Genomic DNA, 40,987 nt, shown 5'->3' with positions numbered 1-40,987 from the left:
GTTGGGTCTGGGGTATCCGGGTGGCCCGGCGCTGGCACGGCTGGCGGAGCAGGGAGATCCGGGGCGGTTTCGTTTCCCCCGGCCGATGACGGACCGGCCGGGGTTGGCATTCAGTTTTTCCGGTCTGAAGACGCGAGCGTTGACCACGTTGCAGGATCCGTCCCGGGATGCCCGGCTGGAGGCGGACGTGGCGCGGGCTTTCGAGGATGCGGTGGTGGATACCCTGGTGATCAAGTGCCGGCGGGCGTTGCACGCGGTGGGTGCGCAGCGTCTGGTGGTGGCCGGTGGCGTGGGGGCCAATCGGCGTCTGCGGGCGGCGTTGGCGGAGATGGTGGCCGAGGAGGGTGGGCAGGCGTTCTATCCGCGCATCGAGTTCTGTACGGACAACGGGGCGATGATCGCCCTGGCCGGTGCGCTGCGTCTGGCCGCCGGGGCGCGTTGCGGGCTGGAGATCCCGGCCCGCGCCCGCTGGGGGATCGATGAGCTGGTGCCGGTGTAGCGCCTTCGGTCGCCCTGTGGGCGCGGCCCTTGGCCGCGAAGCATGGCATCCCCGGCCACCGCTGCCATTCGTCGGGCCTAGGGCTGCTTTTTCTGCCCGATCTTGGGTTCCGTCTTGTTCATGATGCGGCGGATGTTGCCGGCGTGCCGTACATAGATGAAGGCCATCATGAGGCAGGCCGCGATGGTGACCCAGGCATCGCCCATGATCAGGGCCACCCAAATGGGGGCCGAGGTGGCGGCGGCCAGGGCGCCGATGGATGAGGTGCGGGTGCCGGCGGTGGCCAGCAGCCAGATGACCAGGGTGCACAGCCCCACCGCCCAGTGCAGGCCCAGCAGTACGCCCAGCCCGGTGGCCACGCCCTTGCCGCCCTTGAACTGATGAAACACCGGGAACAGATGGCCGAGGAATGCGGCCAGGGCCACCAGCGCCAGGGCCAGCCCTGTCAGCCCCAGTGCCTGGGCGACCAAGACCGGGATCAGCCCCTTGAGAAGATCGCCCGCCAGGGTGATGATGGCCGCTTTTTTGCCGCCGGAGCGCAGTACGTTGGTGGCGCCGGGGTTGCCGGACCCCTGGGTGCGGGGGTCGGGCAGGCCCAGGAGCTTGCAGGTGATGATGGCGGTGGAGATGGAGCCGATCAGGTAGGCGGCGATGGTCAGTATGATGGGCAGCAGCATGGGGTGGAGTATCCTCGCCGGCCTGGTGGACCGTTCGGGCGGTTGGGTTTGCCGCGCATGATAACCGAGAAAGTGCCTTAAAGCCCCTCTCCCCTTGTGGGAGAGGAGTTGGGGTGAGGGGTGAACGGTTTTAATGTACTTGTTCCGGAGAGCTTTGAGTGACTGCCGCTTTGAAGACCTGTTCCCTGGGGGACGGCCCGGCGCTGACCCTGGTCCATGGCTGGGGCCTCAACGCCGGGGTCTGGGAGGATCTGGCTCGCGCCCTGGCCGATGATTTTCAGGTCCACCGCGTGGATCTGCCCGGCCATGGCGCCGCCGCCGATGAGACCCGACTGGGGGATCTGGATACCCTGGCGGATCGCCTGGCCGTCACCCTGCCGGACGCCGGGTCCACCCTGGTGGGTTGGTCCCTGGGCGCCCTGGTGGCCTTGCAGGCCGCGGCGCGCCATCCGCAACGGGTTCACCGGGTCATCCTGGTGGCCGGCACGCCGCGCTTCGTGCAGGCCCCGGACTGGCCCCATGCCATGCGCCTGCCGATCCTGGATGCCTTTGCCCAGGGGTTGGCGGCCCAGTATCAGGTGACGCTGAACCGCTTTCTGGCCCTGCAGTTTCATGGCCTGCCCGATGCCCAGGCGACGCTGAAGACCCTGCGTGGCCGTCTGCTGGACAGCCCGCCCACGCCCAAGGCCCTGACCGAGGGGCTGGGACTGTTGCGGGACATGGACCTGCGCCCGACCCTGGCCGCCCTGCCATGTCCGGTGCATGCCGTGTTCGGCGAGTACGATACCCTGGTGCCCGCCGCCGCCGAGACGTCGTTCCGGGCGCTGCGGCCGACCATGCGCACCGCCGTGATCGAGGGTGCCGGCCATGCCCCGTTTCTGTCTCGACCGGCCGAATTCGAGGCCATTCTCCGGAGTTTTATGCATGACTGATCTCACCCGTTACCGCGTGGACAAGCAGCGGGTGCGCGCCACCTTTGACCGGGCCGCGACATCCTATGACGAAGCGGCCGTGCTGCAGAAGGAGGTCTGTGCAAGGTTGCTGGAGCGGCTGGAGTGGATCCGGCTGCAGCCGACGCGGGTGCTGGATGCGGGCACGGGAACGGGGCAGGGGCTGCACGGACTGCGTCGGCGTTATCGGGGTGCGCGGGTGGTGGGGCTGGATCTGTCGCCATCCATGCTGCAGCAGGTGAGAAAGGGCAGTGGTTGGTGGCGGCGGCCGGGCCTGGTGTGTGCCGATGTGGAGGCGTTGCCGTTTGCCGATGCCGGTTTTGATCTGATCTTTTCCAGTCTGACGATTCAGTGGTGCAATGATCTGGAGCGGACCTTTGCCGGGTTCCGGCGGGTGCTGGCCCCCGGCGGGTTGCTGATGTTCACGACCCTGGGGCCGGATACCCTCCATGAGCTGCGCTCGGCCTGGGAGGCGGTGGATGGCCATGCCCATGTGAACGCGTTTCTGGACATGCATGACGTGGGGGATGCTCTGGTGCGGGCCGGGTTTGCGGACCCGGTGATGGATGTGGAGCGGATCACGGTGACCTATCCGCAGATGCGGCGTTTGATGCGGGATCTGCAGGCGATCGGGGCCACCAATGCCTTGCTGGGGCGGGGGCGGGGGTTGACCACGCCATCGCGATTGCGGGCGGCGGAGGCGGCCTACGAGTCGTTCCGGACTGCGGAAGGGGTGTTGCCGGCCACCTATGAGGTGGTCTACGGGCATGCCTGGGTGACGGCCGCGCCGGCGCCCAGTCCGATGCCGGCGCGGGGGGTGATCCCGATTGCCCCGGGCTGATCAATCTTCCTGTTGCCCCTATCAATTCCATTGAGTCGAACCCTTTAATTCCTTGGGTTATAGTCGGATATGATGACCGCGGAGCCGACGATCGCCGGTTCGCAAAATTCCAGGGAAGGGTCTATACCCTTTATTAAAAAAAGGAAGACTCCAGAGACCTCGCCATGGCACAGACCTCCTCCGCCGACGCCGACCGCAGTCGTACCCAGGTCGCGCCTTCCGAGCAGTACAACTACGAAATCGTCAAGAAATTCACCATCATGACCCTCGTCTGGGGCGTGCTTGGCATGGGGGTGGGGGTGTGGATCGCCTCCCAGCTCGCCTTTCCCTTCCTGAACTTCGATATCCCGCAGATCACCTACGGCCGTTTCCGGCCGGTGCACACCACCCTGGTGATCTTCGGCTTCGGCGGCAACGCCCTCTTTGCCACGTCCTACTACATCGTGCAGCGAACCTGCCAGACCCGCCTGTTCGGGCCGAAGCTGGCGGAATTCACCTTCTGGGGCTGGAACCTGGCGGTGGCGCTGGGGGCGATCACCTACATGCTGGGCTACACTCAGGGACGGGAGTACGCCGAGTTCACCTGGCAGATCGATTTGCTCATCACCGTGGTCTGGGTGGCCTATTTCCTGGTCTATCTGATGACCCTGCTGCGCCGGACCCAGCCCCACATCTACGTGGCCAACTGGTTCTTCATGGCCTTCATCCTGGCCACGGCCATCCTGCACATCTTCAATAACCTGGCGATCCCGGTGAGCCTGTTCAGCCTGGAGTCCTATTCCCTGTTCTCCGGGGTGCAGGATGCCATGACCCAGTGGTGGTACGGCCATAACGCGGTGGGCTTCTTCCTGACCGCCGCCTTCCTGGGGATGATGTACTACTTCGTGCCCAAGCAGGCGGGTCGGCCCATCTATTCCTACCGGCTGTCCATCGTCCACTTCTGGGCTTTGGTGTTCCTGTACATGTGGGTGGGTGCCCACCACCTGCACTGGACGGCCCTGCCGGACTGGGTCTCCACCCTGGCGGCCACCTTCTCCATCCTGTTGCTGCTGCCCTCCTGGGGCGGGATGATCAACGGGATCATGACCCTCTCCGGGGCCTGGCACAAACTGCGCACCGATCCCATCATGCTGTTCCTGATCACTTCCCTGTCCTTTTACGGCATGGCCACCTTCGAAGGACCGATGATGTCGCTCAAGAGCGTGAATGCCCTGTCCCATTACACCGACTGGACCGTGGGACATGTGCATTCCGGGACCCTGGGCTGGGTGGCCATGATCACCTTCGGTTCCATGTATCACCTGATCCCGCGGCTGTGGGATACCCGGCTCTACAGCGTCCGCCTGGTGTACGTGCACTTCTTCCTGGCCACCATCGGCATCGTGCTCTACATCACCGCCATGTGGGTGGCGGGGATCGGGCAGGGCCTGATGCTGCGGGCCTTCGATGAGTTCGGCAATCTCTCCTATACCTTCATCGAGACGGTGGTGTTCCTGCATCAGCCCTATGTGGTTCGTGCCCTGGGGGGCGGGTTCTTCCTGGCCGGGATGCTGCTGATGGCCTACAACATCTACAAGACCATCGAACCGGTGCGTCGGGGGGCGGCTCGGCAGGCCGCGTCCGGCCGGGCCGACACGACGGCATCTGCTTCGCGGGCCTGACGGGGGAACTGCACCGCCATGAAACACGAAACCATAGAAACCAATGCCGGCCTGCTGATCGCCCTGACCCTGGTGGTGATCAGCATCGGGGGGCTGGTGGAGATCGTGCCCCTGTTCTACATCGACGATACCGTGGAGGAGGTGGAAGGGGTGCGTCCCTATACCCCGCTGGAACTGCGGGGCCGGGATCTTTACGTGCGTGAAGGGTGTTACACCTGCCATTCCCAGATGATCCGACCGTTCCGGGACGAGATGCTGCGTTACGGGCATTATTCCCTGGCGGCGGAATCCATGTATGACCATCCCTTCCAGTGGGGCTCCAAGCGCACCGGACCGGATCTGGCCCGGGTGGGGGGCAAGTATTCCAACGACTGGCACGCCCGCCACCTGATCGAGCCTCGTGCCGTGGTGCCCGAGTCCATCATGCCCGGCTATCCCTGGCTGGCGCGGCGGGATCTGCGCTATGGCGACATTGAGCAGCGCATGCGCGCCCTGCGCATCGCCGGGGTACCCTATTCCCTGACCGAGGAGGAGTTTGCCGCCAATGTGGAACGCTTCGGCGAGGAGACGGCACGGCAACTGGACATTACCCGCGCCCGGGAGAACCTGGAGGCCCAGGCCCGGCGCGGAAACTACGATGGGGACCCCTCCCGGATCACGGAGATGGATGCCATGGTGGCCTATCTGCAGATGTTGGGGACCCTGGTGGACTTCACCCGGTATGACGAAGGGTACTTCGTGGAATTCAGGTAGTTTTGATGTGGGAGGTTCTTATGGATCTCTGGTCTTGGATCACGGATCTCAATAACAGCAAGATGGTGGCCCTGCTGCTGTTTTTCAGCACCTTCGTCGGCATCCTGATTTATCTGTTTTCCAGCCGCAAGCGGTCGGAGCGGCTGGAGTCCTACCGGTACATTCCCTTTGACGACGATGAGCCGGATCAAAAGCACCAAGACGAGAAACAGTCATGAACGAACCCGGACACGAGCAGCAGTCGGCCTCCGGCAAGCCGGGGGGTGTGAAAACCACCGGCCACGTCTGGGACGATGACCTGCGCGAGTACAACAACCCTTTGCCGCGCTGGTGGCTGTGGAGCTTCTACGCCACGGTGGTGTTTTCCCTGATCTACTGGCTGCTGTACCCCGCCTGGCCCATTGCCGGGACCTATACCAAGGGGATTTCCTGGATCAATTACGAGGTGGAGGGTGAGCCCCAGCGTAGCCACTGGAACAGCCGGGCGCTGCTGGTGCGGGAGATGCAGACCAGTGATGCGGCGGTGCGTCAGCGGGAGTTTCTGCAGGTGATCGCGGCGGCGGACCATGACACGGTGCTGTCCGATACGGACATGCTGGCGTTCGTGAATTCCTATGCCCGGGGGATTTTCGGTGACTTCTGCGCCGCCTGTCATCAGACCGGGGGCGCGGGCATCATCGGTCTGTATCCGAACCTGGCGGACGACAACTGGCACTGGGGCGGTACCATCCAGGCCATCGAACAGACCATCACCCGGGGACGTATGGGTTACATGCCCCCTTACCGCGAAACCTTCGATGACCAGCAGGCCGATGCGGTGGCCGCCTATGTGCTGAGCCTGGCCGGACACGAGGGCGGGGATCCGGAGCAGGTGAGCCTGGGCGGGTCCATCTACCAGGGTTACGAGGGCGGCTGTTATGCCTGTCATGGCCGCGAGGGGCTGGGGCTCAAGTCTCAGGGGGCGCCGAATCTGACCAACGACATTTGGCAGAACATCGATGTGACGGGTGCGCAAAGCCATGCCGAGCGTCAGGCCCTGGTTCGGGACCTGATCCTGCGCGGGGTGCAGCGGGAGATGCCCGCCTTCGGTGATCGGCTTTCCCCGGCGGAGATCCGGGTGCTGGCCACCTATGTGCATCAACTGGGTGGGGGGCTTTAACCGCAGTATGGAGATTGAATGTCCGAGCAATACCAGGCCCGTATTCCCATCTATCCCCGCAGCGTCAAGGGCCGTTTTCGCAACCTGAAATGGGCCGTTCTGGCTCTGGCCTACGGGGTGTTCTTCTTGTTGCCCTGGGTCCGCTGGGAACGGGCATTCGGGCCTGACCAGGCGGTGCTGTTCGATATCCCCGGCCGGCGTTTTTATCTCTTCGACCTGCTGGTCCATCCCCAGGATATCTTCTGGCTGGCGGCGGTGCTCATCATCCTGGCCCTGCTGCTGTTCATGGTCACCGGGCTGGCAGGGCGGGTTTTCTGCGGCTATTTCTGCTTTCAGACCCTGTGGACCGATGTGTTCATGGCCATCGAGCGGGGCATCCAGGGTGACCGCGGCGCCCGCATGCGCCTGGACCGGTCGGGCTGGACTGTCCGGCGATTCCTGAAAAAGGGCGCGACCCATGCCGCCTGGCTGGGGGTGGCCTTTCTCACCGGGCTGACCTTCACCCTCTACTGGGCCGATGCGCCCGCCCTGACGGCGGCCTTCTTTGCCGGACAGGCGCCCTTTGCCGCTTACGTGACCACCGGGTTTCTCACCTTGACCACCTGGCTGCTGGCCGGGGTGCTGAGGGAGCAGGTCTGTACCTACATGTGCCCCTATGCCCGGTTCCAGAGTGTGATGTTCGACCGGGATACCCTCATCATTTCCTATGACCGCGACCGTGGGGAGGGGACCGCGGGGCGGGCCACCCTGCGGGCCGGGGGGCGTGACCTGACGACGCGCCGGGCCGCCGGGGTCGGTGACTGCATCGACTGCGATTACTGTGTACAGGTGTGTCCGGTGGGTATCGATATCCGTGACGGTCTGCAGTACCAGTGCATCCACTGTGGCCTGTGCGTGGACGCCTGTGATGCGGTGATGGATCGCCTCAAGTGGCCTAGGGGGTTGGTGCGGTATACCTCCGAGCATGCCCTGGAGGGCCGCAAGACCCGGTGGCTCAAGCCCAAGACCCTGGGTTACGGGTTGCCGCTGTTGCTGATCACGGCGCTCCTGGTCTGGGGGGTGGCCCATCAGGCACCGCTGGATGCCTCGGTGAATCAGGTCCGTCAGCCGCTGTTTGTGCGTCTGTCGGATGGTTCGATCCAGAACAGTTACGAGATCAAGGTGAACAACAAGACCCAGCACCCCATGACTCTGGAGGTGCGGGTGTCGGGGCTGGACGGGGCGGTGCTGGACATGGGGCGGATCGAGCGAGTGACGCTGATGCCGGAGCATCGGACCACATTGCTGGCCCGGGTGCGTTATCAGGCCCCGACGGGGGCGGCGCGCCGGCAGGTACTGGTGTTTGAGCTGGTGCCGGTGATGCCGGAGGGGCTGGAGCCGGTGCTGGTGGGATCGCAGTTCATACTGAGATAGGTTTTAACCGGAGACACGATCATGGATTCACTCGTCCTCAGCCTGGGTCTTGGCGTCGGCGCCGCCATGGTGCTGTTCTTCGTCCTCTACCGCTTCACTCGTCTGCGGGCCTACCAGGTGTCCCTCACGGTGCTGGCGGCGGTGCTGCTGGTGTTCATCCCCGTCTCCATCGTGTTCTGGCCTGGCGCCGATGTCTTTGCCATCCATCTGGCCCTCTACATGATCACCCCCTATGGCCTGGGCATCATCATGTCCCAGTTGGAAAACCAGAAGACTCGCGACAGCCGGCAGGCCGGTCGGCTGCGCATCCACTGGGCACCCGCCGCCATCGTGGGCTTCTTCATCGTCATCGCCACCGTGAACGGCATCCTCGTGACCCTGGCCCACCAGGGCATGCCCAGCGGCATGGTGGGGAGACTCCTGCCCGAACCCCGCAGCGGGGCCGAACAGGTGACGTCCTTCTTTCCCGGCACCGCCGCCCACATCTCCCACAAGAATCAGGCCCTGGCCCAGAAGTACATGGAACAGGCCCGGATCCAGGCCGAGCGGGGCTGGCAGGTGCGTCAGGGCTGGCTGGAGGCCCCCCGTCTGGACAGGGACAGCATCTTCCAGGTGAAGGTCACGGACCGTACCGGTGCGCCGGTCAGCCGGGCGCTGGTGGCGGGGGAGTTCATGCGCCCCTCCGATGAACGCCTGGATCAGACCTTCCACATGACCGAAATCGGTCCCGGCCTGTATCAGGCCCGGTTGCGCTTTCCCGCTCCCGGCCGCTGGGATCTGCTGCTGCAGGTCCGCCGGGGGGAGGCCCTGCACGAACAGCGGGGCATGACCTCGGTGCGTGAAGGGTGAACGTGATCCTGCAATCCGCCTTTGAGGCGGGCACGCCGGGCGCGGCTCGGTCCTGCTTTCACTGCGGCCTGCCGGTGCCCGCAGGCACGGATTTCAGCCTGACCGTGGAGGGGGAAGCACAGGCCTTCTGCTGCCCCGGTTGCCGGGCAGTGGCGGCGGCCATCATCGATGCCGGTCTGGCCGATTATTACCGCCATCGCACCGAAAAGGCCGGCGCTCCGCCGGATCCCGCCGCGGCCCTGGATGCCCTGGCCCTCTACGACAGCGAGCAGGTACAGCGCAGTTTTGTGCATGTGACGCCGGGGAATTTGCGGGAGGCCTCGCTGATGCTGGAGGGCATCGTCTGTGCCGCCTGCGTCTGGCTGAGTGAACGTCATGTGCAGGCTTTGCCGGGGGTGGTGTCTTTTGCCGTGAACTATTCAACCCATCGCGCCCGAGTGCGATGGGATCAGAGCCGGATCAGCCTCAGCGCCATCCTGAGGGCCATCACGGAGATCGGTTACCGGGCCCATCCGTTTGATCCCGGACGCCGGGAGGCGGTCTTTCGCAAGGAGCGGGACCGGGCCTTGCGGCGTCTGGCGGTGGCAGGCCTGGGGATGATGCAGGTGATGATGATCGCCGTGGCCCTGTGGCTGGGCCATGGGGTGCCCGGCCAGGACGACATGATGCAGTTCCTGCGCTGGGTGGCCATGCTGGTGGCGGCACCGGTGGTGTTCTATGCCGGGGCCGGTTTCTTTGTGTCCGCCTGGCGGGACCTGCGTCGGCGACGCCTGGGGATGGACGTGCCGGTGGCCCTGGCCATCGGTTCCACCTTTGTCGCCAGCGCCTGGGCCACGGTGACCGGGCATCCGGAACATGTGTATTTCGAGTCGGTAACCATGTTCGTGTTCTTCCTGCTCACCGGGCGGTATCTGGAGATGGCGGCCCGTCAGCGGGCAGGTCAGGCCACCGAATCCCTGGGGCGCCTGCTGCCGACGGTGGCCACCCGTATCGGGGAGACGGGCGATGAGGAGGTGCCGGTGACCGAATTGCTGCCCGGAGACCGGGTGCGGGTCAGGCCGGGGGCGCCGGTGCCGGCGGACGGGGTGGTGCTCTTGGGGACCTCCAGCGTGGACGAGTCTTTACTCACGGGCGAGAGCCTGCCCCGGCGCCGGTCGGCGGGGGATACCCTGGTGGGCGGCACGGTGAATGTGGAAAGCCCGCTGGTGATGCGGGTGGACCAGGTGGGGCAGGAGACGGTGCTCTCATCCATCCAGCGCCTGCTGGCGCGGGCGCAGACGGAAAAGCCCCCCATGGCCCGGCTGGCGGAACGGGGTACGGGCTGGTTCGTGGGGGCGGTCCTGTTGCTGACCCTGGTGACGGGGCTGGTGTGGTGGCTGTGGGTGGATCCTGCCCGCGCCTTCTGGGTGATGGTGACCATGCTGGTGGTGAGTTGTCCCTGTGCCCTGGCCCTGGCCACCCCGGCGGCGATCACGGCGGCCACCGGGGCACTGACCGGCCGCGGCCTGTTGACGGCCCGGGGGCAGGCCCTGGAACACCTGGCCGGGATCACGGATGTGGTGTTCGACAAGACCGGGACCTTGACCGAGGGACGCCTGAGCCTGCGGACGGTGGCGGTGCTGGGGGATGTGGATGAAGCCGGTTGCCTGAAATATGCCCGCATCCTGGAGGCCGGTTCCGAGCATCCGGTGGGGCGGGTGTTTCAGCGGGTCGGGGCGGGTGGCGGATCGGGGCCGATAGAGGCCGCCGGAGAGATCCGCGCCCATCCCGGCCGGGGCATGGAAGGGGTGATCCGGGGCCGTCGGCTGCGCATCGGCGCGCCGGGTTTTGTCCGTGAGCTCGGCCCCGATGCCGTCGATGACCCACGTCTGGCGCGTCTGGTCGGGCAATGGCCCCATGCGGGGCATGTGGTGTTGGGCGACGATCAGGGCCTGCTGGCGGCCTTCGTGCTGGAGGACCGTACCCGCCCGGATGCCCTGGCAGCGGTGACGGGACTCAAGGCTCGGGGCATCACCGTGCATCTGTTTTCGGGGGATGCCCCGGTGGCGGTGTCCTTTCTGGCCCGGCAACTGGGGATCGAGGATGCCCGGGGCGGCCTGTCTCCGGCGGACAAGCTGGCGGCCCTGGAGGCGTTGCAGTCGGCAGGCCGGGTGGTGGCCATGGTGGGGGATGGCGTCAATGATGCCCCGGTGCTGTCCAAGGCCCATGTGTCGGTGGCCATGGCGGGCGGGACGCAGCTGGCCCAGTCGGGGGCGGACATGATCCTGTATCGGGATCAGCCCGGGGTGCTGCCGGCCGGGGTGGACAAGGCCCGGGAGACGGTGGCCGTGATCCGGCAGAACATCCGCTGGGCCATCGGTTACAACGCCCTGGCGCTGCCGGTGGCGGCGGCGGGACTGCTCACGCCCTGGCTGGCGGCCCTGGGGATGTCCTTGAGTTCGCTGGTGGTGGTGGTGAATGCATTGCGGTTACGGGATTCACGCTGATGGAAATGCTCTACATTCTGATCCCCCTGGGGATGATTTTTCTCGGCCTGGCCCTGGCGGCGTTCCTGTGGACGGTGCGATCCGGTCAGTACGACGATATGGAGGGTCCGGCGCATCGGATCCTGATGGATGACGATGACCCGCGGATTCCGCGCCGTCGTCGGGATGACAAACCCGGTTCCGGGGAGGGTGAGTGATGAACAAGTTGATCGAGTGGGGGCGGGCGCTGCGGCGTCTGCCGGTGCTGAATCACCCCATGTTCAGTTTTGACAATGCGGCCATGACGTTCATTGTGGTGCTGGTTGTGGTGTCGTGGCTGAGTTTTCTGTCCGTGATTGTGTTCGGGCGTTGAGCCGGGGTTGGGGTGAGGGGGTGGGAACTCTTCATCACGGTTAGCACTCCAACCTCGCGAGTGCTAAACTCGCAGCATTCCGCTTGGAATTGGGGAGGATCGCAATCCATGACAACCGCACTGACTCCGGCAGCCAGCCACCTTGCTGTCCCGGTCGGGGATCTGGACAGCTACATCTCGGCCGTCATCCGGCTGCCGGTACTGGAGGCCGAGGAAGAGCAGGCCCTGGCCCGCCGCCTGCGGGACGAACAGGACCTGGAGGCCGCCCGCAAGCTGGTGATGCATAACCTGCGCTTTGTGGTCCATATCGCCCGCGGCTATTCCGGCTACGGCCTGAATCTGGGTGACCTGATTCAGGAAGGCAACATCGGCCTGATGAAGGCGGTCAAGCGCTTTGATCCGGACATGAATGTGCGCCTGATCTCCTTTGCCGTCCACTGGATCCGGGCCGAGATCCATGAATTCGTGCTGCGTAACTGGCGCATCGTCAAGGTGGCCACCACCAAGGCCCAGCGCAAGCTGTTCTTCAACCTGCGTGGCGCCAAGCAGCGTCTGGGTTGGTTCAGTCAGGATGAGGTGGAGACCGTGGCCAATGACCTGGGGGTATCCGCCCGGGAAGTGATGGAGATGGAGTCCCGCCTGGCCGGCCGTGACGTATGTTTTGATCCGGAACCGGATGATGAAGGTACGTATACCGCCGCCCCGGCGGATGTGCTGATGGATCACGAGGGTGATCCGGCGACGTTGATGGAACGCACCGATTGGGACAGTTATCACCAGGCCCGCCTGCAGCAGGCTCTGGCCGCCCTGGACGAGCGCAGCCGGGCCATTCTGGCGCGCCGCTGGCTGGCGGAGGAGAAGGCGACCCTCCACGAACTGGCGGCGGAGTACGGGGTGTCGGCGGAGCGGATTCGGCAGCTTGAAAGCAATTCCATTCGCAAGTTGCGTCAGGCGATGGCGGCTTAACTCCGGCTCCAGATACTCGTCACTCCCGCGAAGGCGGGAGTCCAGGGTTTTGTGAGTCTGTCACTGGATTCCCGCTTCCGCGGGAATGACGTGGGACTTTGCGGGGATGACGCGAGACTTCCATGGGGATGCCGTGGGATTTTCATGGGAATGACGTGGGACTTTGCGGGAATGCGTCATTCACTCGTCACTCCCGCGAAGGCGGGAGTCCAGGGTTTGTGAGTCTGTCACTGGATTCCCGCTTCCGCGGGAATGACGTGGGACTTTGCGGGGATAGCGCGGGACTTCCATCGGAATGCCGCGGGATTTTTCGAGGATGCGTGAGGCTTTGCGGTAACGCGTGAGGCTTTCGCGGGAATGGGTGTGTTTGGAATATGCCTAACGGGGTTCGATGTGGCGCAGGTGCTGGTTCACCGTGATCCATGACCCCGCCAGTCCCAGCAGCGCGCCCAGCCCGAGCAGGGCCAGGGTGCCCTGAAAACCCAGGCCGCCGAGGCGCCATTCCCCACCGTAGAGCTGCGACAGGGCCTGCACCGGCCCGGACAGCAGCAGGATGGTGATGGTCACGATCACCACCGCCAGCATGGCGCCTCCCAGTCCCAGCCACAGCCCACCATAAAGAAACGGACGCCGGATGAAGGCGTCCGTCGCCCCCACCAGCTTGGCTACCTCGATCTCTTCCCGTCGATTCTGCACGTCCAGCCGGATGGTGTTGCCCACCACCAGCAATACCCCCAATCCCAGCAGCAGGGACAGCACGAGCGTGGCGCGCTGCAGCATCTCCATGATGGAAAACAGGCGCTGTACCCATTGCAGGTCCATGAGCGCCCGGGAAACCTCCGGCATGTTGTTCAGGGCGTTGACCAGCCCTTCCAGGGCTGTTGTGGAGCCGTGCTCCAGCGCCGGTGTCACCAGGATCAGGGGCGGCAGGGGATTTTCGCCCAGGGTGTCCAGGGCCTCGGCAAAGCCGGAATGGGCACGAAACTCCTCCAGGGCCTCGGCGCGGGTGACGGGCAGGGCCACGGCCACGTCGGGGCGTTGGGCCAGGCGGGTGGCCAGGGCCGGCAGCTGTTCATCCGCCACTGAATCCTGGAGGAATACTGAGATCTGCGCCGTTTGGGACCACTGGGGGCTGACTTGCTGAAGATTGTTCAACACCACATGAAAGAGGGTTGGCAGGGTCAGGGCGACGGCGATCACCAGCAGGGTCAGGGCGCTGGAGAAGGGGGCACGGTAGAGCTTGCCCAGGCTGAACACCAGGGCCCGCAGATGGTTGATGCCGTAGGCCTGGAACCGGGCATGGACCGGCGGTAGGGTCAGGGCGCGACGGCGTTTCATGCCTCCGCCTCCCGGCGCTGGAGGCGGCCTTCATTGAGATGCACCATGGGCTTGCCCAGGGACGAGATCAGGTTCAGGTCGTGGCTGGCGACCAGGACCGTGGTACCCACCTGATTGAAGCGCAGGAACAGCTGCATGATCTCCCGGGACAGGTGAGGGTCCAGGTTGCCGGTGGGTTCGTCCGCCAGCAGGATGGCGGGCTTGTGGACCACGGCGCGGGCGATACCCACCCGCTGCTGTTCGCCGGTGGACAGGGTGACGGGTTCGGCGTTCTCCTTGTGCAGCAGCCCCACCTTGTCCAGGGCGGCGCGGACGCGACGGGCGATTTCCGGCTGCCGGTAGCCCTGGATCACCAGGGGCAGGGCCACGTTGTCGAAGACGCTGCGGTCGTGGAGCAGGTGGTGATCCTGGAAGATGATGCCGATCTGGCGCCGGAAGTAGGGCACCTGACGACCGGACAAAGATTCCAGGTTCTGACCGTTGACCACGATCTGGCCCCGGCTGGGGCGCTCGATCAGCGAGATGAGTTTGAGCAGGGTACTCTTGCCGGCCCCGGAGTGGCCGGTGAGGAAGGCCATGGCGCCCCGGTCCAGACTCAGGTTGATCCGGGACAGGGCCTCATGGCCGTTGGGGTAGCGCTTGGTGACGTTGCGCAGCAGGATCATGAGGCCATGGACCTATTCACGAGCCGACAGCAGGGCCCTGGCAAAGTCTTCGGCATTGAACTCCCGCAGGTCTTCGATCTTTTCCCCCACCCCGATGAAACGCACCGGCACACCCACCCGTTCGGCGATGGCGAACAGGATGCCGCCCTTGGCGGTGCCGTCCAGCTTGGTGACGGCGATGCCGGTGAGATCCATGGCCTGATGGAATTCCCGGGCCTGGTTGAGGGCGTTCTGGCCGGTGCCCGCGTCCACCACCAGCAGGACCTCGTGGGGGGCGTCGGGAGCCTGGCGCTGGATCACCCGCTTCACCTTCTTGAGCTCGTCCATCAGGTTGGACTGGGTATGCAGACGACCGGCGGTATCGGCGATGAGCACGTCCATGCCCCGGGCCTTGGCGGCCTGCCAGGCATCGAAGATCACGGACGCGGAATCCGCGCCCTGGCCCTGGGCGATCACCGGGGCCTGGTTCCTCTCACCCCAGGTCTGCAGCTGTTCCACGGCGGCGGCCCGGAAGGTGTCGCCGGCCGCCAGCATGACGGATTTGCCTTCCCGACGCAGGTGATGGGTGAGCTTGCCGATGGTGGTGGTCTTGCCGGCGCCGTTGATGCCCAATACCAGGATCACGTAGGGCTTGCGACCGGCGTCGATCACCAGGGGTTTCTGCACCGGTTTGAGCACATCGACCATGGCCCCTTCCAGGGCCTTGACCAGGGCGTCCGCATCCTTGAGTTCCTTGCGGGCGACCCGCCGGGTGAGACCTTCCAGGATGGTTTCCGTCGCCTCGATGCCCACGTCGGCCATGAGCAGCCGGGTTTCCAGTTCTTCCAGCAGCTCGTCATCAATGGCCTTCTTGCCCAGGACCAGACCCGCCATGCCTTCGGTGAGGTTGGAGGAGGTCTTGGACAGCCCCTTGCGCAGGCGGGAGAACAGGCCCGATTTCGAGGTTTCTTCGCCTGTATCGGCCTTCTCGACCTTTTCAGGCTCTGTTCGCTTCTCGGCCTCCGCCCAGGGTGGTGCCGCGTCCGGGATTTTCGGCAGACCGCTCGGGGCGACCGGCGGCCGGGCTTCGGCCTTGATCTCGGGTGCGGTTTTCAAAGCCGCCGGGGCCACTGCCGTGGCGGGTGCCATCGGCTTGGGTGTTTCCGGCCCGGGAGCGACCGGCTCAATCACCGGTGCCTTGGCGGGTTCCGGCTGCTTGGCGGTCGGTTCAATCACCGGTGCTGCCGGGGGCGTGATCACCGGTGGGGGGGGCGGCCCGGCGGGTGTCGATGGTGCCGTTCCGGGTTGCGGCGCGGCCTTGCCCCGGTCCCGGGGGGACCTGATACCCTCGGGGGGCCTGATGATCTCAAGCCCCTCGATGATTTCCAGGGACTCCACGGGTTCGACAGCCTGCTTGGGCTGGTCTACGGGCTTTTTCTTCTTGCGGAAACCGAACATGCGCTGATGAGGTCTACGGTGTTCAAGAACGCACATCCTACCACTGAGGGACGTCTGCCGAAATGAAACAGAAGATGACGAGGGTATGTCTGTTGCTGTTCCTGCTGCTGCCCGGATGGCTCACGGCCGATGACGGGAGCAACGTCCATGAGTTCATGCTGGATAACGGCATGAAGGTGCTGGTGCTGCCGGACCAGCGGGCGCCGGTGGTGTCTTCCATGGTCTGGTATCGGGTGGGGTCCGGTCATGAGCACGGGGGCATCACCGGGATCTCCCACGCCCTGGAGCACATGATGTTCAAGGGCACCGAAGCCCGTCCCGCCGGGGAGTTCTCCCGCACCATCGCCGCGCTGGGGGGACGGGAGAATGCCTTCACCAGCCGGGACTACACCGCCTATTTCCAGCAGCTGGCCACCGAGCATCTGGGGACGGCCCTGGCGCTGGAGGCCGACCGGATGCGGAATCTGACCCTGCCGGAAGATGAGTTCATCCAGGAGATGCGGGTGGTGCGGGAGGAACGGCGTCTGCGGACCGAGGACAATCCCAACGCCCTGACCTTCGAGCACTTCAATGCCGTCGCCTGGTTGAGCAGTCCCTACGGGATTCCGGTGATCGGCTGGATGGCGGACATCGATGAGTACACGGTGGCCGATCTGCGGGACTGGTATGACCGCTGGTATGCCCCCAATAACGCCATCCTGGTGGTGGTGGGAGACGTGGCGCCGGAGGCCGTGCACGACCTGGCCAGGACCCATTTCGGCCCCATCCCGGCGCGGGATCTACTGGCGGTGAAATCCCGCACCGAGACCCCGCAGCTGGGTGAGCGGCGGATCACGGTACGGGCGCCGGCACGGGTCCCCTATCTGCTGGTGGGTTACAAGGTGCCGGTGATCATGACCGCCGAGGAAGACTGGGTGCCCTATGCCCTGCAGGTGGCCGCCGGGGTGCTGGACGGCGGCGAGAGTGCCCGTTTCTCCCGGGAACTGGTGCGTGAAAGTGAGCTGGTGGCCTCCGCCGGGGCCGGTTACAGCCCCCTGTCCCGACTGGATACCCTGTTCATGCTCAGTGCCACCCCGTCCGCCGGGGTGGAGCGGGCGGAGGTGGAGGCCGCCCTGACCAAGGCCCTGGAACGTCTGAAGGATGAACCCGTGAGCACCGCCGAGTTGGAGCGGGTGAAGGCCCAGGTGGTGGCCCGGGAGGTCTATCGCCTGGATTCGATCCAGGGGCAGGCCATGCGCCTGGGGATGCTGGAGAGCGTGGGGCTGCCCTGGCAGCTGGGGGATGAATTTGCCGAGCGTATCCGGGCGGTGACGCCGGAACAGGTGCAGGCAGTGGCCCGGCGCTATTTCGAGGCGGACCGGCGCACGGTGGCCTGGCTGGACCCGTTGCCCATCGATCCGGACGATCCGCCGGGGTATTTCGAAGGCCATCTGCGCTGATTTCCTGATTCGCAAGTGCGTGCTACGCGCGATTTTTACGTTAAAGGAACCCTGACATGACGACATTTTCCCGCCTGTCACGCCCCGGCTGGACGGGGCTGCTCCTGCTGGTGCTGCTCGTGCCCATGACGGCTCCGGCCGACTCCGCGGTCCAGCACTGGGAGACGGAAAACGGCCTCAAGGTTTACTTCGTGCCTTCTCCGGCCCTGCCCATGGTGGATGCACGGCTGGTGTTCAATGCCGGCAGTGCCCGGGACGGTGATCACCCCGGCCTGGCCCGCCTGACCAACACCCTGCTGCAGGATGGTGCCGGTGACTGGGATGCCGATACCATTGCGGAGCGGTTCGAAGGGGTGGGCGCCCAGTTCGGGGCCGCTTCCGAGCGGGACATGGCCATCCTCAACCTGCGCAGCCTGACCGAACCCGACTGGCTGGAGACGGCGGTGGAGACCTTCGTCACCGTGGTTGGCCAACCCGTGTTTTCCCAGCGGGGCCTGGACCGGGCCCGACGTCAGGCGCTGGTCTCCCTGCAGGCCCAGCAGCAGAACCCGGGGGCCATTGCCGGCCGCACCTTCTTCGAGACGGTCTATGCCGGACACCCCTACGCCCATTCTCCCCTGGGGACCGAGGACGGACTGGCCGACATCACCCCGGGGCACCTGAAGACCTTCCATCAGACCTACTACGTGGCCCGTAACGGCATCCTGGCCCTGGTGGGCGGGCTGGACCGATCCGAGGCCGAGGCCTTGGCCGAGCGCATCGCCGCGGTCCTGTCGGCAGGTGAGGCGGCCCCGGCGCTCCCCGCGGTGGCCATGCCGGAGGCGGGTCGGACCATCCGGGTGAACTTTCCTTCCGAACAGGTCCATGTCTTCATGGGCCACCCCGGGATGGCCCGGGGGGATGCGGACCATTTCTCCCTCTATGTGGGGAATCATCGTCTGGGTGGGGGCGGCTTCACCTCCCGGCTGATGGAAGAAGTCCGTACCCAGCGGGGGCTGGCCTACAGTGTCTACAGCTATTTCTCACCCATGGCGGCGGCGGGGCCGTTCCTGATGGGGGTGCAGACCCAGGCCACCCAGGCGGATGAGGCGGTGGCGGTGATGCGCCGGACCCTGGAGGACTTCGTGGCGTCCGGGCTGGATGAGGATGAACTCAAGGCTGCCCAGGCCAATATCGTCGGCGGTTTCCCCCTGCGCACCGCCAGCAACTCGGGAATCCTGGATCATGTGGCCATGATGGGTTTCTACGGCCTGCCGCTGGATTATCTGGAGACCTTCACCGCCCGGGTGGAGGCTCTGGAACCGGCCACGGTGAATGAGGCCTTCGGGCGCCGGGTGGATCCGGCGCGTCTGGTGACGGTCATCGTCGGCGGGGAGGGTTGATGCAGACCCGGATATCGAAGCAGCCCCGGCGGGGTGCGCCGGGGCGTCTGCGCATCATCGGCGGTGAGTGGCGCAGCCGTCGGTTGCCGGTGCCCGACGGCCCCGGCCTGCGTCCCACCCCGGACCGGGTGCGGGAGACCTTGTTCAACTGGCTGCAGCCGGTGATCCAGGGTGCCCGCTGTCTGGACCTGTTTGCCGGCAGTGGGGCGCTGGGGTTTGAGGCGGCTTCCCGGGGGGGATCGCGGGTGGTGATGGTGGAGCGGGATGTTCGGATAGCCGCGCACCTCAAGACTCAGGTGGAGGCCCTGGGGACGGACCGGATCCAGGTCATGGCACGAGATGGACTGGCCTATCTGGCCGCCTGTGACGAGTCCTTCGACCTCGTGTTTCTGGACCCGCCCTACGGCAAGGGGCTGTTGCCCGATTGTCTGGCGCATCTGAGCCGTCCCGGCCTGCTGCGGCCCGGGGCGCGCCTGTATCTGGAGCAGGCCCTGTCGGAGCCGGAGACGGAACTACCGGCGGGGTGGACGGTGTTGCGGGAGACCCGGGCCGGCGAGGTGTTCGGCAGGCTGGTGGCGGCATGACCCTTTTGCCCGCTCTCTGCCGCGAGATCGCCCGGGCCTCCGGTAGCCCCTTCGTGCTCAAGGATCGGCGCGGTGCCGCTGGGGGCTGCATCAATGAAACCGCCGTGCTGCAGGGGCAGGACGGCCGCAGTTTCTTCGTCAAGCTCAATCGTCCGAATCTGGTCCACATGTTCACCGCCGAGGCGGAAGGCCTGCTGGCCCTACGGGCGCCGGGGGCGATCCGGGTGCCCGAGCCCCTGTGCCACGGGGTGATCGAGGGGCGCAGTTACCTGGTGATGGAGCATGTCCCTCTGGGTGGCCCGTCACGCACGGCCCGGTTCGGGGAACAGTTGGCGGCCCTGCATCGGCATGCGGCCCCCCGGTTCGGCTGGCACCGGGACAACACCATCGGCAGTACGCCGCAGATCAACACCTGGTGCGATGACTGGGTAACGTTCTATCGGGAGCACCGACTGGGTTTCCAGATCCGGCGGGCGGCAGAGGCGGGAGGAGGACGGGCGGGTCTGATCGATGCCGTGGCACGGCTGATGGAGGGATTGCCGGCCTTGTTCCAGGGTTACCGGCCGACGGCCTCGGTGCTGCACGGGGATCTGTGGAGTGGGAACCACGACACCGACCGGGAGGGACGGCCGGTGATCTTCGATCCGGCGGTATATTACGGTGACCGGGAGGCGGACGTGGCCATGACCGAGTTGTTCGGCGGCTGCGGACCCGAGTTCTATGCCGCTTACGGGGCTGCCTGGCCTCTGGACCCGGGCTATCGGGTGCGGCGGGATCTGTACAACCTCTATCACCTGCTCAATCACTTCAATCTGTTCGGCGGGGGTTATGCTGGGCAGTCGGAGCGGGTGGCCCGGCGGTTGCTGGCCGAGGTGGGGTAAGGGAGGCGCTGAGCCGCTGCCCTTGGGTTACTACTCCCTGACTCCATCCGTTGCTTTCTAATTTCGCCCGTCACTCCCGCGAAAGCGGGAGTCCAGAATTTTCAGTATGCCACTGGATTCCCGCTTACGCGGGAATGACGTGTTCAGAACCCGGTAAGCGGAGGCGGCAGACGATCCTGTTACGGTTTACAGGCAGGGCGTGTCGGTATACCCCGGCGCGTCGCAATAATCATTCACCGCCGTGCGGCCGCCGTTGGCGCCGCTCCAGCGGGCCTGGTGCTGCACCTGGGACTGACTCAGGCGGGCGGCGGGCGTCACCGGGGGCAGGATGCTGCTCAGGGTGGTGGGGCTCATGCCTAGGCGTACTTCATAGAGGATCTTGTAGGCCAGCACCCGCCTGACGTAATCCCGGGTCTCGGAGAAGGGGATCAGTTCGGCCCATACATCGGCGGGGACTTCCGCGTCCCGGGGCAACCAGGAACGGACGCGTCCGGCCCCGGCGTTGTAGGCCGCCGTGGAGAGCATGGGATGGCCGCCGAAGTTGTCCAGGTTACGACGCAGGTAATAGGTGCCGATGCTCACGTTCAGGTCCGGGTCCAGCAGTTGCATGGGATTGCTGACCGTGGCGCCCACATGGGGGGCCATGGCGCGGCCGGTGTCCGGCATGATCTGCATCAGACCCATGGCCCCGGCATGGGAGCGGGCGTCCTGCATGAAGGCGCTTTCCTGGCGGGCCACCGCCATGGCCCAGGCCGGGTTGATGCCCTGTACCGTGGCCTTTTCCATGATCAGGGGCGCATGGGCCAGGGGGAAGCGCAGGTCGATGTCGTCAAAGCGCTGGGCGCGGGCGGCGGCGAAGATGGCCCGGTCATGCCAGCCAACCTGTCCGGCGATCAGGGCCAGGGCTTCCAGGTCGCCCCGGTCCCGCTGCTGCAGGCGATTCTGCAGGTGCATCCATTCCCGCCGGGCGTCGATGATGCGGCCCAGGGCGAGCATTTCCAGGGAACGGGCCAGAGCCGGGTCCTGGGCGACTCTTGCCATGCGGTCGGGGGTGACGTCCAGCGGACGGTGGCCGATGCGGTAGGGTCTCTCCAGACGGTCGGCGGCGAGGAAACCATAGAAGTTGCGTTCCTCGCTGACGCCGTCGTAGAGGGTCCGGGCACCGCGCTGGTCTCCCAGCTGCTCCAGGGCGCGGGCATGCCAGTAGCGCCAGGCGGCTTCCTGCCGGGCCTCGCCGCTCATGTGGGTGACGGCCTTGGCCACGGTTTCCCAATCGCCCTTGGCCAGGGCTGCCCGCAGTTGCCATTGCCGCAGCAGGTCGTCGAATACGGCGTCGGGCAGGGTAGCCAGGTGGGGCAGGGCACCCTGTTTTTCCCGCAAGGTCAGGCGCAGGGCGATGAAGCGCCGGGTCTCATAGGCATCCTCCCGGGCCATGCCCCAGTCGCGCCGGTCGGACTCCCACAGGGTCAGGGCTTCGCGGGGATCGCGTCGGGCCAGCCGGTTGAAACTGTGGACGATGGCGTCCCGGGCGCCCGGGTGGGCATCGGCGCGCCACTGGATGCGGGTCAGGCCGGTGGGGTCTTCGTAGAGGCTGATCCAGCGGTCGGCCCAGATCCGGTCACCCTCGGGCATGTAGCGGCGCAGATATCGGGCCAGTCCGGGTTGGCCGGCCTCCATCGCCAGCCGGAAGCGTTCCCAGGCCAGTTGGGAGGTGAGACCACCGGCTTCCCGCCAGGCGTTGAACACCGGGTCACATTCACTGACCTGGGAACGACCCACCAGCCAGAGGGTTTCCACCCCGTCCAGGGCCTGGTCACGGCGGCCGGCCCTGAGCAGGGCGTTGTGATATTGGCAGGTGTGGGTAGCCCCGAGACCGCCCTGGTAGTGGCGCAGGTAGTCTTCCCAGCGCCCCTGGCCGGCCAGGTGGGTGAGCCAGCGGGTGCGCAGGCGGTGGCCCAGGTGGCTGTCGCCCCAGCGTTCCAGGAACCGGTCCAGTTCGCCCGGTTCGATCCGCGGGAACCGGGCATTGAGGTCGGCGTGGATCAGGTAGGGCAGCAGGGCATAGTCCTGCAGTTCCCGTATCCCTTGCTGGAAGGCGGTGCGATTGCCCTGCTGGAGGGCACGTTCCGTTTGCACGAAACGTTCGCGCTGGGCGTCGGTGCCGGTGGTGAGGGCCGTGGCCGTGGCCGGGCCGGAGAGGAGGATCAGCAGCGGGAGCAGGTAGCCCGTCAGACGACGCGATGACATGGATGGAACCCCTTCCGGGTGGACCGGCGTAGGCTTGGGGAAATGGCGACCTTGGAGGAACATCGAGCAAGCCCCTTTCCGTCATTCCCGCGAAAGCGGGGGTCCCCATAATTGTCAGTGTGTTACTGGATTCCCGCTTTCGCGGGAATGACGACGATGTTCCGAGATTCCCGCTTTCGCGGGAATGACGGCGGTGTTCTGAGATTCTCGCTTTCGCGGGAATGACGACGGTGTTCCGAGATTCCCGCTCTCGCAGGAATGACGTGCTTTTAATCTTCTCGGCGTATTCCGAACCCTTCTTAAGATGCGACTTTAAGTGGCAATCCCGGGTCGTGCAAGAGGTGGCCTGCCGTTGCCGGATCTTCAGGCCTCCCGCCACTGTCCCGGCGCCAGTCCGTCCAGGGTCCAGGCGCCGATCCGTTGGCGAATCAGGCGCAGGGTGGGGTGGCCCACCGCCGCGGTCATGCGCCGTACCTGCCGGTTGCGGCCTTCATGGATCGTCAGTTCCAGCCAGGTGACCGGGATGTGCCTGCGCTCGCGGATGGGCGGGTCCCGCGGCCAGAGTCCCGCCGGTTCACCCATGATCCGTGCCTCGGCCGGGCGGGTGAGGCCGTCCTTGAGCGTCACGCCTGTCTCCAGGGTGTGCAGGGCTTCGAGGTCGGGCACCCCTTCCACCTGCACCCAGTAGGTCTTGCTCATGTGATGGGCCGGATCGGTGATGCGGGCCTGCAGGCGGCCGTCATTGGTCAGGACCACCAGGCCCTCACTGTCCCGGTCCAGCCGGCCGGCGGCGTAGACACCGGGGATGGGAACAAAGTCGGCCAGGGTCCGGCGGCCCTGGCCGTCGGTGAACTGGGTGAGGACGTCGTAGGGCTTGTTCAGCAGGATGACGCGGGTGGGTCGATCCTGCGGTTTCCGGACGGGCCGCCGGGGGGCGGATCTGTGCCTAGAGACCAAGGGGGTGACTTCCCGCGCTGCCCGGACTGCCGGTGAACAGCAGCAGGCCCAGGCCCAGGATCAGTAATCCCCCGGCGAGGGTGATGGTCTGGCCCACCCAGATCATGCCCCGGTGTTCGCCGCCGCCCGCCAGCCGGATCGCCAGATGGCGGGCCTTGACGGCCAGGATGGCCAAAATGGACACAGTGATGGCCGTGCCCAGGGACATGGCCAGGACGGCAACGATGCCGGCCGGCCAAAGGCCCAGCAGATGGGCGGCCGCCAGCACCAGGATGGCGCCGGTGCAGGGACGGATGCCCACGGCCACGATGGTGGCGATCATGGCGGGTAGACTGCCCGCTTCGGCCGCCTGCCGGGGCGTGACATGGTGGGCGTGACCACAACCGCAGCCGGGGCCGTGGGGGTGGGTCACGTCCCGGGGCAGGGCGGAGCGCAGGCCATGACCGGCCGGGGGCGTGACGGTGAGCGGTTGCAGTCGGACCGGCGCCGGTGCCGGTGCGCGATACAGCCGCAGATAGCCGCGCACCGCCCGCAGGCTGAGCCAGGCCCCCAGCAGGGCCACCAGGGCGAAGCTGATCTGCTCCAGCAGGTAGGCCCGGCCCATGGCTTCACGGGCGGCCATGCCGGCGATGAGCAGGACGCCGGATACCAGCGCGATGGCGGTGACCCCCTGCAATATGGCCGAGGCAAAGGACAGGCTCAGGGCGCGCCGCAGGTGCTGACGGTGGGTGAGCAGGTAGGTGGTGATGACGGCCTTGCCGTGGCCGGGGCCGGCGGCATGGAAGACGCCGTAGAGAAAGCTCACCAGGATCAGCGCCCCGGCACTGGTGGGGCCGGGGTTCTCCCGTACCTGCTGCATGCCGTCGGCCAGTCGGCGGTGCAGTTGGCGCTGTTGGGTGATGACCCAGGCCACCATGCGATCCCGCAGACCCGGTTCCGCTCGGGCTTCATCTTCGAACAACATCAACGGCTGGGCGGGTGCGGCCGCCGGCGCTCCCCCGCCGGTCAGTGGGGAGGCATGGACGTGGAGGGGCAGCAACAGGGCCGCCAGACAAAGGAGGATCAGTCGGAGCATCGGATTTCGGCGCGTTCGGCAAAGTGCTTGCCCAGGTCCGGGTCACCGGTCTGGTCGTAGTCCAGGGCCATGGCCCTGGCCACCAGGACCGGATCGGGGCGGGGTTGGTGGATGCGGATCTCGCAGCGCTCCGTGCCGCCCTCCAGATGGGGCACGGTGTTTTCGGCGTGCAGGATTTCAATGAAATAGGTGGGGTCGAAGACGGCATAACGCAGCGACGCCCGGGCGGGGTCCACGTGAGTCTGGAAATGCAGGGTGAAGCTCAGCGCCAGGCGCCCGTTGATCTCTTTGAGGGTGGGGGCCTCGGCACGCACGTCGCGGATGAGCTGTTCGCCGTGATGGATTTCGGTGAAGAAGTGGTACTCGGTGAGATTTTCGATCACCTGCCGGGCGATGTCCGCCAGCTTTTCTTCCCGGGTGTCGCCGGTGGCATTGTGAGCCATCTCGTCCAGCAGGAAGACGCTGTAGAAGGGGTCCATCAGCCAGGTCTGGCGCAGCCCGGTCACATGGCCGGTGTCGTCGAACACGGCGGTCACCTCCAGGTCGATCCAGGCATGAGGGTGGGCTCCGGCCGGGCTGAAGGTCACCGCCGACAGGGCCAGCAGCAGGCAACAGAGGGTGCGCAGGGGGCGTTGGAGTCCTGGGTGAGGCATGGGTGGTGTCTGCCGATAAGCGATCGATTTACAGGGACAGTGCCTGGGTGACCGGGGTTCCGTCCAGGCCAAGTTCCGCGTACAGGGCGCGCCACCGGGTTTCGTCATCGGGGCCGGGCCGCAGGTCCAGTCCTTCGGGTAGCGGTACTTGGCAATGAATGCCCGTCAGCCGCCGGGCCAGGCGCACGGTGTCCTGGTGGGCTTCGATCAGCCCCATGAGTCGCCTGGCGCCTCGGATGGGCATGTGGGCCACGGCGGGGATGTCCGCCAGCAGGGCTTCCAGGGTGTCGGTGCGTCTGAGCAGGCGGGCGGCCGTGGTCATGCCCACGCCGGGGATGCCGGGGATGTTGTCCACCTTGTCGCCCGCCAGGGCCAGTTGGTCTGCTACTTGGTCCGGGCGGACGCCCAGCATCTTGCGGATGCCGCCGGGGTCCAGGCGCCGGTTTTGGCGCGGTTCCCACCACAGGTCGCCGTCGGTCACCAGTTGGGTCAGGTCCTTGTCGCCGGTGGCCAGGATCACCGGATGCCCGGCCCGGCGTTCGCGGGTGGCCAGGGTGCCGATGAGGTCGTCGGCCTCGTATTCCCGGCTGGACAGGGTGGTCAGGCCGTGGGCATCCAGCAGTTCACGGCAGAGCCGGAACTGGCGTTTCAGGGCCTCCGGGGCCGGGGGGCGATGGGCCTTGTACAGGGGGTAGATGGCCTGGCGATAGTGCCTGCCAAGGCTTTCGTCGAAGGCGAAGGCAATCCGTTCGGGGTGTTCTTCCCGCATCAGGTTGCGGACGAAATTCATGAAACCCACGACTGCGTTCACCGGTTGCCCCCGGGGGCAGGTGAGGGTGTCGGGCAGGGCGAACCAGGCCCGGAAGATGAAGATGCTGGTGTCGATGAGATAGGTGGGTGTGTTCACGGCGGGATTGTATCAGGCCGGGCCGTGCGGGATGGCTTCAAGTGCGGGCGATATCTGTTACCTTGCGGGTTTACCCCCAAACGCCGTCTGCGCGGCGAAGGAGTTGTCATGAAGGTGACCGTGGAGCTGGATGCCACTCCGGAAGAATTGCGTGCCTTTCTCGGCTTGCCCGATGTGGCGCCGCTGCAGAAGGAAATGATGGATGATCTGGCCCGGCGTATCCGTGAGGGTCAGCAGGGTTATGAGTCCCTGGCCCTCATGCAGCCCATGCTGCAAAGCGGCATCGCTAATATGGATGCCATGCAGAAGTTGTTCTGGCAGGCTTTTACCCAGAGCGGTAGTGATTCCGAAAAGAAATGACCGTCCCATTGCCTGAGCATGCTTTCTGCTAGAATTCCGGCCTTGTTCATCCTATCGAGTACTCTGGAGGTAGTTTCATGAAGAACCCCGTGCGCGTTGCCGTCACCGGCGCGGCTGGCCAGATCTCCTATAGCCTCTTGTTCCGCATCGCCTCCGGCGACATGCTCGGCAAGGACCAGCCGGTCATCCTTCAGTTGCTGGAAATCACCCCCGCCATGGATGCCCTGCGTGGCGTGGTGATGGAGCTGGAAGACTGTGCCTTCCCGCTGCTGGCCGGTACGGTGATCTCCGACAAGCCGGAAGAGGCCTTTGCCGATGCGGATTACGCCCTGCTGGTGGGTGCGCGTCCCCGTGGTCCGGGCATGGAGCGCAAGGACCTGCTGGAGGCCAATGCGGCGATCTTCTCCGTGCAGGGCAAGGCCCTGAACGCGGTGGCCGGCCGTCAGGTGAAGGTGCTGGTGGTGGGCAATCCTGCCAATACCAATGCCCTGATCGCCCAGCGCAATGCACCGGATCTGGATCCGCGCAACTTCACCGCCATGACCCGTCTGGACCACAACCGGGCCCTGGCCCAGCTGGCCGGCAAGACCGGTGCCGCCACCACGGACATCCGCCAGATGATCATCTGGGGCAATCATTCCGCCACCCAGTATCCGGATATCAGTCAGGCCACCGTGAAGGGTGATGCCGCTTCCGGTCTGGTGGCGAGGGACTGGTATGAGGGTGACTTCATTCCCACCGTGCAGCAGCGCGGTGCCGCGATCATCAAGGCCCGTGGTGCCTCTTCCGCCGCTTCTGCGGCCGGCTCCGCCATCGATCACATCCGTGACTGGGCTCTGGGCACGCCGGATGGTGACTGGGTGAGCATGGCCGTGCCTTCCGACGGCAGCTACGGCATTGAGGAAGGTTTGATCTACTCCTTCCCCGTGACCTGCAAGAATGGCGACTACAGCATCGTGCAGGGCCTGGAGATTGATGAGTTCAGCCGCGGGCGCATGACCGTGACGGAGCAGGAGCTGCGGGAAGAGCGCGACGGCGTGGCGCATCTGCTGCCCTGAGGGTTTTCGCCCCCCTTGTCTCCTTGGGGGAGAAGGGGGGCGTTCGGGATTTTTTCAACATCCGTGACTGGATTCCCGCGTTCGCGGGAATGACGGATGTGCAAGGGAATAGCGGGGCTGCGTTTGTGTAAGCGGTCTGTTCCCACCCTCGTCGTCACTCCCGCGAAAGCGGGAGTCCAGGTTGGGCTGAGCACTGCTGGATTCCCGCGTTCGCGGGAATGACGGATGAGAAGGGAATGACGGATCTTTAATTTGCCGGACCGGCGGTCCCCTCTGTTTGCCGGGCAAACAGGTCATGTTCCGAGGCGTCGATGATCTCCACGTCGGCCCAGTCTCCGGGGCGCAGTGCCTCCCCATCTTCCACGAAGACCAGGCCGTCGATCTCCGGTGCGTCTGCGCTGGAGCGGGCGATGGCGGTGCCGTCCTCGTCCAGATCGTCCACCAGCACCCGCATCCGGCGCCCCACCTTTTCCGCCAGCCGGGCCTCGCTGATGCCGGCCTGTACCTCCATGAATCGGGCCATGCGTGCCTCCTTGACGGACTCCGGCACCGTGCCGGGCAGCTCGTTGGCGGGGGCGCCGTCCACCGGTGAATAGGTGAAGCAGCCTACCCGGTCCAGTCGGGCCTCACGGATGAAGTCCAGCAGGGTTTCGAAGTCTTCGTCCGTCTCTCCCGGAAAACCGACGATGAAGGTGCTGCGCAGGGTGATGTCGGGGCAGACTTCGCGCCATTGCCGAACTCGCTCCAGCACCCGTTCCGCGGCGGCCGGGCGGCGCATGGCCTTGAGAATGCGGGGGCTGCCGTGCTGCAGGGGGATGTCCAGGTAGGGCAGGATGCGTCCCTCCGCCATCAGCGGGATCAGGTCATCCACATGGGGGTAGGGGTAGACATAGTGCATCCGCACCCAGACCCCCAGGCTGCCCAGGGCCTCGGCCAGGCTCTGGATGTGGGTGTGCAGGGGCTTGCCGCCCCAGAACCCGGTGCGGTATTTCACGTCCACCCCGTAGGCGCCGGAGTCCTGGGAGATGACCAGCAGCTCCTTGACGCCGGCGGCCACCAGGTTCTCCGCCTCCTGCATCACCTCGCCCACGGGGCGGCTGACCAGATCACCGCGAAAGCGGGGGATGATGCAGAAGCTGCAGTGGTGATTGCAGCCCTCGGAGATCTTCAGGTAGGCAAAATGCCGGGGGGTGAGGCGTACTCCCTGGGGTGGGACCAGGCTCTCGAACGGGGCGTGGGGGGCGGGCAGATGGGCGTGTACCGCCGTCATGACCTGTTCGTAGGCATGGGGGCCGGAGACGGACAGCACGTTCGGGAAGCGGTCGCGGATCTTGTCTGCGTCTGCGCCCAGGCAGCCGGTGACGATGACTCGGCCGTTTTCCGCCAGGGCCTCACCGATGGCCTCCAGGGACTCGGTGACGGCGGCATCGATGAAGCCGCAGGTGTTGACCACCACCAGGTCGGCATCGGCGTAGCTGGGAGAGACGCCGTAGCCTTCGGCGCGCAGCTGGGTGAGGATGCGTTCTGAGTCGGACAGGGCCTTGGGGCAGCCCAGGCTGATGAAACCGACGCGGGGAGGCAATGCGGAGGAAAGCTGGTTCACGGATGACTCGCAAAAGGGGCGGCGGGGGGGCCAAAATGGCTGCCCATCCACGCGCGCCTTGTATCTGATGGGATCATCCAGTATATTGCCGCTCTTTTCTTAGCGCTATACAGGCTTTCGAGGGTGCTTGCATGAAGGCGGATATCCATCCCGATTACCACGATGTCACCGTGACCTGCAGTTGCGGCAACACGTTCACCACCCGTTCCACCCAGGCCGGTAACAGCCTGCAGGTGGAAGTATGCTCCGCCTGCCATCCGTTCTATACCGGCAAGCAGAAGATCGTCGATACGGCCGGCCAGGTGGACAAGTTCCGTCGTCGTTACGGAATGTAAGATCGGGCCGGATTTCGTGGCTCGATTGACCGGTTTGAAAACAGGGGCGCTGCTGGTCGGCGCCCTTGTTGCGTCCGTGGCGGGCATGGCCCAGGCCGTGACGCTGCCCGATGCCTGCGGCGGCCCGGCGGGGCGGGTGGAGCAGGCCCGGGTCAATCATGTCTATGACGGGGATACCGTGCGCCTCTCCGACGGTACCCGGGTGCGCATGATCGGCCTGGATACCCCGGAGATATTCCGGCGGGAAAACAGTGCCGAACCTTTCGGCCACGAGGCCCGGGATGCCCTGATCGAGATCCTGGAGGCCCATGACCATCAGGTGCTGCTGGTGCTTGACCGTGAGCGTCGGGATCACTACCGACGGCGTCTCGCCCACCTGTTCACCCCGGACGGCAAGTCCATCCACGCCGAGCTGCTGGCCCGTGGTCTGGCGGTGGCGTTGACCATCCCCCCCAACGACTGGAATCTGCAGTGCTACCGGGATGCGGAGGCCCAGGCCCGCGAGGCCGGGCTGAAGATCTGGGAGCAGGAACATCTGCGGGTGTTCAATTCGCAGGAGTTACCCCCGGATACCGAGGGTTTCCGGCAGGTGGAGGGCCGGGTGGTGCGTCTGGGAGAGAGTCAGCGTTCCCACTGGATCAATCTGGAGGGGAATGTGGCCTTCCGCATCGATCATGAGGATATGATTCATTTCCCGGGGCTGGACCCGGCGGTGCTTCAGGGGCGGCAGGTGATGGGGCGGGGATTGGTCTACAGTCACCGGGGCCAGGCGCGCATCCGCATCCGCCATCCGTCGGATCTGCAGATTCTGGATTGACCTGCAGACCGGCCCGCGCCGGGCATTCCCCGGCGCGGGCCTCTCGTGTCAGTGGCCGGTGGGGTGCAGGCCTCCGGGCAGGTAACGGCCCAGGCCCAGGTGGTTGAGCATCTTCACGGCCTTGGCGCCGGCACGCTGCCCCAGCACCGCGTGGATGTGGCTTTCCCAGTCCGGTTCGGCGGTGTCCAGCAGGTTTTTCAGGTACAGGCCCGCCTCGGTTTCCCCCTCCAGATCCAGCCGTCGGCTGAAGAACAGGGTGTCCGGGTCTTCACTGCGGGTGGCCAGGCGCCAGAAGTCTTCCAGACGACCCCGAATGCGCACGTCCCAGTCATTCGCTGCCTTGCAGTCCCAGTGGGTGACGCCCCCATCCTTGACCCGGAAACAGATGCTGCCGGAATGGTCGGTCACCGCCAGGCAGATGCGCTTGCCTTCCAGCGGACCCAGTTCATCAGCCGCAGGCTGACCCTTGAGCATGTGATTCATGAGGGCGGAGAAGACCCGGGTATGGACGGCGTCCGGAAGCAGGCGAAGGCCGGCGCCCAGGGGCAGCAGGATGGGGGGCTTGGGAAGATGCATGGCAATACCTGTGACTGTCGCGGTATGACGGGTGTGTCCTTGGTAGCCTGAAATTCTAGCCCGTATCGAGGGGACGCGGCCAGTCTTACGCCGGGTTGCCGAGCATGTCATCCAGTGCCCGTAGTCGTGCCACCGTCCCCACGTCCTGCCAGATTCCCCGATGATGCTGGCCGCCGACCCGTCCCTGGATCATCGCCGCGCGCAACAGGGGCGCCAGCGGGAAGCGCCCCGGTCGGCAGTCTGCAAACAGTTCATGCCGATACCAGCCGACGCCGGAGAAGGTGAGGCGGGGCTCACCCGCCGCCATGATCCGCCCGTTGTTCTCATGGAAATCCCCCCTCGGGTGATGGGGCGGATTGTCCACCAGGACCAGGTGGGCCAGATCCTGTGCAGGCATTGTCGGCGGCGTCAGCGGGTGATCCGTCCAGACATCGCCATTGATCACCAGAAACGGGTTCGAATCCAGCCACGGCAGGGCCTGAAAGATTCCGCCGCCGGTTTCCAGTGCCTCGTCCTCGGGGGAGTAGCGGATGCGCAGTCCCCAGTGACCCCCGTCTCCCAGGTGTGCCCGGATCTGTTCCCCCAGATGGGCCAGATTGATGATCACGTCCCGATAACCGGCGGTGGCCAGACGCAACAGGTGGTACTCGATCAGGGGGCGTCCGGCCACCGCCAGCAGGGGCTTTGGGGTATGGTCGGTGAGCGGTCGCATGCGTTCGCCCCGACCGGCGGCCAGGATCATGGCGTGCATCAGTAGCGAGCCTCCGGCAGGCCCGGGGCCGGGTCCGGCAGGGTCGTCGCCAAGCCGTTCATGCGCGAGGGTTCCCAGGGCTGGTGCATGCCGTTGCGGGCCAGGGCCAGACGGTGGGTGTGGGGCAGGTGGGCGTCATACCAGGCCCGTACCGGGGCCAGGGCCGGGTGGGCCAGTTCCTGTTCCAGCAGCCGCCACAACCGCGGCAGGTGGCGCAGATAGGCGGGCTTGGCGTCCCGGCGCCACAGACGGGTGAAGATGCCGATGATCTTGGTGGTACGCTGGGCGCCCAGAATCCAGAAGCTGTCGTCCAGGGCGGTGGCATCCAGACCGGGGAAGGCGTCCCGGTAGCGTGCCATCATGGTCTCGGCCACCCCGGGGTCCACGTCCCGGCGGGCATCCCGGAGCAGGGATACCAGATCATAGGCGGGCGAGCCGATGAGGGCATCCTGGAAGTCCAGCAGGCCGCAGGCGGCGACCCCCTGGCGACCGGCCAGGACCATCAGGTTGTCCACATGGTAGTCCCTGAGCACCAGGGTATGGGGAAGGGCGCCGGTCTGAGGCAGGATGCCCTGCCAAGCAGTGACGAAGTCCCGGCGGATCTCATCGGGACAGCGGTCGCCCCTGGCTTCCGGCCAGTACCAGTCCAGCAGTAGCAGGGCCTCGTTGAGCAGTACGGATTCGCTGTAGGCCTCGATCCGATGGGCATGGTGATGGCTCCAGCTCCGGTGGAGGGCGATCAGGGCGTCGGTAGCCAGGCGGTAGAGTCCGTGTTCATCGGCGCCGTCCGCGAGGGCACGGCTGAAGGTGTGATCGCCGAAATCCTCCAGCAGCAGAAAGCCTTGCTCGGCATCAAAGCCATGGATGCGCGGGGCACTCAGGCCCAGTTCCCGGAGGATCTTTGCGATGTGCACGAAGTCGCCGGCGGACTCCCGGTCCGGCGGGGCGTCCATGATCACCCAACTGCGGTTGTATTCCCAGATTCGGTAATAGCGCCGGAAACTGGCATCGGCGGACAGCAGTCGGGGCATGGGGGTGTCTTCCCCGATCATTCCCCGTAGCCAGGCATGCAGATCGGCGCGTCGGGTATTGGGGGTGGCACTGGTTTTCATCAGTTTGCAGGGCGGGTTTCGGTGGGGGGACCTTCATTATTACACGCCTGCAGGCTTCGCCAAGCGCGGGTTCGCGATTGCGGAGGGTTTCCGCCGGACCCTATACTGCAGGCCAATATCCGGTACGTTTCAAGCGCGCACCCCGTTCGGTGCGGAAGGTATGCTGCATGCCCCATTCCAACTGGGCGATCTGGCCTGGGAGTCCCTATCCGCTCGGGGCCACCTGGGACGGTGAAGGGGTGAATTTCGCCCTGTTTTCGGAACACGCTGAAAAAGTGGAGCTCTGCCTGTTCGACCCCAACGGTCGGCGGGAGCTGGAGCGCATCGAGGTGCGCTGGCAGACGGACCTGGTCTTTCATTGCTATCTCCCGGAGGCCCGTCCGGGTCTGCTGTACGGCTATCGGGTCCATGGCCCCTATGAGCCGGAGGCCGGTCACCGCTTCAATCCCAACAAGCTGCTGCTGGACCCCTATGCCAAGGCCCTGCATGGCCAGGTGCGATGGAGCGATGCCCTGTTCGGTTATCGCATCGGTTCCAGCCGGGAAGACCTGCTCATGGATCGCCGCGACTCGGCTACCGGCATGCCCAAGTGCCAGGTCATCGATACCGCCTTCACCTGGGGGGATGACAGGCCGCCCCGCACCCCCTGGCATGAGACGGTGATCTATGAACTGCATGTGAAGGGGTTTACTGCGCTGCACCCCCATGTCCATACCGCCCTGCGGGGGACCTATGCGGGCCTGGCCACGGCGCCGGTGATCTCCTATCTGCAGCGTCTGGGCGTGACGGCGGTGGAGATCATGCCGGTGCAGGCCTTTCTGGATGACCGGCACCTGGTGGAGAAGGGGCTGCGAAACTATTGGGGCTACAACTCCATGGGGTTTTTTGCGCCGGACATGCGCTACTGCGCTTCCGGTCATGTGAACGAATTCAAGACCATGGTGAAGACCCTCCACACGGCGGGGATCGAGGTGATCCTGGATGTGGTCTACAACCATACCGCCGAGGGCAGTCATCTGGGACCGACCCTCTCCTTCCGGGGTATCGACAACAGCGCCTACTACCGGCTGGTTCCCGAAGACCGGCGCTATTACATGGATTACACCGGTTGCGGCAATACCCTGAACATGCGCCATCCCCGGGTGCTGCAGCTCATCATGGATTCCCTGCGCTACTGGGTGCTGGAGATGCACGTGGACGGTTTCCGCTTCGATCTGGCCTCCGCCTTGGCCCGTGAGCTGCATGAGGTGGACCGGCTGGGGGCCTTCTTCGACATCATCCACCAGGACCCGGTGTTGTCCCAGGTGAAGCTGATCGCCGAGCCCTGGGATCTGGGGGAGGGCGGCTATCAGGTGGGCAACTTCCCTGTGGGCTGGACCGAGTGGAACGGTCGCTACCGGGATACCGTGCGGGCTTTCTGGAAGGGAGAGCACGGACTGATCGGTGACATGGCCTATCGTCTCACCGGTTCTTCAGACCTGTACGAGTCCAATGGACGTCGTCCCTATGCCAGCATCAATTTTGTTACCTGCCATGACGGGTTCACCCTGGAAGACCTGGTGGGCTACAACCACAAGCACAACGAAGCCAACGGCGAGGACAATCGGGATGGGGAAAACCACAACCTGTCCTGGAACTGCGGCGCGGAGGGACCCACGGACGACAAGGAGATCCTGGATCTGCGGGCGCGCCAGAAGCGCAACATGCTGGCCACCCTGTTCCTGTCCCAGGGCATCCCCATGCTGCTGGCGGGGGATGAGCGCGGGCGCACCCAGCGGGGCAACAACAATGCCTACTGCCAGGATGCGCCGCTGTCCTGGGTGGACTGGGAGCTGGATGAGCATGCCCGGGATCTGATCCCGTTCGTGCAGTATCTGATCAGGCTGCGCAAGGATCATCCCGCCCTGCGTCGGCGACATTTCTTCCAGGGACGCCCCATCATGGGGGCCGGGGTGAAGGATCTGGCCTGGCTGCGCCCTGACGGTGAGGAGATGAAGGAAGAAGACTGGCAGCAGGGCTTTGCCCGCAGCCTGGGCATGTTCATCGCCGGTGATCTCTTCGAGGAGTATGACGAGCGCGGCCGCCGGGTGCGGGATACGGACATGATCCTGCTGTTCAATGCCGGCCACGAGCCGATCTCGTTCCGGCTACCACCGGAGCCTGCCCGTACCCGCTGGGAAGTGCTGCTGGATACGGTCTATCCTCGCGGACCCCGCCCGGACCACCGGATGTTTCACAGCCATGAGGTGTATCCCCTGCAGGCGCGGGCGGTGGTGCTGATGCTCAATGCCAGCCGGCCGGTGCGGCGGCAGAACGGCGGCGACTGAACGTCACCGGGTCAGACCATGCTGATCTGGTCCGCGGCGTTTTCCAGGGGCGCCGCCGTCGGGTGATGGGGCGCGCTGTCGGTATCGGTCTCGCTGAAGGCGTAAACCACCTCCGTATCGATGCGCCCGTCGGCGTGAAGCTGTAGCCGCCGGTAGGCCGGGGGCAGGAGGTCGAGCTGGAAATTGCGGGTGCGGGGGGCGAACTGCACGCAGGTGGAGGGGGTGCCCATGAGCCGGACCCCGTTGCGGACCTGATCCACCTGCTGGTGCACATGTCCGAACAACACGCCGCGAACCTGCGGATGCCGGTCCAGTACCTGGAAGAAGGCTTCGGTGTTGCGCAGGTTGATGGCATCCATCCAGGTGCTGCCTACGAATACCACCGGGTGATGCAGGGAAACCAGGGCGTTGCGGGCAGGGTGACGGGTGAGCACTTCATCCAGAAAAGCCAGCTCGCCCTCATCCAGGTGGCCGTGGGGTTCACCGTCCACGACGCTGCACAGACTGACGAACAGCCACTCGCCCCGGGACACGGCCTTGCGGCAGCTGAGGTTGTCCTTGCAGAGCACGTCCTCCATGACCTGGGGGTCATCATGGTTGCCGGCCAGACACTGGATGGGCCAGGGCAGGGGGTTGAGCAGGGTGCGCAGCCGGCGATAGGCGCCGGCGACCGGGTCATGCACCAAGTCGCCGGTGGCCAGCATGAGGTCCGGCGCCTTTTCCCGGCGGCGGATCTGCTCCAGCACCAGCCGGAGGCTGTGATCCGTATTGATGCCGGAATTCATGATATCCCCGGGGCGTTCGCGCAGATGCAGGTCGGTGATCTGAATGATGCGCTGCGGTCTTGCGAAGGGTCCATTCAGGCTCATAAGCGACTTCTCCTTGACCCAAACGGGTTCCATCGATACTCAGGCAGTTTGATGCATGTACGGCAGGTTTGTTTCCGAGTATAACGAAAGAGTTTGACGCTGCCTTGACAGGCTGCATGGAATCGGTCTTTTTGGAGACAAATGAGCATGTCCAATCTCACCACGGAGCTGGATCAGCGTCTGCAGGCCTATCTTTGGTCGGTTTCCCTGCGCGAGCCCCCGTTGTACCAGCGTCTGCGGGAGGAAACGGCCCATCTGCCCGAACACAACTTTCAGGTGGCCCCTGAACAGGGGCAGTTCCTGGCCTTTTTGGTGGAGTTGACCGGTGCCCGCCGGGTGCTGGAGATCGGCAGCTTTACCGGTTACAGCGCCCTGTGGATGGCGGGTGCGATGCCGGAAGAGGGGCGCATGGTCTGTTGTGACGTCAACGAGACCTGGACCGGGATTGCCCGCCGTTACTGGGAGGAAGCGGGATTGGGTGATCGCATCGAGCTGCGGCTGGCCCCGGCCATGGATACCCTGGATGGCCTGCTGGCGGACGGTGCGGCCGGTACCTTCGACCTGGCATTCATCGATGCGGACAAGGCCAACTATGTCCACTATTACCGTCGCTGCCTGCGGCTGGTGCGTCAGGGTGGGCTGATCTGCCTGGACAATACCCTGTGGGCCGGCCGAGTGGCGGACCCGGATGACCATGCCCCGGAAACCGAGGCCATCCGGGCCTTCAACGCCTTGATTCATGAGGACCCCGCGGTGAGCCTGAGCCTGGTTCCCATCGGGGATGGGCTGACGGTGGCCCGGAAACGCTGAGCCCTGCTCCCCCGGCGGTGAAGAGGAGGGTATACTTCGTCCTTTCACCCTCTCCGGTCTTTTCGGCAGTGAGGATCCGTGATGAACGTCGATCTGCCCGAAGGGTATCGTCCCGATGCGGATGAGCCCTACATGTGCCCCAGACATCTGAGCTATTTTCGCCGTCAGCTGCTGCAATGGCGTGACGAACTGCTGGATGAGTCGGAGCAGACCATCCGCAATCTTCAGGAGGAGCAGTGGCGGGAGCCGGACCCCAACGACCGGGCCAGCCGTGAAAGCGATGCCAGCCTGGAGCTGCGCACCCGGGATCGCTACCGCAAGCTGCTGGGCAAGATCGACGCCGCCTTGCGGCGCATCGATGACGGCAGCTACGGTTATTGCGAGGAGACCGGCGAGCCCATCGGCCTACGCCGTCTGGAGGCCCGTCCCATCGCCACCCTGTGCATCGAGGCACAGGAGCGGCATGAGCGCGACGAGCGCTTCTCCTGATCAGGCCGTGATCAGCCCGGCTTGCGTCGGGCCTCCGGCAGGGGCTTGATGAAGATCTTGGAATTGCGCTGATAGTTGTACATCTGCTGCCGGGTGATGGGCAGGGCCTTGAGTTCGCCCGGCTCGAACCCCCGTTCCCGGAACCAGTGGGCGGTTCGCGTGGTGAGGACGAACAGCCGTGTGATGCCCATGGTCCGTGCCTGTGACTCCAGATATTCCGCCAGCATCTCGGCGCGACCGCCCCCCCGATAGTCGGCGTGGACCGCCACGCAGGCCAGTTCTCCCACCTGCTCTTCCGGGAACGGATACAGGGCCGCGCAGGCCAGGATCATGCCGTCCCGTTCGATCACGGAGAACCGTTCGATCTCCAGCTCAAGCTGCTCCCGGGAACGGCGCACCAGGATACCCTCCGCCTCCAGCGGCTGGATGAGTTCCAGAATGCCGCCCACATCCTCGATCTGCGCCTGGCGCAGACGTTCGAAGCGTTCGCCGGTGATCAGGGTGCCGGCCCCTTCGCGGGTATACAGCTCCATCAGCAGGGCGCCGTCCTGGCACCGATCGACGATATGTACCCGCTCCACCGCCTGACGACAGGCGGTGATGGCGCTGCGCAGGTGGGCGGCCAGTTCATCGGGGATGCTGCGTGGTCCCTGGAGCAGTTCCTCGGCCTGGTCCGCCGTGAGATGGGTGATGGGGACCTGATCCCCGTCCCGCAGGTCCTGGGTGTCGCTGAAGAAGATCAGCTTGTCCGCCTTGAGCGCGACGGCGGCAGCGATGGCCACGTCCTCGGCGCTGAGGTTGAAGATCTCGCCGGTGGGGGAGTAGCCCATGGGCGGCAGCAGGACCATCTCGCCGGACTGGAGGTGTCGCCGCAGTCCTTCCGTATCCACCCGGCGAACCTCGCCCGTGTGCAGGTAATCCACCCCGTCGCGCACCCCCAGAGGGCGGGCGGTGACGAAATTGCCGGAAGAGACCCGCACCCGCACCCCGGACATGGGGGTATTGGCCAGTCCCATGGACAGCAGGGCCTCGATCTCCACCCGCAGGGAACCGGCGGCATCCTTGACCGCCCGCAGGGCCTGCTCGTCGGTGACCCGCAGGCCGTTGACATAGCGGATTTCAGCCCCTTGGGCGCGTAGCCGCGCCTCGATCTGTGGGCGTGCCCCGTGCACCAGCACCAGACGGACCCCCAGGGTCTGCAGGATGGCGATGTCGTGGAGCAGGGCGGCAAATCCCGGCTGCAGGGCCGCCTCGCCGCCGAAGGCGATCACAAAGGTGCGATCCCGGTGGGTGTTGATATAAGGGGCGGCGTCGCGGAACCAGGCGACGTGGGGGGCGATGGGGGCGTGTTTCAATACCTTGATGTCCTGAAAGCTCGGTGGAAAGGGTCATATCCTAATAGAATCGGACCCCAGGCCGACATCCCCCGGCCGGCGGGTTTTCCATCATGGCGACATCCGTCAGGTCCATCAGCCGGACGAGTTTTTGGGTCTGGATCAGATCAAACCCGCCCAGGACCTGATCAAGGGGCTGATACAGCGGTTTTGCTATCGTTAAGTGGTGTAGACTTCTCGTCATCTTCCCGGCTCTACGGGCCCCCTTTCCGTCCCGGTCCTCCCTTTAGTGATCCGCCCCGCCCAGCTTTCCGATATCCCCGCTCTGCTGGCAATCGAGCAGCGATGCTTTTCCAGTGATCGACTCTCCCGCCGCCAGTTTCGCTACCTGCTGACCAAGGGTAAGGCCCATACCCTGGTGTTTGACGAAGGGGAGGGGATTCTGGGGTATGTGCTGCTGCTGTTCAGTCGCGGCACGTCCATGGCCCGACTGTATTCCATTGCCGTGGATGGTGCCGCCCGCGGACGGCGTCTCGGCCTGCAACTGGTGGAGGCCGCTGAAACCGAGGCCCGGGAACAGGACTGTGCCTATCTGCGCCTGGAGATTCGCAAGGACAATCAGGCCTCCATCCGCCTGTTCGAATCCCTGGGCTATCGCCGCTTCGGCGAGTACGGGGATTACTACGAAGACCACATGGATGCCTGGCGTTACGAAAAATCCCTGGCGCCGCATCTGCAGCCGGACATGGTGCGGGTGCCTTTCTACGAACAGACCCTGGATTTCACCTGTGGACCTTCATCGGTGATGATGGCCATGAAGGCGCTGGACCCCGCCATGCACATGGATCGGCGTCTGGAGCTGCGTCTGTGGCGAGAGGCTACCACCATTTTCATGACCGCCGGACATGGGGGGTGCGGCCCTTTCGGTCTGGCGCTTTCCGCCGCCCATCGCGGCTTCGGGGTGGAACTCACCCTGAACGACGAGCGCATGCCCCTGCTGGATTCCGTGCGCAGTGAGGAGAAGAAGGAGGTCATGCGGCTGGTGCAGGAGGACATGCTGGATGAGCTGCGGGAGCGGTGCGTACCGGTCCATTACGGTACCCTGAGCGCGGCGGATCTGCGCGCCCGTTTCGAGGCCGGGGGCATCCCGGTGGTGCTGATCAGCTCCTACCAGATCTACGGTGAGAAGTTTCCCCACTGGGTGGTAGTGACCGGTTTTGATGATCACTTCATCTACGTGCACGATCCCTTCGTGGATTATGACAACGGTGAAACCCCAATGGATTCCATCAATATGCCCATCCTGCAGCGGGATTTTGAGCGCATGGCCCGGTACGGCAAGGCCGGGCTCAAGGCCGTGCTGGTGGTCTATCCTCGTTCGTAGTCTTCCCCACCACAAAAAGGAGAACACTATCCATGTCGGATCACGTCCTGCTCATCGAGCAGCCCGGGGACTGGAAGCCCCATTTCCCCGAATACCCCGTGGTGGTGGCTGAGGACTACCTCACCAATCCCAGGTATTCCAGTCATACCCGTCTGCGGGTCATCAACCTGTGCCGCAGTCACCGTTACCTGAGCGAAGGCTATTACTGCTCTCTGCTGGCGGAAGCCCGTCAGCACAAGGTGGTGCCCACGGTGCGTACCCTGCAGGACCTGTCCAGAAAATCCATCTACAGCCTGGATACCGAGGACATCGACCGCAAGGTGGCCCGGGTGCTGGGGCGCAAGCGTGCCGGCCTGCAGCCCACCGCCTTCGAGATCACGGTCTTCTTCGGCCAGTGCGCCCCCAAGGAAATGCACGAGATCGGCCAGCAGCTGTTCTCCATCTTTCGGGCGCCCATGTTCAAGGTGGAATTCAGGCTGGTCGGTCAGTGGCGCATCGAAGCCATCAAGCCCCTGGCCCTGAACAGCCTGACCCCGGAGCAGGAAACGGCCTTCTTCGAGGCCCTGGACCATTATCTCAAGCGTCCCTGGCGCAAGCCGCGCGGGCCGCGAAACTTCAAGTATGACCTGGCCATCCTGCAGAACCCGGACGAGGATCTGCCGCCGTCCAATCGGGCGGCGCTGAACCAGTTCGTTCGCCAGGGCAAGGCCCTGGGGCTGGAGGTGGACCTGATCGACCGCAAGGATTTCGGCCGTCTGGCCGAGTTCGATGCCCTGCTCATCCGCGAGACGACCCGGATCGACCATTACACCTACCGTTTTGCCCGCAAGGCGGACAGCGAGGGGATGGTGGTGATCGATGATCCGGATTCCATTCTCAAGTGCACCAACAAGGTCTATCTGGCGGAACTGCTGGCGGGACAGAAGGTGCCCACGCCTAAGACGCTGATCCTGCGCAAGGAGAACATCCTGGCGGCCGAGGAGGTGATCGG

41 protein-coding genes are annotated in these 40,987 nt (G+C 65.2%); 26 read left to right on the top strand and 15 right to left on the bottom strand.

Going from position 1 to position 40,987, the window contains the following annotated elements; all coding sequences use genetic code 11:
• Positions 1–499, top strand: a 499-nt coding sequence (locus LQ952_RS06115) for a Kae1-like domain-containing protein (RefSeq protein WP_488349781.1), incomplete at its 5' end; no start/stop codon positions are given.
• Positions 500–576: 77 nt separating this feature from the next.
• Here the strand turns inward: LQ952_RS06115 and plsY are convergent.
• On the bottom strand, positions 577–1,176 hold the full coding sequence (plsY, locus tag LQ952_RS06110) for a glycerol-3-phosphate 1-O-acyltransferase PlsY (protein ID WP_238621769.1): 600 nt from the start codon (positions 1,174–1,176) through the stop codon (positions 577–579).
• Between the two features lie 158 nt (positions 1,177–1,334).
• Here plsY and bioH point away from each other — a divergent pair, with 158 nt between their 5' ends.
• From bioH to rpoH, 12 genes are all read left to right on the top strand, one after another.
• Positions 1,335–2,108, top strand: coding sequence for a pimeloyl-ACP methyl ester esterase BioH (gene bioH, locus LQ952_RS06105; protein WP_238621768.1), 774 nt, complete (start codon positions 1,335–1,337; stop codon positions 2,106–2,108).
• Positions 2,101–2,967: a malonyl-ACP O-methyltransferase BioC gene (bioC, locus tag LQ952_RS06100; RefSeq protein ID WP_238621767.1), complete on the top strand. Its 867-nt coding sequence runs from the start codon at positions 2,101–2,103 to the stop codon at positions 2,965–2,967. Before bioH ends, bioC begins: the two co-directional genes overlap by 8 nt.
• 164 nt (positions 2,968–3,131) lie before the next feature.
• On the top strand, positions 3,132–4,628 hold the full coding sequence (gene ccoN / locus LQ952_RS06095) for a cytochrome-c oxidase, cbb3-type subunit I (protein ID WP_238621766.1): 1,497 nt from the start codon (positions 3,132–3,134) through the stop codon (positions 4,626–4,628).
• Positions 4,629–4,646: 18 nt separating this feature from the next.
• Positions 4,647–5,381 carry a cytochrome-c oxidase, cbb3-type subunit II gene (ccoO, locus tag LQ952_RS06090; protein WP_238621765.1) on the top strand — a complete coding sequence of 245 codons (735 nt, stop codon included), beginning with the start codon at positions 4,647–4,649 and terminating at the stop codon, positions 5,379–5,381.
• A gap of 20 nt (positions 5,382–5,401) precedes the next feature.
• On the top strand, positions 5,402–5,599 hold the full coding sequence (locus tag LQ952_RS06085) for a cbb3-type cytochrome oxidase subunit 3 (protein WP_238621764.1): 198 nt from the start codon (positions 5,402–5,404) through the stop codon (positions 5,597–5,599).
• Positions 5,596–6,540: a cytochrome-c oxidase, cbb3-type subunit III gene (ccoP, locus tag LQ952_RS06080; RefSeq protein WP_238621763.1), complete on the top strand. Its 945-nt coding sequence runs from the start codon at positions 5,596–5,598 to the stop codon at positions 6,538–6,540. Before LQ952_RS06085 ends, ccoP begins: the two co-directional genes overlap by 4 nt.
• Before the next feature lie 18 nt (positions 6,541–6,558).
• A complete protein-coding gene (gene ccoG / locus LQ952_RS06075) occupies positions 6,559–7,953 on the top strand; it encodes a cytochrome c oxidase accessory protein CcoG (RefSeq protein ID WP_238621762.1) in 1,395 nt (464 codons plus the stop codon).
• A 21-nt stretch (positions 7,954–7,974) separates the two neighbouring features.
• Positions 7,975–8,802, top strand: coding sequence for a FixH family protein (locus LQ952_RS06070; RefSeq protein ID WP_238621761.1), 828 nt, complete (start codon positions 7,975–7,977; stop codon positions 8,800–8,802).
• Positions 8,799–11,288: a heavy metal translocating P-type ATPase gene (locus tag LQ952_RS06065; RefSeq protein WP_430733757.1), complete on the top strand. Its 2,490-nt coding sequence runs from the start codon at positions 8,799–8,801 to the stop codon at positions 11,286–11,288. The genes LQ952_RS06070 and LQ952_RS06065 overlap by 4 nt, the downstream gene beginning before the upstream one ends.
• Positions 11,288–11,485 (top strand): cbb3-type cytochrome oxidase assembly protein CcoS, encoded by a 198-nt coding sequence (gene ccoS / locus LQ952_RS06060; protein WP_238621759.1) that lies wholly within the window; start codon positions 11,288–11,290, stop codon positions 11,483–11,485. The genes LQ952_RS06065 and ccoS overlap by 1 nt, the downstream gene beginning before the upstream one ends.
• Positions 11,485–11,640 (top strand): hypothetical protein, encoded by a 156-nt coding sequence (locus LQ952_RS06055; protein WP_238621773.1) that lies wholly within the window; start codon positions 11,485–11,487, stop codon positions 11,638–11,640. Before ccoS ends, LQ952_RS06055 begins: the two co-directional genes overlap by 1 nt.
• 108 nt (positions 11,641–11,748) lie before the next feature.
• The gene (rpoH, locus tag LQ952_RS06050; RefSeq protein WP_238621758.1) at positions 11,749–12,606 is read left to right on the top strand and encodes an RNA polymerase sigma factor RpoH; all 858 of its coding nucleotides are present in this window, start codon (positions 11,749–11,751) and stop codon (positions 12,604–12,606) included.
• Between the two features lie 378 nt (positions 12,607–12,984).
• Here rpoH and ftsX read toward each other — a convergent pair whose 3' ends face one another.
• Genes ftsX through ftsY form a run of 3 tightly spaced genes read right to left on the bottom strand, consistent with a single transcriptional unit; the run spans position 12,985 to position 15,737 of the window.
• Positions 12,985–13,944: a permease-like cell division protein FtsX gene (ftsX, locus tag LQ952_RS06045; protein WP_238621757.1), complete on the bottom strand. Its 960-nt coding sequence runs from the start codon at positions 13,942–13,944 to the stop codon at positions 12,985–12,987.
• Positions 13,941–14,609 (bottom strand): cell division ATP-binding protein FtsE, encoded by a 669-nt coding sequence (gene ftsE, locus LQ952_RS06040; protein WP_238621756.1) that lies wholly within the window; start codon positions 14,607–14,609, stop codon positions 13,941–13,943. The genes ftsX and ftsE overlap by 4 nt, the downstream gene beginning before the upstream one ends.
• Before the next feature lie 12 nt (positions 14,610–14,621).
• The gene (ftsY, locus tag LQ952_RS06035; protein WP_238621772.1) at positions 14,622–15,737 is read right to left on the bottom strand and encodes a signal recognition particle-docking protein FtsY; all 1,116 of its coding nucleotides are present in this window, start codon (positions 15,735–15,737) and stop codon (positions 14,622–14,624) included.
• Between the two features lie 383 nt (positions 15,738–16,120).
• Here ftsY and LQ952_RS06030 point away from each other — a divergent pair, with 383 nt between their 5' ends.
• The 4 genes from LQ952_RS06030 to LQ952_RS06015 are packed head-to-tail and all read left to right on the top strand — an operon-like array spanning position 16,121 to position 20,332.
• Entirely contained in the window at positions 16,121–17,485 is a 1,365-nt protein-coding gene (locus LQ952_RS06030; RefSeq protein WP_430733756.1) for a M16 family metallopeptidase, read from the top strand.
• Between the two features lie 56 nt (positions 17,486–17,541).
• Positions 17,542–18,867 (top strand): M16 family metallopeptidase, encoded by a 1,326-nt coding sequence (locus LQ952_RS06025; protein ID WP_238621754.1) that lies wholly within the window; start codon positions 17,542–17,544, stop codon positions 18,865–18,867.
• Complete coding sequence (rsmD, locus tag LQ952_RS06020) at positions 18,867–19,451, top strand: 16S rRNA (guanine(966)-N(2))-methyltransferase RsmD (RefSeq protein WP_238621753.1); 585 nt, start codon at positions 18,867–18,869, stop codon at positions 19,449–19,451. Before LQ952_RS06025 ends, rsmD begins: the two co-directional genes overlap by 1 nt.
• On the top strand, positions 19,448–20,332 hold the full coding sequence (locus LQ952_RS06015) for a fructosamine kinase family protein (protein WP_238621752.1): 885 nt from the start codon (positions 19,448–19,450) through the stop codon (positions 20,330–20,332). Before rsmD ends, LQ952_RS06015 begins: the two co-directional genes overlap by 4 nt.
• A gap of 186 nt (positions 20,333–20,518) precedes the next feature.
• Here LQ952_RS06015 and LQ952_RS06010 read toward each other — a convergent pair whose 3' ends face one another.
• From LQ952_RS06010 to LQ952_RS15975, 5 genes are all read right to left on the bottom strand, one after another.
• A complete protein-coding gene (locus LQ952_RS06010; protein WP_238621751.1) occupies positions 20,519–22,579 on the bottom strand; it encodes a transglycosylase SLT domain-containing protein in 2,061 nt (686 codons plus the stop codon).
• A 363-nt stretch (positions 22,580–22,942) separates the two neighbouring features.
• Positions 22,943–23,467 (bottom strand): pseudouridine synthase, encoded by a 525-nt coding sequence (locus LQ952_RS06005; protein WP_238621771.1) that lies wholly within the window; start codon positions 23,465–23,467, stop codon positions 22,943–22,945.
• A 58-nt stretch (positions 23,468–23,525) separates the two neighbouring features.
• On the bottom strand, positions 23,526–24,611 hold the full coding sequence (locus LQ952_RS06000) for a nickel/cobalt transporter (RefSeq protein ID WP_238621750.1): 1,086 nt from the start codon (positions 24,609–24,611) through the stop codon (positions 23,526–23,528).
• Positions 24,599–25,264 (bottom strand): DUF1007 family protein, encoded by a 666-nt coding sequence (locus LQ952_RS05995; RefSeq protein WP_238621749.1) that lies wholly within the window; start codon positions 25,262–25,264, stop codon positions 24,599–24,601. Before LQ952_RS05995 ends, LQ952_RS06000 begins: the two co-directional genes overlap by 13 nt.
• 28 nt (positions 25,265–25,292) lie before the next feature.
• On the bottom strand, positions 25,293–26,171 hold the full coding sequence (locus LQ952_RS15975) for a 5'-3' exonuclease (RefSeq protein WP_238621748.1): 879 nt from the start codon (positions 26,169–26,171) through the stop codon (positions 25,293–25,295).
• Between the two features lie 108 nt (positions 26,172–26,279).
• Here LQ952_RS15975 and LQ952_RS05985 point away from each other — a divergent pair, with 108 nt between their 5' ends.
• Entirely contained in the window at positions 26,280–26,531 is a 252-nt protein-coding gene (locus LQ952_RS05985; RefSeq protein ID WP_238621747.1) for a DUF6489 family protein, read from the top strand.
• Between the two features lie 77 nt (positions 26,532–26,608).
• Positions 26,609–27,589 (top strand): malate dehydrogenase, encoded by a 981-nt coding sequence (locus LQ952_RS05980; RefSeq protein ID WP_238621746.1) that lies wholly within the window; start codon positions 26,609–26,611, stop codon positions 27,587–27,589.
• 247 nt (positions 27,590–27,836) lie between these two features.
• On the opposite strand, the gene rimO is transcribed toward LQ952_RS05980, so the two are convergent.
• Complete coding sequence (rimO, locus tag LQ952_RS05975; protein ID WP_238621745.1) at positions 27,837–29,192, bottom strand: 30S ribosomal protein S12 methylthiotransferase RimO; 1,356 nt, start codon at positions 29,190–29,192, stop codon at positions 27,837–27,839.
• Between the two features lie 131 nt (positions 29,193–29,323).
• Between rimO and rpmE the strand changes: the two genes are divergently transcribed.
• Both rpmE and LQ952_RS05965 read left to right on the top strand, forming a co-directional pair.
• Positions 29,324–29,527, top strand: coding sequence for a 50S ribosomal protein L31 (gene rpmE / locus LQ952_RS05970; protein WP_238621744.1), 204 nt, complete (start codon positions 29,324–29,326; stop codon positions 29,525–29,527).
• Positions 29,528–29,543: 16 nt separating this feature from the next.
• Entirely contained in the window at positions 29,544–30,344 is an 801-nt protein-coding gene (locus tag LQ952_RS05965) for a thermonuclease family protein (protein WP_238629412.1), read from the top strand.
• 48 nt (positions 30,345–30,392) lie between these two features.
• On the opposite strand, the gene ubiT is transcribed toward LQ952_RS05965, so the two are convergent.
• The 3 genes from ubiT to LQ952_RS05950 form a co-directional block, all read right to left on the bottom strand.
• On the bottom strand, positions 30,393–30,920 hold the full coding sequence (ubiT, locus tag LQ952_RS05960) for a ubiquinone anaerobic biosynthesis accessory factor UbiT (RefSeq protein WP_274521505.1): 528 nt from the start codon (positions 30,918–30,920) through the stop codon (positions 30,393–30,395).
• Between the two features lie 85 nt (positions 30,921–31,005).
• Positions 31,006–31,671 carry an N-acetylmuramate alpha-1-phosphate uridylyltransferase MurU gene (gene murU, locus LQ952_RS05955; protein ID WP_238621742.1) on the bottom strand — a complete coding sequence of 222 codons (666 nt, stop codon included), beginning with the start codon at positions 31,669–31,671 and terminating at the stop codon, positions 31,006–31,008.
• Positions 31,671–32,783 carry an aminoglycoside phosphotransferase family protein gene (locus LQ952_RS05950; protein WP_238621741.1) on the bottom strand — a complete coding sequence of 371 codons (1,113 nt, stop codon included), beginning with the start codon at positions 32,781–32,783 and terminating at the stop codon, positions 31,671–31,673. Before LQ952_RS05950 ends, murU begins: the two co-directional genes overlap by 1 nt.
• Positions 32,784–32,950: 167 nt before the next feature.
• Here LQ952_RS05950 and glgX point away from each other — a divergent pair, with 167 nt between their 5' ends.
• Entirely contained in the window at positions 32,951–35,110 is a 2,160-nt protein-coding gene (glgX, locus tag LQ952_RS05945) for a glycogen debranching protein GlgX (RefSeq protein WP_238621740.1), read from the top strand.
• An 11-nt stretch (positions 35,111–35,121) separates the two neighbouring features.
• Here the strand turns inward: glgX and cpdA are convergent, their stop codons facing one another.
• Positions 35,122–35,979 carry a 3',5'-cyclic-AMP phosphodiesterase gene (gene cpdA, locus LQ952_RS05940; RefSeq protein WP_238621739.1) on the bottom strand — a complete coding sequence of 286 codons (858 nt, stop codon included), beginning with the start codon at positions 35,977–35,979 and terminating at the stop codon, positions 35,122–35,124.
• 147 nt (positions 35,980–36,126) lie between these two features.
• Between cpdA and LQ952_RS05935 the strand changes: the two genes are divergently transcribed.
• Positions 36,127–36,789: an O-methyltransferase gene (locus tag LQ952_RS05935; protein ID WP_238621738.1), complete on the top strand. Its 663-nt coding sequence runs from the start codon at positions 36,127–36,129 to the stop codon at positions 36,787–36,789.
• 81 nt (positions 36,790–36,870) lie between these two features.
• Positions 36,871–37,278, top strand: coding sequence for an RNA polymerase-binding protein DksA (gene dksA / locus LQ952_RS05930; RefSeq protein ID WP_238621737.1), 408 nt, complete (start codon positions 36,871–36,873; stop codon positions 37,276–37,278).
• Positions 37,279–37,289: 11 nt separating this feature from the next.
• Here the strand turns inward: dksA and argA are convergent, their stop codons facing one another.
• Entirely contained in the window at positions 37,290–38,633 is a 1,344-nt protein-coding gene (gene argA, locus LQ952_RS05925) for an amino-acid N-acetyltransferase (protein ID WP_238621736.1), read from the bottom strand.
• A gap of 268 nt (positions 38,634–38,901) precedes the next feature.
• On the opposite strand from argA, the gene LQ952_RS05920 reads away from it, so the two are divergent.
• Together LQ952_RS05920 and LQ952_RS05915 are read left to right on the top strand one after the other, a co-directional pair.
• Positions 38,902–39,996, top strand: a complete 1,095-nt coding sequence (locus LQ952_RS05920) for a peptidase C39 family protein (RefSeq protein ID WP_238621735.1) — start codon at positions 38,902–38,904, stop codon at positions 39,994–39,996.
• A gap of 32 nt (positions 39,997–40,028) precedes the next feature.
• Positions 40,029–40,987 (top strand): RimK family ATP-grasp domain-containing protein (locus LQ952_RS05915; protein ID WP_238621734.1); only part of this gene is annotated, 959 nt, incomplete at its 3' end.

Origin of the sequence: Ectothiorhodospira lacustris (assembly GCF_022227785.1) — a bacterium.
Taxonomy (GTDB): Bacteria; Pseudomonadota; Gammaproteobacteria; order Ectothiorhodospirales; family Ectothiorhodospiraceae; genus Ectothiorhodospira; species Ectothiorhodospira lacustris.
The sequence above is the reverse complement of the archived record's forward strand: the minus strand, read 5'-3'. Positions and strand labels throughout refer to the sequence as shown.

Bases quoted from the DNA above. Each gene is read 5' to 3' on its own strand.
- plsY (WP_238621769.1), bottom strand. From the start codon at position 1,176: ATGCTGCTGCCCATCATACTGACCATCGCCGCCTACCTGATCGGCTCC.
- bioC (WP_238621767.1), top strand. From the start codon at position 2,101: ATGACTGATCTCACCCGTTACCGCGTGGACAAGCAGCGGGTGCGCGCC.
- ccoN (WP_238621766.1), top strand. From the start codon at position 3,132: ATGGCACAGACCTCCTCCGCCGACGCCGACCGCAGTCGTACCCAGGTC.
- ccoO (WP_238621765.1), top strand. From the start codon at position 4,647: ATGAAACACGAAACCATAGAAACCAATGCCGGCCTGCTGATCGCCCTG.
- LQ952_RS06085 (WP_238621764.1), top strand. From the start codon at position 5,402: ATGGATCTCTGGTCTTGGATCACGGATCTCAATAACAGCAAGATGGTG.
- ccoP (WP_238621763.1), top strand. From the start codon at position 5,596: ATGAACGAACCCGGACACGAGCAGCAGTCGGCCTCCGGCAAGCCGGGG.
- ccoG (WP_238621762.1), top strand. From the start codon at position 6,559: ATGTCCGAGCAATACCAGGCCCGTATTCCCATCTATCCCCGCAGCGTC.
- LQ952_RS06070 (WP_238621761.1), top strand. From the start codon at position 7,975: ATGGATTCACTCGTCCTCAGCCTGGGTCTTGGCGTCGGCGCCGCCATG.
- ccoS (WP_238621759.1), top strand. From the start codon at position 11,288: ATGGAAATGCTCTACATTCTGATCCCCCTGGGGATGATTTTTCTCGGC.
- LQ952_RS06055 (WP_238621773.1), top strand. From the start codon at position 11,485: ATGAACAAGTTGATCGAGTGGGGGCGGGCGCTGCGGCGTCTGCCGGTG.
- rpoH (WP_238621758.1), top strand. From the start codon at position 11,749: ATGACAACCGCACTGACTCCGGCAGCCAGCCACCTTGCTGTCCCGGTC.
- ftsX (WP_238621757.1), bottom strand. From the start codon at position 13,944: ATGAAACGCCGTCGCGCCCTGACCCTACCGCCGGTCCATGCCCGGTTC.
- ftsE (WP_238621756.1), bottom strand. From the start codon at position 14,609: ATGATCCTGCTGCGCAACGTCACCAAGCGCTACCCCAACGGCCATGAG.
- ftsY (WP_238621772.1), bottom strand. From the start codon at position 15,737: ATGGCACCCGCCACGGCAGTGGCCCCGGCGGCTTTGAAAACCGCACCC.
- LQ952_RS06030 (WP_430733756.1), top strand. From the start codon at position 16,121: ATGACGAGGGTATGTCTGTTGCTGTTCCTGCTGCTGCCCGGATGGCTC.
- LQ952_RS06025 (WP_238621754.1), top strand. From the start codon at position 17,542: ATGACGACATTTTCCCGCCTGTCACGCCCCGGCTGGACGGGGCTGCTC.
- rsmD (WP_238621753.1), top strand. From the start codon at position 18,867: ATGCAGACCCGGATATCGAAGCAGCCCCGGCGGGGTGCGCCGGGGCGT.
- LQ952_RS06015 (WP_238621752.1), top strand. From the start codon at position 19,448: ATGACCCTTTTGCCCGCTCTCTGCCGCGAGATCGCCCGGGCCTCCGGT.
- LQ952_RS06010 (WP_238621751.1), bottom strand. From the start codon at position 22,579: ATGTCATCGCGTCGTCTGACGGGCTACCTGCTCCCGCTGCTGATCCTC.
- LQ952_RS06000 (WP_238621750.1), bottom strand. From the start codon at position 24,611: ATGCTCCGACTGATCCTCCTTTGTCTGGCGGCCCTGTTGCTGCCCCTC.
- LQ952_RS05995 (WP_238621749.1), bottom strand. From the start codon at position 25,264: ATGCCTCACCCAGGACTCCAACGCCCCCTGCGCACCCTCTGTTGCCTG.
- LQ952_RS05985 (WP_238621747.1), top strand. From the start codon at position 26,280: ATGAAGGTGACCGTGGAGCTGGATGCCACTCCGGAAGAATTGCGTGCC.
- LQ952_RS05980 (WP_238621746.1), top strand. From the start codon at position 26,609: ATGAAGAACCCCGTGCGCGTTGCCGTCACCGGCGCGGCTGGCCAGATC.
- rpmE (WP_238621744.1), top strand. From the start codon at position 29,324: ATGAAGGCGGATATCCATCCCGATTACCACGATGTCACCGTGACCTGC.
- ubiT (WP_274521505.1), bottom strand. From the start codon at position 30,920: ATGCATCTTCCCAAGCCCCCCATCCTGCTGCCCCTGGGCGCCGGCCTT.
- murU (WP_238621742.1), bottom strand. From the start codon at position 31,671: ATGCACGCCATGATCCTGGCCGCCGGTCGGGGCGAACGCATGCGACCG.
- LQ952_RS05950 (WP_238621741.1), bottom strand. From the start codon at position 32,783: ATGAAAACCAGTGCCACCCCCAATACCCGACGCGCCGATCTGCATGCC.
- glgX (WP_238621740.1), top strand. From the start codon at position 32,951: ATGCCCCATTCCAACTGGGCGATCTGGCCTGGGAGTCCCTATCCGCTC.
- cpdA (WP_238621739.1), bottom strand. From the start codon at position 35,979: ATGAGCCTGAATGGACCCTTCGCAAGACCGCAGCGCATCATTCAGATC.
- LQ952_RS05935 (WP_238621738.1), top strand. From the start codon at position 36,127: ATGTCCAATCTCACCACGGAGCTGGATCAGCGTCTGCAGGCCTATCTT.
- dksA (WP_238621737.1), top strand. From the start codon at position 36,871: ATGAACGTCGATCTGCCCGAAGGGTATCGTCCCGATGCGGATGAGCCC.